This window comes from Paraburkholderia hiiakae (genome assembly GCF_904848665.1).
GTDB classification, from domain to species: Bacteria; Pseudomonadota; Gammaproteobacteria; order Burkholderiales; family Burkholderiaceae; genus Paraburkholderia; species Paraburkholderia hiiakae.
The window spans coordinates 1-57,671 of the sequence record NZ_CAJHCQ010000016.1; the positions used below are offsets into that span (position 1 = coordinate 1).

Annotated in this window: 45 protein-coding genes and 3 pseudogenes (1 of these 48 running past the window's edge); 33 read left to right on the plus strand and 15 right to left on the minus strand. The window is 64.5% G+C overall.

Annotation, left to right across the window (positions count from 1 at the left end; translation table 11 throughout):
- The 5 genes from JMY28_RS26335 to JMY28_RS26355 form a co-directional block, all read left to right on the plus strand.
- Positions 1 to 1,990 (plus strand): DUF2345 domain-containing protein (locus JMY28_RS26335; RefSeq protein ID WP_201698833.1); only part of this gene is annotated, 1,990 nt, incomplete at its 5' end.
- 2 nt (positions 1,991 to 1,992) lie between these two features.
- Entirely contained in the window at positions 1,993 to 3,915 is a 1,923-nt protein-coding gene (locus tag JMY28_RS26340) for a phospholipase D-like domain-containing protein (RefSeq protein WP_201698834.1), read from the plus strand.
- Between the two features lie 6 nt (positions 3,916 to 3,921).
- Positions 3,922 to 5,202, plus strand: a complete 1,281-nt coding sequence (locus JMY28_RS26345; protein WP_456238748.1) for an SEL1-like repeat protein — start codon at positions 3,922 to 3,924, stop codon at positions 5,200 to 5,202.
- Positions 5,203 to 5,275: 73 nt separating this feature from the next.
- Positions 5,276 to 5,440: a hypothetical protein gene (locus tag JMY28_RS26350; protein WP_201698835.1), complete on the plus strand. Its 165-nt coding sequence runs from the start codon at positions 5,276 to 5,278 to the stop codon at positions 5,438 to 5,440.
- Positions 5,437 to 6,045 carry a LysR substrate-binding domain-containing protein gene (locus JMY28_RS26355; RefSeq protein WP_236597052.1) on the plus strand — a complete coding sequence of 203 codons (609 nt, stop codon included), beginning with the start codon at positions 5,437 to 5,439 and terminating at the stop codon, positions 6,043 to 6,045. The genes JMY28_RS26350 and JMY28_RS26355 overlap by 4 nt, the downstream gene beginning before the upstream one ends.
- Before the next feature lie 9 nt (positions 6,046 to 6,054).
- On the opposite strand, the gene JMY28_RS26360 is transcribed toward JMY28_RS26355, so the two are convergent.
- A complete protein-coding gene (locus JMY28_RS26360; protein WP_201698836.1) occupies positions 6,055 to 6,984 on the minus strand; it encodes a LysR family transcriptional regulator in 930 nt (309 codons plus the stop codon).
- A gap of 127 nt (positions 6,985 to 7,111) precedes the next feature.
- On the opposite strand from JMY28_RS26360, the gene JMY28_RS26365 reads away from it, so the two are divergent.
- From JMY28_RS26365 to JMY28_RS26375, 3 genes are read left to right on the plus strand one after another with little or no spacing between them, the layout of a single operon-like run.
- Positions 7,112 to 8,050 carry a hydroxymethylglutaryl-CoA lyase gene (locus JMY28_RS26365; protein ID WP_201698837.1) on the plus strand — a complete coding sequence of 313 codons (939 nt, stop codon included), beginning with the start codon at positions 7,112 to 7,114 and terminating at the stop codon, positions 8,048 to 8,050.
- Positions 8,051 to 8,066: 16 nt separating this feature from the next.
- Positions 8,067 to 9,218 carry a CaiB/BaiF CoA transferase family protein gene (locus JMY28_RS26370; RefSeq protein ID WP_201698838.1) on the plus strand — a complete coding sequence of 384 codons (1,152 nt, stop codon included), beginning with the start codon at positions 8,067 to 8,069 and terminating at the stop codon, positions 9,216 to 9,218.
- 60 nt (positions 9,219 to 9,278) lie between these two features.
- Positions 9,279 to 10,718, plus strand: a complete 1,440-nt coding sequence (locus JMY28_RS26375) for an MFS transporter (RefSeq protein WP_201698839.1) — start codon at positions 9,279 to 9,281, stop codon at positions 10,716 to 10,718.
- A 49-nt stretch (positions 10,719 to 10,767) separates the two neighbouring features.
- On the opposite strand, the gene JMY28_RS26380 is transcribed toward JMY28_RS26375, so the two are convergent.
- The 9 genes from JMY28_RS26380 to JMY28_RS26420 form a co-directional block, all read right to left on the minus strand.
- Positions 10,768 to 11,106, minus strand: a complete 339-nt coding sequence (locus JMY28_RS26380) for a DUF2322 family protein (protein WP_201698998.1) — start codon at positions 11,104 to 11,106, stop codon at positions 10,768 to 10,770.
- Between the two features lie 73 nt (positions 11,107 to 11,179).
- Positions 11,180 to 12,562, minus strand: coding sequence for an amidase (locus JMY28_RS26385; protein WP_201698840.1), 1,383 nt, complete (start codon positions 12,560 to 12,562; stop codon positions 11,180 to 11,182).
- A 38-nt stretch (positions 12,563 to 12,600) separates the two neighbouring features.
- Entirely contained in the window at positions 12,601 to 13,302 is a 702-nt protein-coding gene (locus JMY28_RS26390) for a DUF2848 domain-containing protein (RefSeq protein ID WP_201698841.1), read from the minus strand.
- Between the two features lie 68 nt (positions 13,303 to 13,370).
- Positions 13,371 to 14,678: an MFS transporter gene (locus JMY28_RS26395; RefSeq protein WP_407945541.1), complete on the minus strand. Its 1,308-nt coding sequence runs from the start codon at positions 14,676 to 14,678 to the stop codon at positions 13,371 to 13,373.
- A gap of 59 nt (positions 14,679 to 14,737) precedes the next feature.
- On the minus strand, positions 14,738 to 15,406 hold the full coding sequence (locus tag JMY28_RS26400; RefSeq protein ID WP_201698843.1) for a DUF4286 family protein: 669 nt from the start codon (positions 15,404 to 15,406) through the stop codon (positions 14,738 to 14,740).
- 100 nt (positions 15,407 to 15,506) lie between these two features.
- Positions 15,507 to 16,556 carry a LysR family transcriptional regulator gene (locus tag JMY28_RS26405; protein ID WP_201698844.1) on the minus strand — a complete coding sequence of 350 codons (1,050 nt, stop codon included), beginning with the start codon at positions 16,554 to 16,556 and terminating at the stop codon, positions 15,507 to 15,509.
- Between the two features lie 49 nt (positions 16,557 to 16,605).
- A complete protein-coding gene (locus JMY28_RS26410; RefSeq protein ID WP_201698845.1) occupies positions 16,606 to 18,072 on the minus strand; it encodes an MFS transporter in 1,467 nt (488 codons plus the stop codon).
- 64 nt (positions 18,073 to 18,136) lie between these two features.
- Positions 18,137 to 18,673, minus strand: a complete 537-nt coding sequence (locus JMY28_RS26415; RefSeq protein ID WP_201698846.1) for a hypothetical protein — start codon at positions 18,671 to 18,673, stop codon at positions 18,137 to 18,139.
- Positions 18,674 to 19,007: 334 nt separating this feature from the next.
- Positions 19,008 to 20,435 (minus strand): aminotransferase-like domain-containing protein, encoded by a 1,428-nt coding sequence (locus JMY28_RS26420; protein ID WP_201698847.1) that lies wholly within the window; start codon positions 20,433 to 20,435, stop codon positions 19,008 to 19,010.
- Positions 20,436 to 20,801: 366 nt separating this feature from the next.
- Between JMY28_RS26420 and JMY28_RS26425 the strand changes: the two genes are divergently transcribed.
- The 3 genes from JMY28_RS26425 (at position 20,802) to JMY28_RS26435 (ending at position 24,589) form a co-directional block, all read left to right on the plus strand.
- Complete coding sequence (locus JMY28_RS26425) at positions 20,802 to 22,133, plus strand: amino acid permease (RefSeq protein ID WP_201698999.1); 1,332 nt, start codon at positions 20,802 to 20,804, stop codon at positions 22,131 to 22,133.
- Positions 22,133 to 23,365 carry an NAD(P)/FAD-dependent oxidoreductase gene (locus JMY28_RS26430; RefSeq protein WP_201698848.1) on the plus strand — a complete coding sequence of 411 codons (1,233 nt, stop codon included), beginning with the start codon at positions 22,133 to 22,135 and terminating at the stop codon, positions 23,363 to 23,365. Before JMY28_RS26425 ends, JMY28_RS26430 begins: the two co-directional genes overlap by 1 nt.
- A 75-nt stretch (positions 23,366 to 23,440) precedes the next feature.
- The gene (locus JMY28_RS26435) at positions 23,441 to 24,589 is read left to right on the plus strand and encodes a branched-chain amino acid ABC transporter substrate-binding protein (protein WP_201698849.1); all 1,149 of its coding nucleotides are present in this window, start codon (positions 23,441 to 23,443) and stop codon (positions 24,587 to 24,589) included.
- 16 nt (positions 24,590 to 24,605) lie between these two features.
- On the opposite strand, the gene JMY28_RS26440 is transcribed toward JMY28_RS26435, so the two are convergent.
- Positions 24,606 to 27,542, minus strand: coding sequence for a PAS domain S-box protein (locus tag JMY28_RS26440; RefSeq protein WP_201698850.1), 2,937 nt, complete (start codon positions 27,540 to 27,542; stop codon positions 24,606 to 24,608).
- Between the two features lie 245 nt (positions 27,543 to 27,787).
- On the opposite strand from JMY28_RS26440, the pseudogene ku reads away from it, so the two are divergent.
- The 4 genes and pseudogenes from ku to JMY28_RS26460 all read left to right on the plus strand — a co-directional run.
- Positions 27,788 to 28,645, plus strand: a pseudogene (ku, locus tag JMY28_RS26445) (non-homologous end joining protein Ku); the annotation flags it as partial.
- 60 nt (positions 28,646 to 28,705) lie between these two features.
- Positions 28,706 to 29,734, plus strand: a pseudogene (ligD, locus tag JMY28_RS26450) (non-homologous end-joining DNA ligase); the annotation flags it as partial.
- A 262-nt stretch (positions 29,735 to 29,996) separates the two neighbouring features.
- The gene (locus JMY28_RS26455) at positions 29,997 to 31,526 is read left to right on the plus strand and encodes a methyl-accepting chemotaxis protein (protein ID WP_201698853.1); all 1,530 of its coding nucleotides are present in this window, start codon (positions 29,997 to 29,999) and stop codon (positions 31,524 to 31,526) included.
- Between the two features lie 184 nt (positions 31,527 to 31,710).
- Positions 31,711 to 32,466: a helix-turn-helix domain-containing protein gene (locus tag JMY28_RS26460; protein ID WP_201698854.1), complete on the plus strand. Its 756-nt coding sequence runs from the start codon at positions 31,711 to 31,713 to the stop codon at positions 32,464 to 32,466.
- Between the two features lie 78 nt (positions 32,467 to 32,544).
- Here the strand turns inward: JMY28_RS26460 and JMY28_RS26465 are convergent, their stop codons facing one another.
- Positions 32,545 to 34,194 (minus strand): alkaline phosphatase family protein, encoded by a 1,650-nt coding sequence (locus tag JMY28_RS26465; RefSeq protein ID WP_201698855.1) that lies wholly within the window; start codon positions 34,192 to 34,194, stop codon positions 32,545 to 32,547.
- A gap of 286 nt (positions 34,195 to 34,480) precedes the next feature.
- On the opposite strand from JMY28_RS26465, the gene JMY28_RS26470 reads away from it, so the two are divergent.
- The gene (locus JMY28_RS26470; RefSeq protein WP_201698856.1) at positions 34,481 to 35,476 is read left to right on the plus strand and encodes a Gfo/Idh/MocA family protein; all 996 of its coding nucleotides are present in this window, start codon (positions 34,481 to 34,483) and stop codon (positions 35,474 to 35,476) included.
- Positions 35,477 to 35,506: 30 nt separating this feature from the next.
- On the opposite strand, the gene JMY28_RS26475 is transcribed toward JMY28_RS26470, so the two are convergent.
- Positions 35,507 to 36,442 carry a LysR family transcriptional regulator gene (locus JMY28_RS26475; protein WP_201698857.1) on the minus strand — a complete coding sequence of 312 codons (936 nt, stop codon included), beginning with the start codon at positions 36,440 to 36,442 and terminating at the stop codon, positions 35,507 to 35,509.
- Positions 36,443 to 36,497: 55 nt separating this feature from the next.
- On the opposite strand from JMY28_RS26475, the gene JMY28_RS26480 reads away from it, so the two are divergent.
- From JMY28_RS26480 to JMY28_RS26520, 9 genes are all read left to right on the plus strand, one after another.
- On the plus strand, positions 36,498 to 37,418 hold the full coding sequence (locus JMY28_RS26480) for an MFS transporter (protein WP_236597053.1): 921 nt from the start codon (positions 36,498 to 36,500) through the stop codon (positions 37,416 to 37,418).
- Between the two features lie 49 nt (positions 37,419 to 37,467).
- A complete protein-coding gene (locus tag JMY28_RS26485) occupies positions 37,468 to 38,013 on the plus strand; it encodes a hypothetical protein (RefSeq protein WP_201698858.1) in 546 nt (181 codons plus the stop codon).
- A 114-nt stretch (positions 38,014 to 38,127) separates the two neighbouring features.
- Positions 38,128 to 38,556: a YybH family protein gene (locus JMY28_RS26490; protein WP_201698859.1), complete on the plus strand. Its 429-nt coding sequence runs from the start codon at positions 38,128 to 38,130 to the stop codon at positions 38,554 to 38,556.
- A gap of 574 nt (positions 38,557 to 39,130) precedes the next feature.
- The gene (locus JMY28_RS26495; protein ID WP_236597054.1) at positions 39,131 to 40,099 is read left to right on the plus strand and encodes an AraC family transcriptional regulator; all 969 of its coding nucleotides are present in this window, start codon (positions 39,131 to 39,133) and stop codon (positions 40,097 to 40,099) included.
- Between the two features lie 134 nt (positions 40,100 to 40,233).
- Complete coding sequence (locus JMY28_RS26500; protein WP_201698860.1) at positions 40,234 to 41,292, plus strand: ABC transporter substrate-binding protein; 1,059 nt, start codon at positions 40,234 to 40,236, stop codon at positions 41,290 to 41,292.
- 60 nt (positions 41,293 to 41,352) lie between these two features.
- The gene (locus JMY28_RS26505; RefSeq protein WP_201698861.1) at positions 41,353 to 42,171 is read left to right on the plus strand and encodes an ATP-binding cassette domain-containing protein; all 819 of its coding nucleotides are present in this window, start codon (positions 41,353 to 41,355) and stop codon (positions 42,169 to 42,171) included.
- 11 nt (positions 42,172 to 42,182) lie between these two features.
- Positions 42,183 to 43,466, plus strand: coding sequence for a sugar ABC transporter permease (locus JMY28_RS26510; RefSeq protein ID WP_201698862.1), 1,284 nt, complete (start codon positions 42,183 to 42,185; stop codon positions 43,464 to 43,466).
- A gap of 33 nt (positions 43,467 to 43,499) precedes the next feature.
- Positions 43,500 to 44,228 carry an SDR family oxidoreductase gene (locus JMY28_RS26515; RefSeq protein ID WP_201698863.1) on the plus strand — a complete coding sequence of 243 codons (729 nt, stop codon included), beginning with the start codon at positions 43,500 to 43,502 and terminating at the stop codon, positions 44,226 to 44,228.
- Positions 44,229 to 44,246: 18 nt separating this feature from the next.
- Positions 44,247 to 45,875 (plus strand): FGGY-family carbohydrate kinase, encoded by a 1,629-nt coding sequence (locus JMY28_RS26520; RefSeq protein WP_201698864.1) that lies wholly within the window; start codon positions 44,247 to 44,249, stop codon positions 45,873 to 45,875.
- A 25-nt stretch (positions 45,876 to 45,900) separates the two neighbouring features.
- Here JMY28_RS26520 and JMY28_RS26525 read toward each other — a convergent pair whose 3' ends face one another.
- Complete coding sequence (locus tag JMY28_RS26525; RefSeq protein WP_201698865.1) at positions 45,901 to 47,169, minus strand: multidrug effflux MFS transporter; 1,269 nt, start codon at positions 47,167 to 47,169, stop codon at positions 45,901 to 45,903.
- A gap of 268 nt (positions 47,170 to 47,437) precedes the next feature.
- Here JMY28_RS26525 and JMY28_RS26530 point away from each other — a divergent pair, with 268 nt between their 5' ends.
- The 3 genes and pseudogenes from JMY28_RS26530 to JMY28_RS26540 all read left to right on the plus strand — a co-directional run bounded on the left by JMY28_RS26530 (position 47,438) and on the right by JMY28_RS26540 (position 49,898).
- Positions 47,438 to 47,701: a DUF6723 family protein gene (locus tag JMY28_RS26530; RefSeq protein ID WP_201698866.1), complete on the plus strand. Its 264-nt coding sequence runs from the start codon at positions 47,438 to 47,440 to the stop codon at positions 47,699 to 47,701.
- Positions 47,702 to 47,878: 177 nt separating this feature from the next.
- Positions 47,879 to 49,021, plus strand: a pseudogene (locus JMY28_RS26535) (cysteine desulfurase family protein); the annotation flags it as partial.
- A gap of 70 nt (positions 49,022 to 49,091) precedes the next feature.
- A complete protein-coding gene (locus JMY28_RS26540; RefSeq protein ID WP_201698868.1) occupies positions 49,092 to 49,898 on the plus strand; it encodes a sulfite exporter TauE/SafE family protein in 807 nt (268 codons plus the stop codon).
- A 27-nt stretch (positions 49,899 to 49,925) separates the two neighbouring features.
- Here JMY28_RS26540 and gcvA read toward each other — a convergent pair whose 3' ends face one another.
- Complete coding sequence (gcvA, locus tag JMY28_RS26545; RefSeq protein WP_201698869.1) at positions 49,926 to 50,834, minus strand: transcriptional regulator GcvA; 909 nt, start codon at positions 50,832 to 50,834, stop codon at positions 49,926 to 49,928.
- Between the two features lie 178 nt (positions 50,835 to 51,012).
- On the opposite strand from gcvA, the gene JMY28_RS26550 reads away from it, so the two are divergent.
- From JMY28_RS26550 to JMY28_RS26570, 5 genes are all read left to right on the plus strand, one after another.
- Positions 51,013 to 51,816 (plus strand): hypothetical protein, encoded by an 804-nt coding sequence (locus JMY28_RS26550; RefSeq protein WP_201698870.1) that lies wholly within the window; start codon positions 51,013 to 51,015, stop codon positions 51,814 to 51,816.
- Between the two features lie 153 nt (positions 51,817 to 51,969).
- Positions 51,970 to 52,239, plus strand: coding sequence for a MoaD/ThiS family protein (locus JMY28_RS26555; RefSeq protein WP_201698871.1), 270 nt, complete (start codon positions 51,970 to 51,972; stop codon positions 52,237 to 52,239).
- 22 nt (positions 52,240 to 52,261) lie between these two features.
- Complete coding sequence (locus tag JMY28_RS26560) at positions 52,262 to 53,380, plus strand: WD40/YVTN/BNR-like repeat-containing protein (protein WP_201698872.1); 1,119 nt, start codon at positions 52,262 to 52,264, stop codon at positions 53,378 to 53,380.
- Between the two features lie 768 nt (positions 53,381 to 54,148).
- Complete coding sequence (locus JMY28_RS26565) at positions 54,149 to 56,488, plus strand: DUF2345 domain-containing protein (RefSeq protein WP_328809460.1); 2,340 nt, start codon at positions 54,149 to 54,151, stop codon at positions 56,486 to 56,488.
- Positions 56,489 to 56,492: 4 nt separating this feature from the next.
- On the plus strand, positions 56,493 to 57,671 hold the start of the coding sequence (locus JMY28_RS26570; protein ID WP_201698874.1) for a hypothetical protein. The gene runs 1,248 nt beyond the window's last position; only the first 1,179 of its 2,427 coding nucleotides appear in the window; its start codon is at positions 56,493 to 56,495; its stop codon lies off the right edge, out of view.

The following is a 57,671-nucleotide window of genomic DNA, read 5'->3' on the forward strand; positions in this document are numbered from 1 at the left end:
GGTCACGGCACTGAAGACTCACGCGGAAACGGTGCCGCAGTCGTACACGGTTGCAGACTACAACCCGGAAAGCGCCTGGGAGCGATTCAAGGACAGCGCCAATGTCGCGCCGCAGGACCCGACCACGTATGGCCAGCCCTATGTCTACGGCACCCACCACCTCGACCAGGCCGGGGCGAAGTGGGAAGCGCAGTTGCGTCACGAGGCTGCCCTTGCACGGCAGGTCATCTACGAGGGCGGGAGTAACGTTCTGGCGTTGCAGTGTGCAAGCGTGCTGGAGACAGATATTGTCCTGCCCGACGCGCCCAAAGGCCAGGTTGTGATCGAGGTCAGGCACAGTGGTGCGCGCGACCAGCCCTATGCGAACCGCTTCAGGGCCATTCCCGCCGACCGGCGTTTCAGGCTCCAGCTTAAACCGGAAAAATGGGCGCGTATCTCCGGCACACTCAGCGCGCGCATCTGCAGTCCCGACAAATACAAATACAGCTACCTGAATTCGGTCGGATATTACGTCGTTCGTCTGGATGCCGACTTCGGCACCTGGCCGAAGGGCGGCGAGAGCGTGCCGCTGCGCCTCGCGAAGCCCTTTGCCGGCAAGCTGCAAACCGGTATGCACTTCGTCGCGCTGGACAACGACGAGGCCGTGATCTCATTTCGGGATGGGGACCCGGACAAGCCGGAAATCGTCGGCTTCCATCACCACAGCCAGGCGCGCGACCTCATCACGAACGACCGTCGCTGGCTCTCGCGCAACGTGATCCGAACGCAGTCGAACAACAAGCTGCGCATGGAGGATTGGGCGGGCCAGGAGGGGATCAAGCTCAGTACCGAGCACTCGGGCAAGTCGCAGCTCAATCTCGGATACCTCGTCAACCAGAAGCTGGAATACCGCGGTGAGGGCTATGAGGTCCGGACATCGGGCTGGGGCGTCAGCCGCGCAGGCAAGGGCCTGCTTCTGACGGCATACGACCGTCCCGCTGCCACGGGCAAGCAGCTCGACATGCAGGAAATCATCGCGCAGCTGGAAAGCGCGCTGGCCACGGCGAAGGCGCTGGCCGCGTCCGCCAGCAGCGCGAAGGCCGAGCCTGCTGACACCGACGCGCAGCAGCAGATGAAGGAGGATTTCGACGGTCTGAAGAAGCCGGGGCTGCTGATGGGCACACCAGCCTCGGCGGCCCTTGTGGCAGGCGAGGGCGTCCAGTTCGCGGCGCAGGGCGACATCAGCACGGTGGCCGGGAAGAACGCCGACTGGAGCGTGCTGAAACGCTTCACGGTCGCAGCAGGCGAAAAGATATCGCTGTTCGCGCAGAAGCTCGGCGTGAAGATTTTTGCGGCCAAAGGCCCGGTCGAGGTACAGGCGCAAGGCGGCCCGATGTCGTTCGCTTCGGACAAGGACCTGACGGTGGCGAGTGTCAATGGCGTGGCGCGCATTGTAGCGAAGACCGAACTCACACTCGAATCGGGCGGCGCATTCATCCAGATGAAGGACGGCAGCATCACCCTGGGCGGTCCCAACGACTTGTTCCTGAAGGTCATCACGATCCAGAAGCAGGGCAAGGCGACTCTGAGCATGCCGCTGGATCTGAATCACCCGGCGCTCTCCGGCCTGCCGACCGTGCCGCTTACGTTCTACACAGGAGCCTCGCCCGCTTCACGCGCGGCGATTCCGGAGAACATGCCCTACAGCCTGTTCGTGGGTAAGACACTCGTGAAACAGGGTGTGTTCGATGAAACTGGACTGCTCCAGGTCGATCACCATCCGACGACGCAGCAGTACACGCTGAAGCTCGCCAACGGTGCGAGCTACACGATCCCCGTTGCTGGACAGTACCGGGGCAAGGCGGATAACGGTGCGCTCGCTAATAGCGGCTTTCAGTTTCACGAGAACGGCAAGGACCCGGATATTTCGCCCGTCGCAGACCGGGCCAAACATCGTCAGGACTACAGTGGTTTTCTGAACGCTGAGTCCGGCCAGGAATCGGGAGAATAAGCATGGCTAATCCGACGAACATCGTTGTTCCCATTGCGCTTGATGAGCGGCAGGGGGCGGACATCTGCCTGCCCTGGTTTGTCGATTTCGCGCCGGAAGGGCCGTCCGAGTATCCGCCCCGCATGGCCACGTATGCGCCGCTGGTCAACGGAAAGAAGGCATTCGGTGCGCTCTACGAAGCCATCGACAAGGCAACCACGACCATCGATTACGTCTGCTGGGGTTTCCAGCCGTCGATGTACTTTGTCCGCGATCGACAGTCGCATCGCATCGGCGATCTGCTCATCAAGAAGGCCAGGGAAGGCCGCAAAGTCCGAATCCTGTGCTGGCTCGATAGTGCCTGGGCCGCGCAGTTCAGTGAGCAGGAAGTACCAGGGTGGACTGAGGGCGCGAGGTTCGCGACGCAAAACGAGGACGCCCAGCAGATTGTCTACGACCGAAACTGGTATCGCTGCGCGCAACTGCCAAAGGGAGCGAAGCCGTCAGCAGTCCCGGCAGCGGGATCGCAAATGTATCCGCAACTGAACGCAAACCTGTATCAGCTACTCGGCACGCAATCTCTCAAGGACATCGGCATCGAACTGGTGACGCGCGACTTCTCGCGGAAGGAGCGAGCGGAGATCATGGATCGCGAGAAGCTCCTGCGCAAAGCCGGTGAAGGTCCGACAAAGGCGACCATCGCCGCATATGGCGCGGAGCCCTCCCACCATCAGAAGATGGTCCTGATCGACTATGAAAAGCCGGAAGTGGCTGTTGGGTTCGTGATGGGACACAACACGCTGGACGCGTATTGGGACGACGACGGGCACAGCTATCAATGGAAAGCGCCGGATCTCGGACGCAATGGCGCGACACCGCGACAGGACATGTCGGCCATCGTGACAGGGCCGATCCTCGAACATCTGAACGTGAACTTCTGCCGGGCGTGGAAGCGGGATGCTCACGAAGATCTGCTGTCGAAGCGCAAGGGGTTGGAGCAGCAACTGAAGCTGCGAAGAGAGTTCGGTATGCCAGTGATGGCTCAGATCAACCGCACACAGTCGCAGGAAGGTGTGCGTAATATCAAGTCGCTTTACCTGCAGGCAGTCAATAACGCGACGAAATTCATCTATATCGAGAACCAGTATTTCCGGTGGCTGGACCTCGCGACCGAGATTAAGGATGCGATACAGAGGCAGATTACGGCTGGGCGTGATCCCGATAAGCCGGTCCATCTTTTTGTCGTGACCAACGCGAGCAAGGATGGCATGGGCCTGGGTGCAGGTACGACCTACGACATGGTTAGCAGTCTGGGCCGCGCCGACACCATGCCAGCGGTTGCGCGGGAAGAGCAGAACGAAGTACTGGGTTCCGCATTACTGGATGTCCAGAAGCAGGTCACGGCGGCGAACACGCAGATGCGAAATGCGAGTAGCCCACAGCAACAGGCCAGCGCGCAACAGGCTATCGACGCCGCGCAGGCCAATGAAGCAAAACTTCAACAGCAGTACGACGACAACCTGGACTTGAGCAAGGCGATCGTGCCTCAGCCGATTCCGGGCCTCAAGGTTCACATTGGGTCGCTGGTTGCGCCGGACTCGCCGCCCGGCAACACGTGGATGCCGGTTTACATTCACAGCAAGATCATGATTATCGATGACGTGTTTCTTACGCATGGCTCGGCCAACTGCAACCGGCGCAGCATGGAAGTGGATAGCGAACTGAACATCTGTCACGAGCGGATGGACGTGACGCAACCGCTGCGCAGGTATCTGTGGGATATCCACACAAACGGACAGGGCGCGCAGGATGACCCGGCGATTGCGTCCGATAAGTGGGAAAAAATCATAACTCGAAATGCCAGTTGCCAGAAAAATGGGCTGGCACCTACAGCGTCGCTCATCGGCTTCATGTGGACTTCCGATAAACGGCGACGGCTGGACTGATCGATGATGCGAAGCACAACCATTGCATTTTGTATGGCGCTCACGTTATGCGCCTGTTCGAACAAGGATAACCCCATGCCCTCTCAACCCGAATGGAGCACCGCGCGCGCGAAGCTGGCTTTTACCTGCGTTCAGAAAGCAGACCATCTACCGCCGCTCGATCCGCAAGCCGATGCATTGTTCCAGTACGCGCTGTTTCTCGAAAAGAAGCCTGGCCCGAAGGACTACGACGCGGCGGCCCGCTACTACCGGATTGCCGCCGCGTATGGACACTACAAGGCCAACCATAACCTGCAACTGCTGGTATCGGAGGGCCTGGCACAGTCCCCCCATGCTGCAACCGAAACCATTGATCTGGCTGAACGGCTGATTGCCGCCGGTATTCCCGGTGGTTATTACGACATGGGCCACTATCTCGAACTTGGCTATGGCGTGAAAAAGGACGAGAGAAGCGCGCGGGTCTATTTCCGCAAGGCGGCAGACCTCGGGAGTCCAGAGGGGCAGTATGTTGTAGGTGACCTACTCTCTCCACGAGACCGCGCCCCCGAAATTTCACGTCAGATGATGGACTGTGCAGCCGATCAGGGATATGGAAAGGCTGCAAACTATCTTGGTGTCGATCTGTCGACCAACAAGCTATACCCTCAGGCTGTTCAAGCGTTTCAAAAAGGTGTGGCAGCCGGCGACGCTATGGCTGCTTCGTTTTTGGCTGATGGGTTCAAGGTGCCTCCTGCGACCGACCGACTAAACTATCTTGCTTTGCCGAACGATCCGGAGCGGGCGAAGCGCTACGATCAAGTCTGGAAGTTCCTCACCGACCACGAAAGCCTCAATCCCAAGGTGCCGGACATCGACCAGATCGTGCCGCTGCCGCCCGCGAAGCTGCCGCCCTGGGACGGCACGTTCCAGTGGCAGAAGGAGCAGGACGCCGCCACGCCGCCGCAGAAACCTGCTGAATCGCTTGTCGCAAAACTGGCTCGCGAAAAGGACCTCGACCCGACAACAGGCCTGCCTCTCGTGCCAACCAAAAGCGCGCAGGCCGAACGCGTGCCGCTCGGCACGACGGCCTACACCAATGAGGTTTGTCCGCAGAATGGCGTGTGGTGCGCGAAGCAATGGACTGGCTACAGTCTGGAAGCTACGCAGCACTTCCGCAAGGGGCAACCCATGCCGGATCTGACCGTCCGCTATCCCCGTTCCATACCACTACTCGATGCACTGCTTGGCGTGCGTCAAGATCGTACGTATGCGACGTGGAGCCTTGTTTCATACAGCGATCGGACGTAGCGCGATGAGGAATCCAAAAAGACACTGGCTTGTCCGGTACTGGTTTTATATTCCGTTCTGGATATCCGTCGCATTGTCGGTATTCGTCGTAGCCGGCCTCGGTGGAATTGATGAAATCCTTGATCCGTATTACATCAGGGTCTTTGTCATCCCGCTCCTGTTCCTGCTCGGCGTGTCCGGCGGGCTCGGCCTGTTCGTCCATATCTTCGTTATGTCCTGCCGGAACTCGGCAGATTGAACAGACGCAGCCCGCGTATCGACCTGAGCGCACGGTGCGTGTCGGGCACGGTGAACCACTGGACCGGTTCGCAGTTCTGCGATTTGGGCGTGGCCGTGTACATCGGCGAGGCGTCGAATTGCGAGGTGGAATTGCTCTCGAAGGTATCGGCCGTATGCGTAATGCCGGCTTCGCATCCGCTCGCGAAAAAGGCCATGATCCGGCCCGCCGATCTGGAGGGGGAATCGTTCATCTCGCTGTGCCACGGCGACGGCACGCGCACGCAAATGGACGAGGTGTTCCAGCGTGCCGGCGTGGAGCGCGTACTCGCCATCGAGGCGCAGTACACCGCGATCTGCTGCGAGATTGTCCGCTGCGGCATGGGCGTGACGCTCGCGCATCCCATCGTCGCACGCGATTTCGCGGGGCCGGACATCGCGATCCGGCCGTTCTCGCCGGCGGTGATGTTTCCTACGTACTTGCTGTTTCCGCCGAACCGGCCGCGCGAGCGTCTGGTGGCCGAGTTCGTCGAAGTGCTGCGCGCGCATCACGATGGTTTGATTGCGCAGATGAAAGCGGCCGACCGTGGGCCTGCGCGCAAGCGCACGAAGCAAGCGGCGGCTTGAGGCGAGAAGTCAAGCCATGCTTTTAGCGCCGCGCTTTTTCTGTGCCGCCCGCTCCACGAGATGCTCGACCATGCGCTGCGCCGCGGGCTGTAACGTGTCGAACGCACGAAAGCACACGATGAAACGGCGCCGCGCCCAGGCGTCGGTGAGGGCAATGGTGTGCACGTCCATGATGCGCCGGTAGGTGTTGCTCACCTCCTGGGGCACGACGCTGATGCCTAGATTGGCGGCCACCACGCGAAACGCCGCGTCGAGCGTCGACACCACCGCGCGATAGGCGACCGTACGCCCGCTGCGTGCCGCCGACTGCCGCAGCATCGTATGCACGGCAGTGGAAGGCGGCAGGCCCACGTGCTCGTAATCGAGTGTCTCCTCGAAAGCGATGCTGCGGCGTTTCGCAAGCGCGTGCTCGGGATGCACGGCGAGCACGAGCCGGTCTTCGCGCCAGGGGCGCGATTGGAGTCCCCCGAGTTCGACGTTGTCCCAGCACACGCCTAGCGAGGCCGCGCCGTCGCGCACGCGTTCCACGAGTTCGTGCGACGTGCGCTCCTCCACGTTCACGCGAATGTTCTTGTACGCAGGCAAGCGCATGAACGACGCGAGATCGTCGAGAAGCGCTTCGGCGATCGCAGAGGCCGAGGCGCACACGCTCACGCTGCCCGAGAGGCCGCTGCCCAGCGCAGCAACGTCGCTGGCCGCGCGCTCGAGCGTGAAGATCACGCTGCGCGCATGCTCGAGCAGCGCGAGGCCCGCCGCGGTGGGTTGCACGCCACGGCGCGAGCGTGTGAGCAGTGGCACGCCGAATTCGCTTTCGAGTTGGGCGATCCGCTTGCTGATGGCGGAAGGCTCGATATGCTCCTCGCGCGCCGCACGCCCCATGTTGCCGTGCTCGCACACGCTCACGAGAAGGCGCAGGGTCTTGAGGTCGATGTCGTGCACGGTGTCTCCTGACTGCGTTTTGTGTGTTTCCGAAATAGAATCTTAAAGCTTCCAAAATACCGCTTTATGTATTTTGCGGAATGCCTAAAGTTAGCACATCGCTGGAGACAAAAACGGAGACACCTTCATGCCCCCATTACCGCAGCGTTGCGTGATACGCGAGGTCGGCCTGCGCGACGGCCTGCAGAGCATTCAGACCGTGCTGCCTACCGAACACAAGATCGAGTGGATACGCGCGGCACACGAAGCCGGCCAACGCGAGATCGAAGTGGGCTCGTTCGTGCCCGCGCGGCTCTTGCCGCAACTCGCCGATACGGCAGAACTCGTGGCTTACGCGAAAACGCTGCCGGACCTCTTCGTCTCGGTGCTCGTGCCGAACCTCAAGGGCGCTGAGCGCGCGCTGGAGGCGCAAGCGGACCTCATGCTCGTGCCGCTTTCCGCGAGCGAGGCGCATAGCCTCGCGAACCTGCGCAAGACGCCGGATGAAGTGGTCGCCGAGGTGGCGCGCATGCGCGCCGCGCGCGACGCCAGCGGCGCGAAGACGCTGATCGAAGGCGGCATCGGCACGGCCTTCGGCTGCACGTTGCAAGGGCGCGTCGAGCCCGCCGAGGTGCTGCGCTGCATGCAGGCGCTGCTCGACGCGGGTGCGGACCGCGTGAGCCTCGCCGACACCGTCGGCTACGCGAACCCCGCCGCCGTGCGAGAACTCGTCGAGGCCGCGCGCGGGATCGCGGGCGAGCGTTTGTGCTGCGCGCACTTTCACGACACGCGCGGCCTCGCGCTCGCCAATGTCTATGCCGCGCTGGAGGCGGGCGTGACGCGCTTCGACGCCACGCTTGGCGGCATCGGCGGCTGTCCGCATGCGCCGGGCGCAAGTGGCAACGCGTCGAGCGAAGACCTCGCGTTCATGCTCGCGGACATGGGCATCGACACCGGCATCGACATCGAACGGCTGCTCGCGCTGCGCGCGCGCGTGGCCGCGTGGCTGGAGGGCGAAACGCTGCACGGCACGCTCTGGCGCGCCGGCCTGCCGAAGACCTTTGGCGCAATCGCGCATCACGCCTGATTAGTAGGAACTCCTTATGAATACGCAAAACCGGTTGCCACTCGAAGGCGTGCGTGTCGTCGAATTCACGCACATGGTCATGGGCCCCACTTGCGGGATGATCCTCGCGGACCTCGGCGCCGAAGTCATCAAGATCGAGCCGCCCGGTGGCGACAAGACGCGCAATCTGCCAGGCCTCGGCATCGGCTTTTTCCGCTCGTTCAACCGCAACAAGAAGAGCGTGGTGCTCGACATCAACACCGAAACGGGGCGCGCGACGGCCGTTGAGCTGATCGGCGAGTGCGATGTGATGCTCGAAAACTTCCGGCCCGGCCTCATGGAAAAGCTCGGCCTGGACTACGCGACGCTCTCGCAGCGCTACCCGCGCCTCATTTACGTCTCGCACAAGGGCTTTTTGCCGGGCCCCTATGAAAAGCGTCTCGCGCTGGATGAAGTCGTGCAGATGATGGGCGGCCTCTCCTATATGACCGGGCCCGCGGGGCGGCCGCTGCGTGCCGGCACGTCGGTCAACGACATCATGGGCGGCATGTTCGGCGCGATCGGCGTGCTGGCCGCGCTGCGCGAGCGCGACACCACCGGGCGCGGCCAGGAGGTGCAGAGCGCGCTGTTCGAAAACTGTGTGTTCCTGAGCGCGCAGCACATGCAGCAATATGCCATGACGCACGAAGCGCCGCCGCCGATGCCCTCGCGCGTTTCGGCCTGGAGCGTGTACGACGTGTTTACGCTCGCAGAGGGCGAACCGCTTTTCATCGGTGCGGTGAGCGACAAGCAGTTCGTGACGCTGTGCGACGTGATCGGCTGCCCGCAGCTCGCCAACGAGCCTCACTTCGCGAACAACGCCCTGCGCGTGGCCGTGCGGCCTGAACTGCTCGAACGCCTGGGCGCCGTGTTAGCCATGCAGCAGGTAGCCGAACTCATGCCGCGTCTCGAAGCGGCAGGCATTCCGTACGCGCCAATCGTGCGCCCCGACCAGTTGCTCGACGATCCGCACCTCAAGGCGAGCGGTGGTCTCGTGCCGATGCAGACCGACGACGGCGGCATGACCGAAGTTGTGCTGCTGCCGCTCATGATGGACGGCCGCCGTCCCGGTGTGCGTCAGCCGCTCGCGCGGGTGGGAGAGCATACCGAAGAGGTGCTGGCGGGACTGAAGTCACACGCACAGCGCTGAGCACGCAGGCCCGGCGTTCACAAGAATGACGCCCAGCGAGGCGTCGTCATGGAGACAAGCATGCAACGAATCCTCGGCGCGGACGATCCGCTCGACGCCGTCACGGCCGCACCCGTGGGCAATCGCGCGGCGGCGGCCCTTTCCGCAAGGCTCGACCGCCTGCCCGCCACGCGCCAGCTTTGGGCGCTGGTGATGCTCATTTCGCTGGGAGGTTTTTTCGAGGTCTACGATCTCATCTTCACGGGCTATATCGCACCGGGCATGGCCAAAAGCGGCATGCTGCAAACCACTACGCACGCGTTTTTCGGCTTCAATGGCATCGGCGCATTCGTGGCCGCGACTTTCGCGGGTCTTTTCATCGGCACGTTCTGCTTCGGCTGGCTGCCCGACCGATTCGGACGACGAAGCGTCTTCACGTTCTCGCTGCTCTGGTATTCGGCGGGGTCGGTTGCGATGGCGTTTCAGCATACTTCGCAGGGGCTGATCCTGTGGCGCTTCATCACGGGCATCGGCGTGGGCATCGAGATCGTCACCATCGACAGCTATGTCACGGAGATGGTCCCGCAGCAGATGCGCGGGCGCGCGATGGCGTTGAATCAGGCGATCATGTTTTCGGCGGCACCCATTTCGGCACTGCTTTCGTGGTGGCTCGTGCCGCAGGCGCCGCTCGGTCTCGATGGCTGGCGCTGGGTCGTGCTCGCCGGTTCGCTCGGTGCGGCGATCGTGTGGTTCGTGCGCCGCGCCGTGCCGGAAAGTCCGCGCTGGCTCGTCACGCACGGCCAGACGGAAGCGGCCGAACGCGTGATCGCGCAGATGGAGCAGCGCGCCGTGCTCGAAAGCGGCAAAGCGTTGCCCGAGCCTTCGCCCACGCTCGTGCTGCCCGCGCATCGGCGCGCCTCGCTCGCGGAGCTCTGGAAGCCTCCGTATCGCGCGCGCCTCATCATGCTGATCGCGTTCAATCTGTGTCAGGCGGTGGGCTATTACGGTTTCGCCAACTGGGTGCCTACGCTCCTGATCGGGCAGGGCGTGACCGTCACGAAGAGCCTGCTCTACGCGGTCGTGATCGCCATCGCGCTGCCGTGTGGGCCGTTGCTCGCGATGCTCGTGGCCGATCGCATCGAGCGCAAGTGGCTCATCGTCGGATCGGCATTCGCGGTTATCGTGTTCGGGTTGCTGTTCTCGCAGGCGCGCGGGCCGCTCGCGCTCATTTCGCTCGGTGTCCTGATCAGTCTCGCGGGACAGACCATTTCCGTGTGCTATCACGCCTATCAGGCCGAGCTTTTCCCGACTGCGGTGCGTTGCAGCGCCAATGGCATCGTCTATTCCGCGAGCCGCGTGGGCGCGATGATGTCGGGTTTCATCATCGCCGCGTTGTTGCGCGATGTCGGTGTGAGCGGTGTGTTCGCCGGCATCACCGTGTGCATGGTCGCGGTGATGATTTCCATTGGCGGGTTTGGGCCGCGCACGAATGGCGTGCGGCTCGAAGAGCTTTCGGCGTGAGGGGCAAGGCAAAGAGGCGTGCCGGCCGGCACGCCTGCGAAGGCAACGCTCAGGCTGCGGCGATCACGTCGATGCGCAGCGCAGGGCCGCCCGCTGCGATTTCCAGCAGACGATCGACGTTCGGGTGCGCGCCGGGACGATTACGTGCGTCGGCGGTGTGCTCGGCGAACACGGCGAGACCATGCTCGGCGGCGTTGGCGTCGAGCGTGCCGAAGGCTTCGCGCAGATAGTGGTAGACCGCGAGCGAGCCCTGCTTGCCCGGCTTGTTTTCGATGCTCGCGGCCACGTTGCCCTGAGCGTCCACGAGATCGATGCGCTCGATGCCGTCGATGCCCGGCAGCAGTGCGAGATTGTCCTTGAAGACGGCGCCCGGTTGAATTGCCTGAATCACTGAAAACACTCCGTTGGTTCGATAAATGGCGTTTGGGGAGCCGTATCTTAGCCGATCGGGGTGAGCCGCATCAGGCCCCGTTCGCGTCCTGCAACACGCTTTCGATCGCGGCGGCCACGCTCAGCACGTGCGCGTCGCTGTCGGCGAGTCCCGCCACGCTCAAGCCCACGGGCGCCTCGCCGCGCGGCGCGCACGGCAGCGACACCGCGCAGCCGTCGAGGAAGTTCACCACCGAAGGATTGCGCAGCACGAGCGCGTTCGTTGCCGCGAAGTGCGCCGGGTCGGCTTCGAGCGCCGCGATTATCGGCGGCACGATGGGCACGGTCGGCATGAGGAAGGCGTCGAAGCCCGCGAGCGCGGCGCGCGCTTGTGCCATCGCGTCGGCGCGCGCGGCGAGCAGGTCGAGATAGTCGGCGGCGCTCGCCGTTTCGCCCAGACGGATGCGCGCGAGCACGCGCGGGTCGTAGCGCTGCGCGTGCTCATGGAGCCGGCTGCGGTGCGTCGCGTAGGCCTCTATCGGCGAGAAACCGAAGCGGTTGATGGCGGGCAGCGCCTCCAGCAGCGGCAGGTGCAGCGGCGTGATCTGCATGCCCGCGCGCGAGAGGCGCGTGAGCGTGGCTTCCCACGTGCGAGCGACATGCGCGTCCATGCCTTCGGTCACGTAGTTCGACAGCACGGCGAGACGCAGGCCCTTGGGTTCGGCGGGGCGCACGCGCGCGGCGTCGCCGTCCGTCGGCAGGCCCGCGAGCACGCGGTCCACCAGCGCGCAGCACGCCACGCTCGGGGCGATGGCGCCGATCGAGTCGAGTGTGGTCGAAAGCGGGAACGCGCCGGCCGTCGGCACGCGCCGGGCCGTGGGCTTGAAGCCGGTCAGGCCGCAGAACGCGGCGGGAATGCGCAACGAGCCGCCCGTGTCGCTGCCAAGTCCTGCCGCGGCCATGCCGCCCGCCACCGAGGCTGCCGCGCCCGACGAGGAGCCGCCCGCCACGCGTGCCCCGTCGCCGTCACGCCACGGCGAGCGCGGCGTGCCGCGCCACGGATTGAGGCCGAGCCCCGAGAACGCGAATTCGCTCATGTTGGTGCGCCCGAGCGGGACGGCCCCGGCGCGGCGCAGGCGCGCGACGGCGGACGCGTCGAAGGCGGCCGGCGGGGCGTCGTCGAGCACGCGCGAACCCGCGCGCGTGGGCTCGCCCGCCACGTCGAACAGGTCCTTGATCGAGACCGGCAGGCCCGCGAGCGGCGAGAGCCGCACGCCCGCGCGGCGCAGCGCGTCCTGGGCGTCGGCCTCGCGGCGCGTGCGTTCGGCGTCGAGGGCAATGAACGCGTGGCCGCCGTTGCCGCCTTCGGCGGCAATGCGCTCCAGCGCGGTTTCCACGAGCGCGCGGCTCGTCGTGCGGGCCGCGTCGAGGTCGGCGGCAAGTTGGGACAGGGGCGTGGCTGGGAGGAATGACATGGGTTTCATTGCGCGTGTACGGGGAAAAGGATGAGCGCTCAGGCCACAACAGGCAGCGCACGAACCGCGTAACGCGCGTGCAGGCTGCGTTCGAGCACCGGATCGTGCAGTTCGAGCTCGAACGCATCGCCCGAGTCCATCGCCGCCATCTCGCCGTTCACGGCGAGCGTGCCGCTGTACATCGCGCTGCCCGGTGGCAGTGCGCCCGTTTCCGTATAGCGGCGCCATAGGTCGGCGGGCGGCAGCAGGCCGTCCACGGCGCCGCTCTGGTAGGCGCGCGTTTCGCCATTCGCGGCGATGAGCGTGGCGCGCATCGTCAGCCGGTCCCAGTGGCCTGCCACGTCCTCGTAGCGCCACGCCTCGCGGCCTAGCGGCTTCGGGCACACCTGCTTGGACACCGCCACGCTGTATGCCTCCGCCTTGCGGTCGGTGTGGTCGGAGCCGATCGTCACGAGCGTACCGAGCGGGCTCGCCACGAGCACGCACTCGATCTCGCCGCTCGTGTGGGTGCCGAGCACGTCCACGGTTTCGGCCTGGTTCAATTGGTCCGCACCCACGCGGTAGAAAAGCGGCGTGCTCGAAGGGGGCGCCACGCCGAGCGCGGCGAGTTCGTCGACGTGATGCTGGATCGCGTGAGCGTCGCGGCCGGCCCAGCCGGCGATCACGAGCGTGTCGATATCGAGCGAAAGCGGCGTGGCTGCGCCGCCGGCCGGAAGGACGGTGAAGGAAAGCGTGGTCATGATGGCAGTTCGAAGAAGATAGGGCGCACCCGGCGCACTGGCTGGCGCGCCGGGAGGAAAAGCGCAGGTCAGTCCTGCAGCGGGCGATGCGCGGTTTCGCGTGCGGCGATCAGCGCGATGCCGGTGACGATGAGCGCGCCGCTCACGTAGAGCGAGACGGCTGCGGTGCTGTGCGAACTGCGGAACAGCGCGACGATGATGAGCGGTGCGAAGCCGCCGCCGAGAATCCCGGCGAGCGTATAGGCGAGCGAGGAGCCGGCATAACGCACGCGGGTCGGGAACTGCTCGGTGACGAAGGCGGCCTGCGGGCCGTACATCACCGCGTGAATCACGAGGCCGATCATCACGGCGAGCACGATCAGCGCGGGCTGCGAGGTGTTCATCAGCATGAAGAAGCCGAATGCCCAGACGATTGCCGCGATCACGCCGCCAAGGTACACGGGCCGCCGGCCGAAGCGGTCGGAGAGCGCGCCGAAGAACGGCACGGCAATGGCGTTGCAGGCGGTGCCCGCGAGCACGGCGGTGAGCGCGAGCGAGCGCGAGAGGTCGAGCACCGTGGTCACGTAGGTGAGCGTGAATACGACGAGCAGCGCGTACAGCACGTCGGAGCCGATGCGCGCGCCGCCCGCCACGATGAGGCGCCGCCAGTGCTGCGAGAACACTTCGAGCACGGGCACTTCCGCGGTGGCGTGCGCTTCGTTGAGCTTTTCGAACTGCGGCGTTTCACCGACGCTGCTGCGCACCCAGATACCGAAGCCCACGAGCAGCAGGCTCGCGAGGAACGGCACGCGCCAGCCCCACGAGAGGAATGCATCGGACGACACGGAAATCGTGATGATCGCGATGAAGGCCGTGCCGAGCAGCGTGCCGAACGAGGGCCCGACTTGCGCCCACGAGGCGTTCAGGCCGCGCTTTTTCTGGTCGCCGTGCTCCACCGCGAGCAGCACCGCACCCGCCCATTCGCCGCCGAGCGCGATGCCCTGCACGAAGCGCAGCGCGACGAGCAGCATGGGGCTCAGGATGCCGGCCGTGGCATAGGTGGGCAGCACGCCCATCAGCGCGGTGGTGATGCCCATGAGCACGAGCGTGAGCATCAGCACGGCGCGCCGCCCCATGCGGTCGCCGAGATTGCCGAATATGAAGCCGCCGAGCGGCCGCGACACGTAGCCCACGGCATAGGTCGAGAACGCGAGCAGCGTGCCCGCGAGCGGGTCGACGGATGGGAAGAACAGATGATTGAAGACCAGCGCGGCGAGCGTGTTGTAGACGGTGAAGTCATACCATTCGAGCGACGTGCCGATCATGCTGGCGCTCGCAAGACGGCCGCGTCCGGCGCGCTTGCGCTCGATCGTCGAGGCCTGGGCGAGAGAGTTCATCGGGGTCTCCATAGTCGTTGGGCGGGCCCGGGGGGCGTGAAGCGCCTGGGGCCTGGGCTTTACGCCGCGAGGCGCCAGAGCATGTCGAAGCTGCGCACCGTCTCGCGGGCCACGCCTGCGGCTTGCGCGAGCTGTTCGGCGGCGGCGCGTGTTGCGGCGTTCGAGCTGCCTTCCACGAATACGACCGCGTCGTCCGTCACGGCGCGCGCCGTGCTCGCATCACCGCTGGTCGCAAGCGGTGAGGAAAGCGTGCCTTCGGTGCGGAACACGCGCACCGCGTGGACGCCGGGTTCGTGCGTGGCGGTGTCGGCCGCATCGCGCCAGGTCGCGGCGGCGAGCGTCTGCGGCGCGGCCACGAAGATCGCGACGTGCGCGCCTTCGCCTTCACCCGCTTCGAACGCAAGCTCGCCCACTCGGCGCTGCGTGTCGCTCATGCGCGCGAAGTTGCGCAGCGACCAGTCGGTCTGCACCGTGAAGGCCTGACGGTAGGCGTCGCTGCGGAATACATCGAGCGATTCCGTCACGTAGAGCGCGAGATAACGGCGCGCGTGGCCGTCGTTGGCAAGAAAGCGGCGCGCATGGCGAAAGCCGCGAATGCCCACGCGCTCCTGCATGTGCTCGCGGTCGTACCAGGCATTGAAGTCGGCTTCGGCGTGCGGGTCGGTATCGGTCCAGATGCAAAGCTGGCCGGGTTGGGCCTGCGGTGTCGAGTTGCGTGTCGTGCTCATCGGGTATTCCTGCGCGTACGTTGAATCGGATAAACGCAGTTTGGCGAGCGCGGGCCACTTCGGTCCAACAAGAAAAAAAATACGCAGTGAACAGGTTTCTTTATCGCTTGTTTTTGTCGCTGGCGGCGCGTGCCGATTTTGCCGGGTGCTGGCGCGCGGTTTTTGCCGCGGGTTTTGCAACCCCGGCCGTGCGGGCCGGGGCTTTTGGGCGGCGCGCAGGGCTGGCGGATCTGGACGGCGTTTCGCCATCCAGTTCCGGCCCTAAAGCGAGCACAAACGCTTGCGCCTGCTCGGCGGCAAGTTCGGCGATACGCGCGGGCAAGGGCTGGCTCTGCAGACGATAGCTCGCCACGAGCGGCAGCGGCACGAAGCCGCTTTCCACGTCGAGCACTTCGAGCGCGCCCTCGCGCAGTTCGCGCTGGATGATGGCGGGCGGCAGCACGCTTACGCCGAAGCCGTCGGCCACCAGACGAATCATGGCCGCCACCGAGCTGATGCAGTTGATGCGCACCGGGCGCTCCACCGCGCGCGCAAACTCTCGTTCGAGCGCGATATGCGGTCCCGAATTGCGCGAGAAGCTGATGATGGGAAATTCGGCGAGTCGCGCAAGATCGACGCGTTGGCCCGAGAGCCCGAGCGTGGGGCTCGCGACCCAGCGCATGGGGAATTCGCACAGCGGCAGGTCGGCGAACTCGCGGTCGCCCAGCGCGTGCGTTTGCAGGATCAGATCGACGGCGTCGGCGCGCAGCAATTGCGTGAGGTGGATCGTGGTATCGCTCGTGACTTCGATCTCCAGATGAGGAAAGCGCTCGCGCACGCGCGCCATGAGCGCGGGAAACCAGCTATGCACGATCGACTCGACCACGCCGATGCGAATGAGGCCGCCGCCGCCGCTCGCGTCCTCGACTTCGCGGCGCATCTCCTCGCCGAGATTCACGATGCGCTCGGCGTACGCGAGCATCTTGCGGCCCGCGGGCGTGAGCGTGGCCGAGCGCGAGTTGCGGTCGAACAGCCGCACGTCGAAACTCTCCTCCAGCGCAGCGATACGGCTCGACACGGCCGCCTGCGTGGTGTGGAGCTTCTCCGCGGTGAGGCGGAAATTCTGCAGGCGCGCTAGCCAGATGAATGTTTCGAGAAACCGGATATTCATGATTCGGAGGAGGGCGGACGGCGAGGACGCATGATAGCGCGTCGTCGCCTCATTCCTCCCCCACAGCCGAAAGCGGCGCGGCCACATGCTCGAGCGACTTGCGCTCCGCGTCCACGCCCCAGATCGCAGCGACGAGCGCCGCGCCGATCATGAGCGCCGAGCCCACCACATAGCCCGTGAACACCTCGCTGCGCTGGTGCGTATCGATCAGTCGTCCGAAGAATGCCGGGCCGATGATGCCGCCCAGCGCCGTGCCGAACGCATAGAAGACGGCGATGGCAAGCGCGCGAATCTCCAGCGGAAACGATTCGCTCACGGTCAAATAGGCGGAACTCGCCGCCGCCGACGCAAAAAAGAAAATCACCATCCACGCGGCGGTTTGCATCGTCGCCGTGAGCATGCCCTGCTCGAACAGCCAGCCGCTCACCGTGAGCAGCACGCCTGAAAGCGCATAGGTCGCGGCGATCATCGTGCGACGGCCGATCACGTCGAACAGACGCCCCAGCAAGATTGGCCCGAGGAAATTGCCGAGTGCGAACGGCAACAGATAGAGGCCCACGTCGCCGCCAGGCACGTGATAGAACTCCGTGAGCACGAGCGCGTAGGTAAAGAAAATCGCGTTGTAGAAGAAGGCTTGGGCCGTCATGAGCGAAAGACCCACCAGCGCGCGCCGTCGGTGCCGCACGAAGATGGCGTGGAAGACCGCACGCAGCGGCGTATGGCTGCGCGCATGCAGACGCAGCGGGTCGTTGGGCGGGTCTTCCAGCGTATGGCCCGCATCGCGAAAGCGCGCTTCGATATCCTCCACGATCCGCTTCGCTTCGTCGTGCTCGCCGTGCGTGAGGAGCCAGCGCGGGCTTTCGGGAATCCAGCGGCGCATGGGCAAGATGATGAGCGCGAGCACCGCGCCGATAAAGAAACACACGCGCCAGCCCCAGTCCGCGGGCAGCAAGTGCGGGTCGAGCAGCACGAGCGAGCCCGCCGCGCCGATGCCCGCGCCCACCCAGAACGTGCCGTTGATGCTCAGGTCGGTCCAGCCGCGTACGCGCGCGGGCGTGAACTCCTGGATCGTCGAATTGATGGCCGCGTACTCGCCACCGATGCCCGCGCCCGTGATTGCGCGAAACGCCACGAAGCTCGCAAAGCTCCACGAGAACGCCGTAGCGGCGGTGGCAAGCAGATAGACGGCCAGTGTGATGAAGAAGAGCTTGCGGCGCCCCATCCGGTCCGTGAGCCAGCCGAAGCCGAGCGCGCCGCATACCGCGCCCGCAATATACGCGCTACCGGCGAGGCCCACCTGCGCGTTGTCCAGATGCAGCACCGGGCTCGTTTTTAGCGCACTCGCCACCGCACCGGCCAGCGTGACTTCGAGACCATCTAGCAGCCAGGTGACGCCCAGCGCCACGACGATGAGCACGTGAAAGCGGCCCCACGGCAGGCGGTCGAGACGCGCGGGCAGCGTGGTTTCGATGATGGCGGACTTATCGGTCGTCTCGGTCGTGTTGGGCGGATTCATCGGGCAAGGCGGGGTTCAGCACGCGTTGCCTGGCAGCATGCGCCGTTCCCGAAAGGCGGGCGCTTTAGAAACCGCGCCGAACCGTAACCGTTGCGCCGGTGCTATGCGAATGAAGAATGGCGACACGCGCGGTGGCGGAAAACACCCACTCGTCAACGGTCAGCGAGAGCCGGCGCTGAGGTTGCGCACCGATGTTCAGCGTGCTGTCCGGCACCTGAAGAATCGAGATTTGCGGCGCTGTGGAAAGGCCCATCTGCAGATAATCGGAAGTGGGCCGCCCAGCCTGCTGCGAGTCATAACGGCTCCCGGGCGCGGACTTCACGAAATCGTAATGGTATTTGTCCTGTGCCACTGGCGCGCTATAAAAGCTTTCGACTTGCGCGTAAAACGGCTTTGGCTGATTCGCCTGATATTCCATTTCGTACCGGCGCAGGTACGCCTGGGGTTCCGGTGGTAGCGCTGGAACCACTTCCATAGGCATGGACGGGATATTGGCGACCGTCATGGTTTCGGGAGCGTTCAAGCCGGTGCTCTGAGCAAACGCATAACCGCTCAGCATAAAAAAGGCTGCACCGACAATCTTTTCGTTCAGGCACGTCATGAGTGCCTCCAATGACGAACGCGAAACATCAAACTGCCGAACGTTCCTGCTGAACAGACTGCCCTTGCATCAACTGCACCAATGCATTCTAGTACCTCATTCGCTTCCTGCTAGCCGAATGTGCGCGCACGCCATGCAGATGGATGTGATGTCCACCAGCTAGCGGAGTGGCGTGAAATGTCGTTGCCTAACATCGCGGACGATATGACCGATCGAGACGCCAGGAAGACCACCCGCAGCGGAAGAAATTGCGGATGGTCGTGCGGATATTCGATGAACTCAAGCCAGAGGCGCGCCCATCGACGCTAGCCCATTGGGGAAAATACGGGTGCGCCTAGATCGTACCGAAGAGCGCGCGCGGCCGGTCCTGCAACGTGCGCGCGAGGACCTTGAGTGCGCGCGCCAGTTGCTCCCGCGAGGTTGCACATGCGAGGTTGATGCGCACGCCGTGCTCGAGCGTCGAGCGGTCCACGGCGAATGCGGCGGCGGGCATCGTGTTCACCCCGCGCGCCAGTGCGTTGGCGGCGAAGTCGTCGGAACGCCACGGGGCCGGCACACGCAACCAGACGAACATGCACGCCGGGTCGCTGTTGAGCAGTTCGCGCGGCAAGATTTCGAGCGCGAGTTCCTGCCGTGCCTGCAGTTCCGCACGCTGCGCTTCGAGTATGAGGTGCGCGGTGCCGTCCTCGATCCAGCGCGTGGTGATGAGCGTGGTGAGCGGCGCGGGCATCCAGGCCGTCGTGCGCACGGCTTCGGCAGCGAGCGCTGCGCCATGCGGCGGCGTGAGCAGATAGCCAATGCGCAGCCCCGGCGCGAGCACCTTCGAGGTGGAGGCCACGTGGAAGGTCAGTTCGGGGCACAGGCTCGCGATGGTCGGCAGGCGCTTGCGCAGCAACGGCCCGTACACGTCGTCCTCGATGATCGCGACGTGATGCCGCCGCGCGATCTCCACGAGCGCGAGGCGCCGCTCGAGGCTCATCGTCACCACGCTGGGGTTCTGCAGGTTCGGCACGGTAAAGATCGCCTTCACCGGCATGCGGCGGCAGGCGTCTTCGAGCTGATCGGGCAGGAGGCCTTCGGCATCGCTCGGGATACCGACCAGTTCGAACTGGAACACGGGCGCCAGCGCCTTGAGGCCGTAGTAGGTCAGCTTGTCGGAGAGGATCACGCCTTCGTGTCCCATCAGGCTGCTCAGGACGGCATAGAGGCCGTGCTGCGCGCCGCTCGTTACGACGAGATTGTCGGGCGAGGGCGTGAAGCCCGGCGCGGCGATCCATTGCGCGCCCGCCGCGCGTGCCCATTCCGCACCTTGCGGCGGCTGGTATTCCTGAGTTTCGGCAAAGCGCGGGTCGCGCGAGATCGATGCCATCGTGCGGGCGAGCTGCGCGAGGAATTCGCCCGTCGCCGGACGGTTGACGGTGAGATCGATCACGCCGCTTGCTTCGGCGCCGCTCGCGTCCGCGCTTCGCTGCGCCGCGGCGCCGACGGCCGGCATGGCCCCGCCGGTGACGATCGAGCCGCGCCGCTTGCTCGCGACGATCAGCCCGCGCGCCTGCAACTCCTTGTAGGCGCGTGAAACGGTCGAAACGTTGATGCCCAGCTCCACGGCCAGATCGCGCTGCGGCGGCAAGCGGCTGCCAGGCGGGTACTGACCGCTGCGCACCTGCTCCTCGAGATTGCGGGAGACCTCCAGATACGTGGCTTGACGACCTTTTGTCTGGATACTGTCATCCGTTTTTGTCTGGTAATCGTCGGCTTTCATGCAAGTAGTAACTCCATACAAAACTCGATCGTCTGCCACATCGCCGTACTGCTCTGAGACACGTCACCCGCGCCGCTATCGTATCTTTAACCTAATAATTCGATATCTGGCAAGAGTTTAGCTGCATATTTCGTGGACCGTAAGGCCATGCGCCAGGGAAATTCCTGGTCTCCACACAAAGTCTTTTCAATTGCACACAAAAAATTATTGTGTGAGTATGAATCCAAGGTTTTGTTTGGCCAGCAGCTCGGCGCAACACGCACTGTATTACAGGAGGACAGGCTCGTGGCAATCCGGCAACCCACACCCGCTTCAGGCGGAACATCCACACCTCTCGGCCATTCGCTGCGCAAGCGGCACGTCACGATGATTTCGCTCGGCGGCATCATCGGCGCGGGGCTCTTCGTCGGCAGCAGCGCCACCATCAACGCGATGGGGCCCGCTGCCTGCCTGAGCTATCTGCTGGCGGGCATCGTCGTGCTCTTCGTCATGCGCATGCTCGGCGAGATGGCGCTGGCGCATCCGGGCGTCGGCTCGTTCACGGAGTTCACGCGCATTGGGCTGGGCGACTGGGCGGGCTTCACGAACGGCTGGCTCTACTGGTACTTCTGGGTGATCGTGGTCGCCGTGGAGGCGGTGGCGGGCGCGGGCATCCTGCAGCGCTGGATTCCCGCCCCGGTCTGGGTGATCGGCCTCGTGCTGCTCTCGGTCATGGCGGTCGTGAACCTGCTCTCGGTGAAATCGTATGGAGAATTCGAGTACTGGTTCGCGTCGATCAAGGTCGCGGCGATCATCGTGTTCATCGTGGTGGGGACGAGCTATCTGTTCGGGTTCAGCTCGTGGCACCAGACCGTGCACAACCTGAGCGGCGACCACGGCTTCATGCCGTTCGGCGCGATGTCGATTTTCGCGGGCGTGCCCACCGTGATCTTCGCCGTGGGCGGCGCGGAGATCGCGACCATAGCCGCTGCCGAATCCGACGATCCGGGCCGCAACGTCGCTTCGATGACACGCTCGGTCATCCTGCGCGTCATCACGTTCTACGTCGGCTCGCTCTTCGTGATTGCGTGCATCGTGCCGTGGGCGAGCATCAAGGTGGGCTACTCGCCGTTCGTGGCCGCGCTCGAGACCATGCATATTCCGGGCGCTGCGGACATCATGAATGCAATCGTGCTCGTGGCCGTGCTTTCGGCGTTGAACTCCGGGCTCTATGTGTCATCGCGCATCGTGTTCCGGCTTGCGGAACGCGGCGACGCGCCGCGCGCGCTGCTCACGCTCTCGAAGAGCCGCGTGCCGCGTCTGGCGGTGCTCGCGAGCAGCATCGTCGGCTACGTGGCGATCGTGGCGGCGATCGTTTCGCCGCAGGGCGTGTTCCTCTATCTCGTCAGTGCATCGGGCGCGGTGATGCTGTTCGTGTATCTCTCCATCGCCGTTTCGCAGATCGTGATTCGCCGGCGCCTGGAGGCAACGGAACCCGAACGGCTCACGTTCAAAATGTGGCTCTTTCCGTGGCTTTCGTGGGCTGTGGTGGCCGCGATTGCCGGCGTGCTCTGCGCGATGGGCTTCGACCACGCGCTCTCGGGCCAGCTCATGGCGAGCCTCGCGAGCCTGGCGGTGGTGTCGGCGGCTTATATGCTGACGCGCAAGAGGACTCACGCGGAGGATTTCCGTGAGCCCGCAACCAACTGGAAGAAGTAATGGCGCAAGTGGCTGTCATCGGCGCGGGGTTCGTGGGGTTGTCGTGCGCTTACTGGCTCATGCGTGACGGGCACAGCGTGACGCTGTACGACGCGCAAGGGCCGGGCGAGGGGGCCTCGTACGGCAACGCGGGCACGTTCGCGAACTACGCGTGCATTCCCGTGAATAACCCCGACGTGTTTCGCAACATCCCGCGCTTTCTGTTTTCGTCGACGAGCCCGCTGCGCATTCGCTGGGGCGACGTGCCAACGCTCACGCCATGGCTCGCTCGCTTTCTGCTGAGCGCCACACCGCGCCGCTACGGGCGCAGCGTGAATGCGCTTGCGCAACTGCTGTCGCGCGCATTCGAGGGTTACCGCGAGATGCTAACCGCCGACCCACTCGCGGCCTTCGTGCGCGAGCGCGAATGCCTCTACCTGTATTCGAGCGCGGCGTCGTTCGAGGCCGCGCAGCCGGCGCTCGCGCTGCGGCGCTCGCTAGGCGTGGAGTTCGAAACGCTCGCGCGCAGCGAGATCGCACAACTGGAGCCGGGCCTCGCGCCGCTCTTCGCTCAAGGCACGCTCTTCAAGGGCAGCTGGTTTTTGAGCGATCCGCGCGGCTTTCTTCAGGCCTTGCATGCGCTGTTGACGCAGCGCGGTCTTGTGCACCGGCGCGTGGCCGTCGAGACGCTGGAGCCTGCGCCGAGCGCGGTGAAGCTGATCGATTCGGCGGGCGACGCGCATGACGCCGAACAGGCCATTGTGTGCGCCGGCGCGTTTTCGGCTCGCCTCGCGCGCCAATGCGGCGACGCGCTGCCGCTAGGCGTGGAGCGCGGCTATCACGTGCGTTTTCCTGGCACCGCTAACCGTATTTCGCGGCCGTGCGGCTGGGCCGAGCGCGGCTTCTACATGACGCCGATGGACGGCGGCATTCGCGCGGCGGGCACCGTCGAGCTGGCGGCCACCGGCGCGGGCAAGAACGCGGACCTGCTGCGGCTTTTAACGCGCTCCGCGCAGGAGGCGCTGCCCGGATTGCCGGAGCCGGACAGCGACTGGCTCGGCTTCAGGCCGAGCCTGCCCGACGCGCTGCCCGTGGTGGGCGCGTCGAGCCGCTCGCCGCGCGTGATCTATGCGTTCGGGCACCAGCATCTCGGCGTGACGCTCGGCGGCGTGACGGGCAGCGTGGTTGCCGATCTCGTTGCGCAACGCGCGCCCGCACTCGATCTCACGCCCTATAGTCCGCGCCGTTTTTAACCCGGTTTCGAGCCATTTACCAGCCATCAGCCACGTAACATTCACCGCAACAGTCTCCCAGTGAGGATGAGCATCATGAACCGCCGCACTCTCGTACTAACGATGGCCCTCGGGCTTATGGGCTTGCACGGCCCCGCGCAGGCGGCCGACCCCGAGGTGGTGAAGATCGGCTTCGCGGGTCCGCTCACCGGCCCGGTCGCGCGCGTCGGCAAGGACTTGCAGTACGGCGCGCAGCTCGCGATCGACGAGGAGAACGCAAAACACCCCGTGATTGCGGGCAAACCGGTGAAGTACGTGCTCGACGTGCAGGACGACCAGGCCGACCCGCACGTGGCCGTGCAGGTCGCGCAAAAGCTCGTGGACGACGGCGTGGTCGGCGTGATTGGCCACTACAACTCGGGCTGCAGCATTCCCGCTTCGGCGGTGTATCACAACGCGAACGTCGCCATGATCACGCCGGGGTCCACCAACCCGGCGCTGACCCAGCAGGGCTACGCGAACGTGTTCCGCACCATGGGCAACGACGGCATAGGCGGCGTGATCGCCGGTAAATTCGCGGTGGAGCAGTTGAAGGCGAAGCGCATCGGCATCATCGACGACCGCACGGCTTTCGGCCAGGGACTCGCCGACGCATTCGAGAAGGGCGCGAAGGAGGCCAACGGCAATATCGTCGACCGCGAGTTCACCAATGACAAAGCCGTGGATTTCCGCGCCATTCTCACGACGCTCAAGCAGAAGAACGTCGACGTGATCTTCTTTGGCGGCCTCGATGAACAAGGCGCGATGCTTGCCAAGCAGATGCGCACGCTCGGTATGCCGGCGCGGCTCTTCGGCGCGGGCGCATTGAAGAGCAATGCCTTCCTGCAGATCGCGGGCCCGGCGGGCGAGGGCACACAGGACCTCGAACCGGGACCGGCGCTCGACAAGCTGCCTTCCGCGCAGGCGTTCGCGAAGCGCTACAAGGCGAGATTCAATCAGGATGTCGAACTGTATGCGCCGTTCGCCTACGACGCCGCGCTCGCCATGATCAAGGCGATCCGCGACGCCGACTCGCTCGACCGCGCGAAGATCGTCGCGAGCTTCCCGAAGGTGACGGTAGTGGGCGTGACGGGCAATATCGCGTTCGATCCGCACGGCGACCTCATCAAGCCGCCTTATACGCTCTTCGAGGTGCAGCAGGGGCAGTGGAAGAGCCTGAGGACGCTTGGGGGCAACGGCGTGTAACAGCGCCTTGGGGTCTTTAGCGCGCCACGAGCAGCTCGATCAGCGTGTGGAAATCGACTGGCTTCGTGAGATGCGAGTCGAAGCCGCTCATGCGCGAGCGCAGCCGGTCGGCGTGCTGGCCCCAACCCGTTAGCGCGATGATCTGCAGGGCGGCGTAGCGCGGGCTTTGACGAATCTGCCGCGCGATTTCGTAGCCGTCCATGCCGGGCATGCCGATGTCGAGCACGACCGCATGCGGCACCGACTGCTCAAGCGCGCCGAGGGCGGCGGCGCCGTCGTACACCACGCGCACCTGTGCGCCCTCGCTCGAAAGCACCATGGCGAGCGAATCGGCGGCGTCGCGATTGTCGTCGACCACGAGAATGCGCTTGCCCACGAGCGCCTTCGCGGTGCGCGCCACGGCCGCCGGGGTCTCGCGCGCTTCGGCCGGCGTCCGCTGCGAGAGCGGCAGGCGCACCGTGAACGTGCTGCCTTTGCCGGGGCCCGCGCTCGCAGCCTCGACCGTGCCGCCGTGCATACGCACCAGATGGCGCGCCATGGTAAGACCGATGCCAAGGCCGCCCTGGTTGCGCTCGGCCGGGCGGCTGATCTGCGTGAACATTTCGAATACCTGACCAATTTGCTCGGCTGACATGCCGATGCCTGTATCGCTCAGCGTGACGACTACGCAATCGCCATCGCGCGTGGCAAAGAGCCGGATCTGGCCGCCCGTGTCGGTATAGCGCGCCGCGTTGTTGAGTATGTTCGCGAAGACCTGCGTGAGACGCACGCGGTCGGCGTCGAGAACAAGCGGTGTGTCGGGCAGCATGATGCTCAGTTCATGGTGCGCCTGATCGATGGCGGGGCGGCTCGTTTCAATCGCATTCGCGATGATTTCCGCGAGCGCGACCGGCGCCTTCACGAGGCCGATCTTGCCGCGCGTGATGCGCGACACTTCCATCAGATCGTCGATCAGCCGCACCATGTGATGCACCTGACGATCGAGCATGTCGAGTATCGGGGCCGAGTCGGCGGGCGGCGGGCTGCGCCGGATGAGATGCAGCGCATTGGCAATCGGTGCGAGCGGATTGCGCAGTTCGTGCGCGAGTGTCGCGAGGAATTCGTCCTTGCGGCGGTCGGCTTCCTTGAGCGCGTCGGCGGCGTTCACGGCTTCGGTCACGTCGATCGAGACGCACACATGGCCGCGAAACGCTCCGCTCGCGGAGAACCACGGCGCACAGCAGGTTTCGAACCAGTGCCAGCTTGCGTCCTTGAGCTTGACGCGCAAGCGGCTCTGGAACGCGCAACGATCGTGCTGCGCGGTCTGAACGCGCGTCAGAAAGCCGGGCAGGTCGCGCGGATGGACGATGGAGTGCCAGCCTTTTTCGAGCAGATCTCCGGAGGTGAGACCGATCGCCGCGAGATAACGCTGGTTCAAATAGACCGTGTTGCCTTGCGTGTCGATTTGCCAGATCAACGCAGGTGACGCATCGGCTAGCGCACGAAAGCGCGCCTCGCTCTCGCGCAGCGCTTCCTGGGCGCCGCGGCGGTCGTCCACGTCGATGTTCATGCCCACCCATTTGCGCACCGTGCCGTCCGGATTCCAGATCGGCGCCGCGCGCACGTTGGTCCATCTCCAGCCGCCCGCGGCGACGTGCAGCCGGAATTCCGCGTTCACCACACGTTGCGCCGCAATCGCGTCCTTCCATTGGCGCAGCGCGTAGGCGCGGTCGTCTGGATGAACGGCGTTGGCCCAGCCTTCGCCGAGCCATTCTTCGCCGGGCTGGCCGGTATATACCGACCACCCCGGTGAGACCGACTCGGCCTGGCCTTGGGCATCGGCTTCCCACACGGCCTGCGCAAAGCCTTCCACCAATGCGCGAAAGCGTTCTTCGCTGTCCACACATTCGGTTTCCACGCGCTTGCGCTCCGTAATGTCCAGCGCGAATTCGGCGCACTTCGAGGCCATGCCCGTGCCCGAAAGCCGGGTGGGCGCGAACAGGCCCCACCAGCGCGTGCCGTCCTTGCGGATCAACTGCCGCTCGTAGGGCTGCGTGCGTCCCGTGGCGGCGAGGTCGGTGACCGCCCGCGTCGTCACACCGAGAAATTCGAGCGGCACGAGCCGGTCCCAGTGCGTCGCGGCGCGCAGATCCTCGCGACTGTAGCCGCTCATCTGCTCGAACGCGCCGTTGGCGTCGGCCATGGTGCCGTCGAGGTCGAAGAACAGCACCCCCACGGTTTCGATGGAAATGGCGGCCTGCAGGCGCGCCTCGCTCTCGCGCAGCGCGGCTTCGGCCTGCTTGCGCTGCGCGGCTTCGTCGTGGAGCTTCGTGTTGATGTTCTGCAGCGTGCGCGTGCGCTCGGCGACCTGCTGCGCGAGATTGTGGCCCGCGTCCTGCGCGTCGACCAGCGCACAGCTCAACTGGTGCGCGGCGCTCGCGCACGAGGCGAGGCTTTGCAGAAGGCGCGCGTCCTCGGCGTCGAAATGTCGCTCCTGCCCGTGTGTCACGGCCCAGACCGTGCCGAATACCGTGCCGTCGACGCGCCAGGGCACATGCAGCGCTTCGCGGATGGGCGGATCGATCGCGCGGTACGAGGCAAAGCAGCGTGCAGGCCGGTCGAACAGGAGCATCGTGTTGCGCCCCTCCGTCGCGCCGCTCGGGCAGTCGTCGCCGGGAAGCATCCGGTCCACGTCCCCGGCCAGTTTGCCGGCCACTGCGTGCCAGCGGAACTGGGCCGTGGCGCCGTCGCGCTCGGGCACGCTTACGCCAGCCGAGTCGGCGCGGCAAAGCGCGAGCGCGAGTTGCGCGAGCATCGGCAGTACACCTGAAGGATTGCCAGCCATTTCCTGTGCGAGCGCAGCGAGCGCACGGCTCTCGCCCTGATAGTCGGGCAGTCGGTTCGGGCGGTTCACCAGAGCCTCGGTGATCAGCGTTTCCTCGACCTTGAGCGCGGGTGCGCCGTTGTCTTGCATGCTGCCTCCGCCTTAGTCGTGCGCCGCGCCGGCATTCGCATCTTGGGTGCAAGGTGCGAACACGGGCGGAGCCCGTTGTGTACGTTAGTGAGCATCGCGTATTCCCGTAGACGAAATCCGCTAGATATAAGTGCGTTTTGTTGCGTCCCTTTGACGGGCGCGCACGCGGAGGTGGGCCGCAAAGCGCGGCGGGCATTGCGTTTGCTTGAAAGCTGCACGATGTGGGAGGCGAGGAGGATGCGATCATGCCACGCGCGATATGGAAAGGTGCTATCACCTTCGGGCTCGTGTATGTGCCGGTCGAGGTGTTCCCGGCTACGCAAAGCGAGCGCACCGGCTTTAACCTGCTTGACCGGCGCACGCTCGACCCGGTCGGCTACCAGCAGATCAACAAGCGCACGGGCAAGCCGATTCAGCGCGACGACATCGTGCGCGGTTACGAGTACGAGAAAGGCGCCTACGTGGTGATTTCCGACGAGGAGATCGAGGCTGCGAGCCCTGAATCCACGCAGACGGTCGACTTGCTCGCGTTCGTGGAGGCGCCGCAGGTTTCGTTTCTCTATCTGGACACGCCTTACTGGCTCGCCCCCGACAAACGCGCGGGCAAGACTTATGCGCTGCTGCGCGACGCGCTCGCGGCAAGCGGCAAGATCGGCATTGCGAGCGTCGTGTTGCACAGCCGGCAGCATCTCGCGGCGCTCGTGCCGGCAGGCCCCGCGCTTGCGCTGCAAACGCTGCGCTGGTCCACCGAGGTGCGTGAGTTCGATGCGGAGCAGAGCCTGCCCAAGCGTGCAAAAGCCGCGGGTGTGAGCACGCATGAACTGCAAATGGCGCGCAAGCTGATCGACGACATGAGCACGGACTGGAACCCCGAAACGTATCGGGACACCTACCGCGACGCAATTCTGGAACTGGCCGAACGCAAGGTGCGCGAAGGCAAGGCGCACGAGCTAACGCACGTCGAGGCGCCCGCGCCCGCGCGGCGCAGTGCGGATGTCGTCGATCTTTCCGAGTTGCTCAAGCGCAGTCTGGGCAAGCGGCGGGCGAGTGATGAGCGCGCGCCGCCCAGGAAACCCGTGTCGAAGCGCGCACGGCGCGCGGCGTGATGTTCGCGGATGCGGCGCAGATAGAGGAACAAGGGGCGAACGATGAAGCACAAGCTCGAAGTCTACGAACAGAAGCGCCGCTTCGATGAAGCGCCGGTGCGGGCGGCAAAGAGCGCGCGCGAACAGAAGGTCGCAAAGCACGCGGCAACGAGCGCGCCAAAGACGGCGAGCCGCACGCGCCGCGCCGCGCACGACGAAGCGGAAGTCGCCGGTGTGCGCATCACGCACCCCGAGCGCGTAATCGACGCGCAAAGTGGATTGCGAAAGATCGATCTCGTTGAGTACTTCGAAGCGATTTCTGCATGGCTGCTGCCGCACGTGCGAGCGCGGCCGGTAGCGCTTGCGCGCGCGCCCACGGGAGTGGGCGGCGAGCTGTTCTTCCAGAAACACGCCAAAGCGCTGCAGATTCCGCACGCCACGCAGCACGCCGGTCTCGATCCAGGCCACGCGCCGCTGCTCACGCTCGACTCCACCGAGGCGCTGGTCGGCGCGGCGCAAATGGACACAATCGAACTGCACACCTGGAATGCACTCGCGGCGAGCATCGAAAAGCCCGACCGCATCGTCTTCGACCTCGACCCCGATCCCTCGCTCGCGTGGGAGCGCATGCTCGAGGCCGCGCAGCTCACGCGCGAACTGCTCGACGCGCTGGGCCTGCGCGCATGGTGCAAGACGAGCGGCGGCAAGGGCCTGCATGTGGTCGTGCCGCTCACGCGCCATGCGGGCTGGGAGGAGGCTAAGGGCTTTGCGCGTGCGGTGGCGAACCACATGGCGGCGACGCTGCCCGATCGCTTCAGCGCGAAGATGGGGGCACAAAACCGCACAGGCCGGATTTTCGTGGACTATCTACGCAACAACCGGGGCGCAAGCACGGCCGCGGCGTATGCGCCACGGGCGCGGCCCGGCCTCGGCGTTTCGGTGCCCGTCGATTGGGACGAACTGCACACGCTCACAAGCGGCGACCAGTGGAATGTCGCGAACGTGCGCGAGCGGCTCGAAGCGTTGCGTGCCGATCCGTGGAGCGACTATGGCAAAGCGCGCCAACGCATCACGGCTTCGATGTGGAAACAACTGGGTGTGAAGTGAAAGCTTATCGTTAGATTGGCGAAATTTGTAAGGCAACAAGGCTTGACATCCCGAGCTTGTCACACAAAAATTGCGCTCCATCCCTCAAGACGGTGCGCAATGCGCCGTTATTGGGAAGAGAGACCGGCTGGCGCTCGCATCGCGCCAGCGATGCATGGTCGGCAGCGCGTCAAGGCACGTTCAGATTAGCCCCGGGGGACAGGGCTGGCCGTGGGCGAGGGCGCGCGCTGAATATAAAACTGATAAGGCGTACGAACGTTTCATGCGAATTTCCACACGACTCCTTCTTCTGGTCATCACGGCGCTGATCGGGTTGATCGCCATTGGCGGCTATGGGCTCGTCAGCCTCAAGCGGGAAATGCTCGACGAAACGCGCGGCAAGATCACGAATCTGCTGCAAATGGCGGAGCATCTCGCCACCTTCTATCACGATCAGGAAGTCGCCGGGACAATGACCCGCGAGCAGGCGCAGGCGGCCACACGGCAGGCGCTCAACCAGCTCAACTATTCCGATCGAAGCTACTTCTGGGCGCGTCTGCCCGACGGCACCACACTGGTTCACCGTAATCTCGCTTCGATCGGCAAGGTCAACCTGGGCAAGGCTCCAGACGGACGGCCTGACACGGATCTTTACCGCGAAATGCTCGCGCGCGAGCACATTCCCGTGATGATGACGATGGCGAAGCACCCCACGACGGGCCAGCTCACGGCGAAGATGAACGGCATCCTGGAGTTCGCGCCGTGGGGCTGGTGGATCGGCACGGGTTTCTTTCTCGACGATATCGACGCCACGTTCTGGCGCACCGGGCGCGTGCTGCTTACGCTCATCATCGCGGCAGTGGCGGGTATCGGCGTGCTGTCGTGGCAGATCATCCGCAATCTCGTGGGCACGCTCGGGGGCGAGCCGCATTACGCGGTGGCGGTCACGCACCGTATCGCCACGGGCGACCTGACCGGCAACGTCGAGCTGCGGCCTGGCGACGAGCGCAGCCTGCTGGCGTCGATTGCGCGTATGCAAACGAGCCTTGTCACCATGATCAGCGAGATCCGCGCGGGCGCTCAGTCCGTGACCACGGGCGCAGGCGAGATCGCCGCGGGCAATACGGACCTCTCTTCGCGCACCGAAGAGCAGGCCGCCTCGCTGCAGCAAACCGCGGCCAGCATGGAGCAGCTCACATCGACGGTGCAGAACAACGAGGCCAACGCCAACCAGGCGCGCCAGCTCGTTTCCACGGCCAGCACGGCGGCGGCCGAGGGCGGTGCGGCGGTGGCGGCGGTGGTGGATACGATGTCGGCCATTCAGACCTCTTCGGAGAAGATGGTCGAGATCACGGGCGTGATCGAGGGCATTGCGTTCCAGACGAATATTCTCGCGCTCAACGCCGCCGTGGAAGCGGCGCGCGCCGGCGAGGAAGGACGCGGATTCGCGGTGGTCGCCTCCGAAGTGCGATCGCTTGCACAGCGCAGCGCGAGCGCGGCGCGCGAGATCAAGGGGTTGATCGATGCATCGGTCGGGCAGGTTCGCGAGGGTTCGGAGCGCGTGCGCGCGGCTGGCGCAACCATGAACAGCATCGTGCGCTCGGTCGAAAACGTCACCGACATCATTGCGGGCATTTCCGAGGCCTCGTCCGAGCAGCGTCTTGGCATCGAGCAGATCAGCCGCGCTGTGACGCAGATGGACGAGGTGACGCAGCAGAACGCGGCGCTCGTGGAGGAGGCCGCTGCCGCGGCGGACTCGCTTTCTGGGCAGGCGCACCGGCTTTCGCAAGCGGTATCGATTTTTCGGACCTGATTCGGCGTTGCGCAGGTGTTGCTTTTCGGTCGCTTGAGCTTGCTCAATAGCCCGCGAAACCGATGCCTGACAAGCCTCAAAGGCCTGCGGTTCTGGTGCGCGGCATTTTGCCACCGGATTGACGCACGCGCATGGTGTGACAATGCGTCGAACTCTTAAAAAATGTTAAAGAAGGAGTGGTTCGATGCTGTCACCCGCCGCAGGATCCGCTATCGTCGTGCGCCAAAGCAGTCGTGCTCCTCTCGCGGGAGCGCAGCCCAGCGCGCGTTGCTCGGGGTGCGCCATGCGCCATCTTTGCATGCCGCAAGGCCTGCCGGCAGAAGACCTGCCGAGGCTCGAAGCCCTCATCTGCGGGGCGCGCAAGGTGCGCCGCGGCGAGTCGCTCTATCGCTCGGGCGACCGCTTCGACAGCCTGTACGCCGTGCGCTCCGGTTCGCTCAAGACGCTCATTGTCAACCGCGACGGCCGGGAGCAGATCACGGGGCTGCGTCTCGCGGGCGACGCGTTGGGCCTCGACGGCATCGCCACCGACGTGCACGCGTTCAGCGCGGTCGCGCTCGAGGACAGTTCGATTTGCACGCTTCCCTACGCCGCGCTCAAGACCTTGTGCCGCGAAAGCGGCACGATGCAGGACCGTCTGCATCGGCTCATGGGTGACCAGTTCAATCAGGAAGCCTCGCAGATGATGGTGCTGGGTTCGCTCACCGCCGAAGAACGCGTGGCCGCTTTCCTGCTCGACGTGTCGTCGCGCAACTGGCAGCGCGGTTATTCGCAGGCGGAGTTCCGTCTGCGCATGTCCCGCGAGGATATGGGCAGCTACCTCGGCATCACGCTCGAAACCGTGAGCCGGATCTTGTCGCGCTTCCAGAAGCGCGGCCTGATCGACGCGCAGGGCAAGCTGATTCGCATCTGCGATATCGAAGGACTGCAAACGGTTTGAGCGGGCTGCTGACGCGGCAGCCATCGAACCTCCGATGACTGCCGCAGCCAGCCGCTCCCTGCCGCTTCCTGCTTCTTCTTACTTCTCGTCGAGCCCCAGCCCCGGCAGGCGGCGCGTGCCCTCGAGCTGAACCGCATGCAGCAGATGCGGGTCCACGTCGAGCGCGCTCAGGATCGTTGGCGCGACCTGGGTCGTGAAGACGTAGTGGTCGTCCGTGCGACCGGCGTGGCGAATGCCGGGGAACGACACCACGAGACCCAGATGGCTGTCGTCGGGCGCGTTGCCGCCGTGCTCTTCATCTTTGGCCGTGCTCGACGTATAGATCACGCCCGGATTCGGCTGCACGATGATGTCCGGCGTGCGGCCGTTCGACGGAGTGCCGAACCAGTCGGCAAGGCGGTCGCCGGTGAGGATGTACGCCTGCGGCCCGTCCGCGCAGATGCCCGGCGCGTTACAGCTCAGATTGGCCTGCAGCGTCTTCACCACGGCGTCCTTCTGGCTCTGATCGCGCAGCCAGATCAGACCCACGTCGTCGGTCTGCACCATACCAGTGCCCGAAAGGCCCGTGCCGTCGTTCAGGTTGCCTGTCTTCGTGTTGTTCTGGCCGAAGTTGCCGTTCGGGTCCAGATAGTTGTTGGCCTCGAGCAGCTTCGTGAGCGTGTCGCCGTTCTTCACGAGCTTCGAGTGATCGGTCGGCGACTGGCCGTGCTTGGCTGTCACGATGATGAGCGTCGACGCGTAGAGGTTGCGCTGCTTCAACTCCTGCACGACGCGGCCAAGCGAGTTGTCCAGGTACGTGATTGCGGCGGCGACCTGCGGGCCCGGCGTGAAGTCGGCGTCGAGATACCCGCCCTGGTCTGCGACAGGCGACTTCTGCGCGACGCTGAGCGTCTGGAAGTTCGTACCGAACATCGTGGGCACCGGCGCGCTCGTCTTGCCCGTCGAATCGAGGCCATCGATTTCGTTGATCAGCGCCTGCACATGGATGTTGTCGAAGACTTCGGTATGTGTGTAGGTGTCCAGATAATACGTGCCCGTCTTCGGGTCGATCGAATTGATCTCGGTGCGCGCCAGATCGTCCACGCCCTTGCCCGAAGGTCCGTTGACCCAGTCGTAGCCCCACGCATGCTTGTCCGCCCAAGCGGTGCGCGAGCCGTGAATGTTCTCTTTGATGACTTCGAAGACCGTGTTCGTCTTGATGTAGTTGTGCGGGTACACGGGCGTGCAAACGCCGTTGACCTTCGCATAAGGAATGGCTTGCGGATTGAACGCGCCGCCGCCGTCGAGGTGAACCAGCGCGCCGCCGTTCTCCCCGTCGATTCCGGTCGTTTCGTCGAACACGACATTCCAGCCTTGCGTGCCCTTGCAGTGCGAATCGAGCGGGGCGTAGAGCGTACGGTCATATGACACGTCATAGAAGAGGCCCGCGCTCTTCGGCGAGCCGCCCGTCACCAGCGCCGTGAGGCCCGGAAATGAGTCGGACAGATGCGGCGTGTGGGCGTTCGTGTAGGTCACGCCCGACTTCGCGAGCAGCGCGAGGTTGGGGCAGGCATTGCTGCCGATGCAACGCGCCACGTCCTGTTCGTGCAAACCGTCGAAACTGATGAGCAGGACGTGCTTCACGTCCTTCATGTCGCCTGCATAAGCCGTTGACTGCATACCTGCGAGCGCCACGGCGCCCGCTCCAACGACTGCGCCTAACCGCGACCACCGGGTCGTATTCTCCATAATCCACCTCGTTTTTCTATTGCATTGTGGGGAACTGCGAGGGACCTGCGCACAGCCCGAGCAATGTGGGGGTGGAAGGCGAATCTCTCGTGACGTTGCGCTTTCATCTTGCCGTCAGTTGTAGTCAGTTGTTACGCGCGCCGATGGCGAGTGAAAAGGCGAGGGTTATCGCGGGTGTAAACTCCTGCAATCGAGCGCACTGCAGTTCTTGTTCGCAGTTTGTGTTGATAGTGAGTTGTATTCAGTCCATTTCAGGCATCACATAATCGAATCCAAAAGGAACGTCATGGCAAAGGATGAAATCGTCTGGGGCATCCTGGGTACGTCGAAGATCAACGACAAGGTTGTCGTGCCCATGCACCACGCGCCGAAGTGCCGCGTAAAAGCGATTGCTTCGCGTTCAGCGCAGAAGGCTCAGGCTGCTGCCGCGAAATATGGTCTCGCGCACGCGTATGACAGTTACGAGGCCCTGCTGGCAGATCCTGAAATCGACGCGGTGTATATTCCGTTGCCCAATCACCTTCACGTGGAGTGGGCGATCAAGTCTGTCGAGGCGGGCAAGCATGTGCTATGCGAAAAGCCGATTGGGCTCGATGCGCAACAAGCCGAACGGTTGATCGCCGCACGCGACAAAAGCGGCCGGTATATCCAGGAGGCCTTCATGGTTCGCACGCATCCGCAGTGGCTCAAGGTGCGCGCGTTGATCGAAGAGGGCGCGATAGGTGAATTGCGCGCGGTGGCCGGCGGCTTTACTTACTACAACACCAATGCACACGACATTCGCAACCACAGCGAACTAGGTGGCGGCGGCCTGCTGGATATCGGCTGTTATCCCATCACGACGTCGCGCCTCATTCTCGGGCGTGAGCCGAAACGCGTGGTCACGCTGATGGAGCGCGACCCATCGTTCGAGGTGGACCGCCTTGGCTCCGTGCTGATGGATTTCGACGGTGTGCAAGCGAGTTTCTTTTACTCCACCCAGGTTTTTCCTTACCAGCGCATGCAGTTTCACGGCACCACGGGGCGAATAGAAGTCGAGATCCCATTCAATGCGCCGAACGACCGTCCGACGCGTCTGCTGGTGAGCAAGCAAGGGGAAGCGGATCGCTGGCTGGAACTTCCGGTGTGCGATCAATACGGCGTGGCAGCGGCGGTGTTCGCCGAGGCGATATTGAGCGGAACGCCCCAGGCGATTCCATTGGAAGACGCCCGCGCGAACATGCGCGTGATCGACGCCGTGTTCCGCTCGGCCCGATCGGGTGCCTGGGAGAGCATTGCGTGATGTTAAAGCGCGGCGGGCGGGTTCAACGGTTCAACGGCCTTTCGTCTGACCCACGCTCGCCTTGCGGCTCTTCACATGATCGATGAATGCGCGCAGCTTTGGCATGATCTGCCTGCGGCTGGGATAGCAGAGGAAGACACCCGGCAGCATCGGCGCGTAGGCGTCGAGCACGCGCACGAGTTTTCCCGCTTTCACCGCATCGGAAACCATCGGCTCGGGTAACTGAGCGAGGCCTATGCCTTCCAGCGCCGCGCCCATCATGGTCGGAAAATCGCTGGCGATCAGCGGTCCGGATACGGCGATCTCCAGGGTGTGGCCGTTGTTTTCAAATGACCATGACGCGAGCGCGCCGTTGGAGCGCCGCCAGCGCAAGCAGGCGTGCTGGCGCAGATCGTCCGTGTGGCGGGGCCGTTTTCTTCCGGTAAAATAGGAAGGACTGCCTACGACAACGAGGCGAAACGGCGGAGTCAGCGGCACGGCCACCATGTCGGCGGCAACGAGCTGCCCCAGCCGGATGCCGGCGTCGAAGCCCTCCGCCGCGAGATCGACCACTTCCTTGCTCACGGCGATTTCCACCTCGACCTCGGGATAAGCCTGGCAGAACGAAGCGAGTAGGGGTTCCAGCAGCAGTGGGACGACCGCGCGCGGCACGGAAAGTCTCAATAAACCCGTGGGGCGCTGGCCGAGTTCGCGCGCCACTTCGCTTGCGGCAACCAGTTCCTCAAAAGCGGGCTTGGCGCGTGAAAGAAACCGCTCGCCGGCTTCGGTCAGCCCGACGCTGCGCGTGGTGCGCACGAAAAGCACCGCGCCAATGCGCTCTTCGAGTACACGCACCGCCTGGCTGATGGCCGAAGGGGTCACCCCGAGGTCTGCTGCCGCCTTGCGAAAACTACGATGCCTGGCGACGCTCAGGAACGCCTCCACACCATCGAGCGCACCCTGCCTGACTGTGAAGTTCTGCTTCATAGCGCATCAACATTGTGATGAATAGTCGCTCGCGGAAAACGATGGTACACCTAACGTGTCGGCCGATGGCGCGCGCGAAGCGCGCCGCGCGGCCGGCTGGATCGACCGCGAAGTCCCGTATTCATTCGGAGAACCGTTGATGAGCACGCCCGCCGTTCCCGTTGGCACTATCCCGCCGCGCCCGGCCTGGCGCACTCTGCGCTGGATCGCGCCGCTCACGTTCCTGTGGATTGCGGTGATCTACTGGCTGCCGGTGATCCCGGGAAGCGGCTTTCAAACCACGGCGCACCAGCTTGTCGCGCAGCTGTTCATGGCGATCGGCTTATGGCTCGGCCTCGAACGCACGGACCTGACGCCCCGCCAGCGCCGCGCGACCTGGCTTGCGATTCTCGTTGCGCATGCGCTTTGGTTTGCAGTCATCTGGAGTGCGGCGATCCATGGCGTTTTTCGATTGAGCGCCTTACCGCCGCCGTTGCCATTGCTGCCGTTGGCGATTTTCCTACCGGTGATCGTCGGCGCGCCGCTATTGCTGCTGTCGAGGCGCATAGGGCAAGTGCTCGATGCGATGCCGGCGGCCTGGCTCATCGCGCTGCAGTTCTACCGCGTGTTTGGCAGTTGGGCGATCGCGGCCTGGCTGCATGGCGCGATGGCCGGCGTCGACGCGTTGCCGGCGGGAACGGGCGACTTGCTGACGGGCCTGTTCGCCGTTCCAGCGGCCATCGCGGTGTCGAGCGGCACGGCGCAGGGGCGCAAGGCTGCAATCGCCTGGAACATTTTCGGGCTCGCCGATTTCGCCGTCGCCGTGACTTTGGGGATGATCACGGCGACTGGCCGATTCCAGTTGATCGCACCGGATATGCCGAGTCTCAACGCGGGCACCTATCCCTATGTGCTCACGCCCGCGTTCGTCGTGCCAAGTTCGATCCTGCTTCACGCGCTGTCGCTGCGCCAATTGTTCCGGCGTCGCGCCGGATGAACTCCCAACATTCGATCCACACATCGGAAAACACCTTGCAGGAGGCAACATGTCACAGGAATCGATCTTCCGTTTGCATCTCGTTCTAGGGTATGTCGCGTGGCTTCTTTGTTTCACCGTGTACATCTGGCCCAGGCTCAAGTCGATGGACCCATTCGACGCGCAACGCGCGATCGCCACGCTGCACAGCTTCCGCTTCTTCGGGCTGGTCTTCGTGCTGCCGGGCGTCGTGAGTCCCGATTTGCCCGCAAGTTTCGGCGTGCCTACGGCCTATGGCGACCTCGCAACGGGCGTGCTGGCCATGCTGGCGCTACTCACGGCAAGAAAGCGTCCGGTTTTCTGGTTCTCCGTCGTGGCGTTCAATCTCGTGGGCGCGACGGATCTGGTTCTCGCCTACTACCACGCTATTCAGGCCGGGGTTCCCGTGCATGCGGGAGAACTGGGCGCGACGTACGCGATCCCCGTGATCTACGTGCCGCTATTGGCGATTACGCATGGCGCCGCTTTTTATCTGTTGCTGCGCGCGCAGCGCAAGGTTGCCGCGCGTAGGGATCACACCGCGAGCGATGAATTGTTCCAACGGAGCGTCCGCTAAACCTTTGCTTACCTGAAAGGCGTTGGGGCAAATTCACTGGACATAGCCCGAACGACGTTGCTCTAATAGGCAGCCGTTCATCCGCCAACGCAACCTGGTTCAGGAGAAAACACAGTGGACAAAGCCGCCGATCCAATCCTGCAGGTCCTGCACGACTATCAAGCCGCGGTATACGCGAAAGACGTCGACGCGTTCATCGCGCTATATACCCCGGACATTCTGGCCTTCGACATGTGGGGCGCCTGGACGTACGAGGGCATCGCGTCCTGGCGCACCATGGTGGAGGGCTGGTTCGGATCGCTGGGCGCCGAGCGCGTGGTCGTGGATTTCAGTGAAGCGCAGACTGCCATGGCACAGGACCTCGCTGTGCTACACGCCTTCGTGACGTACAAGGCGGTGACTGTGGACGGCGAGGCATTGCGCTCGATGGACAATCGCATTACCGCAACGCTCAGGAAAACCGGCGATGGCTGGAAGATCTTCCACCAGCATTCTTCGTCGCCGATCGATCCTTCTACGACGAAGGTCATTTTCAAACGTTAGTCGCTGCAAAGAAAAATGCCCGGCACGCGCCCGGGCATTTTAAGCGGAACATGAAGGGCCACAGCGGTCCCTCATTCCGTTACTTTGGCGCTTTCCTGGCAGCCGTTGCCCGCGCAACGACCATCCCTTCGTCTCGATCACGCCGAAACGGCGCGCCTGAGCGATCAAGTTAGTCCCCGCAATTTCCGTTTCCGACGTCATAGGGCGATTTCGCATCGGGACTTTCCGTGCACGCACATCCCGTGGTGTGGCGGACTTCGGCCGCTTTGACCGTTCTCTGGTTTCGCTGTGGAGCGAGCGGCGGCAACAATTGCCGTTTTATCGGCGATTTAAGCGTTTCGGGTCTCGCCCACGAGGGCTGTTGCTATGCACAAAAGTTGACTTCCGGCACGCAGGGATGGGCCCAGGACTAACCCGAATGCAAGAAAGTATCAGTCTGCGGTCTGATTTTCAGTGGTGAATGCGTGCCGCGCCGGTTAATTTTGAGTCATGGCGGCGCGGCAGTTGAGTCAGGTCCAGCGTATGCGCGAGCAGCCGTCGCAGAACAAGAAAAACCCGTGCAGGAGGAGTCGAGATGCAAACCATTGGGGCAGCAGCGGCGCGTATGCACGCGCCCCGCGCCACACATTCCCAGCCTGACCTCGAACTGGTCGCCGTACCGCGCGACGAGTCGTTCAAGGTCTGGTCGCACGGCTATCCCTATCGGACGGTGCGCTGGCACTTCCATCCCGAGTACGAAATCCATCTCATCACCGCGACCACGGGCAAGTATTTCGTGGGCGATTTCATTGGCAGCTTTGCGCCCGGCAATCTCGTGATGATCGGCCCGAACCTGCCGCACAACTGGGTGAGCAGCGTGCCGCACGACGAACCGGTGGACGAACGTTGCCTCGTTCTCCAGTTCGATGCGGATTTCATCGCCCGCGCGATCGAGGCGTTTCCCGAATTCAGGCGTGTGGAGCCGCTGCTCGACGCGTCGCGCTGGGGGCTCCTGTTCACGCCGGAAACCGGCGCGGCCGCCGAGCCGATCCTGCGTGAGATGCTGGGTGCGCAAGGCATGCGGCGCGTCACACTCTTTATCGACTTGCTCGACCTGCTCGTGCAAAGCGTCGAACCCGCGGCGCTCGCCAGTGAGGCGTATCGGGCCGATCCTGCCCGCTATGCAGGCACGCGGATCAATCACGTGCTCGCCTTCATCGGCAAGAACCTCTCGCAGGAGCTGCGCGAAACCGAGCTGGCGGAACTGGCCGGGCAGAGCGTGAGTGCGTTTTCGCGCTACTTCCGTCGCCATACGGGCGTGTCGTTCGTGCGCTATGTGAACCAGTTGCGCATCAATCTGGCGTGCCAGCTGTTGATGTCAGGTGAACTGAATATCACGGACATCTGCTATCAGGTGGGCTTCAACAACCTCTCGAATTTCAACCGCCAGTTCCTGCTGCTCAAGGAAATGTCGCCTTCGCGCTGGCGATCGTACCAGCGGCTCAATGCCGCGAGCGCGGCCAGCAAGAGCGAAGCCGTGTACGGCGTGCCCGCGATCGGCTAGCGGATCGTTGCGTAAACGAGATTCAAACGCAGTGCTCATACCAGGTATTGCGGAGGATGAACTCACGCTTTCACAAGGCAGCACGGCAGCACCGGCAACCCGCCAGGCATTCAACCAAAAAACGGAGACACCCAATGACCCGAGTTCACACCCAACTGATCGGCGCCGCCGCACTCAGTCTCGCCCTCGCGGGCATCACGTCGGCTTATGCTGCGCCGAGCGGTACGGTCGCGTTCCTGATGCCCGACCAGGCCTCCACGCGCTACGAGCAGCACGACTTCCCGGGCTTCAAGGCCGAAATGGGCAAGCTCTGCCCCGACTGCAAGGTGCTCTACCAGAATGCGAACGCCGATGCCTCGCAGCAGCAGCAACAGTTCAACTCGGTGATCGCGCAGGGCGCGAAAGTCATCGTGCTCGACCCCGTGGATTCCACGGCTGCGGCCTCGCTCGTGCATATGGCGCAGAGCCAGGGCATCAAGGTCATCGCGTATGACCGGCCCGTGCCTTCCACGCCCGCCGATTACTACGTCTCGTTCGACAACGAGGAAATCGGCAAGTCCATCGCGCAATCGCTCGTTGCGCACCTGAAGGAATCGGGCGTTGCCGGGAGCAAAGGCGGTGTGCTCGAAGTGAACGGCTCGCCGACCGACGCCGCCGCCGGGCTCATCAAGAAGGGCATTCACGAAGGGCTGCAGGGCAGCGGTTACAAGACGCTCTCCGAGTACGACACGCCCGAGTGGGCGCCGCCCAAGGCGCAGCAGTGGGTGAGCGGGCAAATCACGCGCTTCGGCCCGCAGATCGTGGGCGTCGTGGCCGCCAACGACGGCACGGCCGGCGGCACCATTGCGGCCTTCAAGGCGGCGGGCGTGAACCCGGTTCCGCCGGTGACGGGTAACGATGCGACGACCGCAGGCCTGCAACTCATCATCGCGGGCGATCAGTACAACACGATCCTCAAGCCCAGCGAGATCGTGGCGGGCGCGGCGGCGAAGGTGGCCGTGGGCTTCCTCGACGGCAAGCCCGTGAAGGGCGAGACGACGCTCTTCAAGACGCCTTCGCAACTCTTCAAGCCGGCCGTCATCACGCAGAAGAACATCAAGGCCGAAGTCGTGGACAAGGGCTTCGCGAACGCGAAGGACCTGTGCACGGGCCGCTATGCCGATGGCTGCAAGAAGCTCGGCATTGGCGGCTGATATGCGTAGTTGGGCCCGGCACGCGCCGGGCCCTGAGAGAAACGAAGAGGTACCCATTTCATGACTGACGAATCTACGAACCGCGCCACGATACGCGGCGCGCCCGGCGAGCTGGTGCTGAGCCTGCGCGGCATCTCGAAGCATTTCGGCGCGGTTTCGGCCCTCACGGATATCGAGCTCGACGTGCATGCGGGCGAGGTGGTCGCCCTCGTCGGCGACAACGGTGCGGGCAAATCGACGCTCGTGAAGATTCTGGCGGGCGTGCACCAGCCGAGCGCCGGCACGATCACGTTCCGCGGCCAGCCGGTGAACTTGTCCGATCCGGGCACGGCGCTCGACTTAGGCATCGCGACGGTGTTCCAGGACCTCGCGCTGTGCGAGAACCTCGACGTCGTGGCGAACATCTTCCTCGGCCGCGAGTTGAGCCCTTACCGGCTCGACGAGGTGACGATGGAAGTGAAGGCGTGGACGCTGCTCAACGAGCTATCGGCGCGCATTCCCAGCGTGCGCGACGTGGTCGCCTCGCTCTCGGGCGGCCAGCGCCAAACGGTGGCGATCGCGCGCTCGCTGCTGCTCGATCCGAAGCTCATCATGCTCGACGAACCGACCGCCGCGCTCGGCGTGGCGCAGACCGCTGAGGTGCTGAACCTGATCGAGCGCGTGCGCGAGCGCGGGCATGCCGTCATCATGATCAGCCACAACATGGAAGACGTGCGCGCGGTGGCGGACCGCATCGTCGTGCTGCGCCTCGGCCGTAACAACGGGATCTTCTATCCCGACTCATCCAATGCCGAACTCGTGGCGGCGATCACCGGCGCGACGGAAAACGCGGTGTCGCGCCGCGCGGGCCGCCGCCAGGCGCAACAGGACGTCCAATGAAAGGAACGATCATGAGCAAGCCTATCCATGGCGCTCCGCAGCCTGAAAACGAGGACACCTCCAGGCCCGCCACGTTGCTCGACCGCAGCGACGTGCGCGTGAAGCATGCGAGCGGAATCGGCGAGAGCGTGTCGGCATTCGTCGATCGCGTGCGTTCGGGCGACTTGGGGTCACTCCCGGTCATCGCGGGACTCGTCATCATCTGGACGGTATTCACGAGCCTGAACCCGGTGTTTCTCTCCGCCGACAACCTCGTGAACATGCTGTTCGACTGCTCGACGGTCGGCGTGATTTCGCTTGGCATCGTCTGCGTGCTGATGCTTGGGCAGATCGATCTCTCGGTAGGCTCGATGAGCGGCTTCGCTTCGGCGCTCGTCGGTACGCTGTGGGTCAACGACGGCTGGCCGGTGCTGCTCGCCATCGTCGCCGCCATTGCGGTGGGCGCGGTGATCGGCGCGCTGTATGCGCTGCTGCTCAACTGGATAGGCATGCCAAGTTTCGTCTCCACGCTCGCGGGCCTGCTCGCCATTCTCGGCATGCAGCTCTACGTGCTCGGCTCGACGGGTTCCATCAACTTGCCCTACGGTTCGACGATGGTGAACTTCGGACAACTGATGGTCATCCCGCCGATCGTCTCGCATGTGATCGCGCTGCTGCCCGGTATCGTGCTCCTGCTGCTCGGCATGCGCACGCGCTCGCGCCGCCATGCGGCCAGGCTCTCCGCGCCTTCGGTCGCAGGCCTGCTCGGGCGTGCGGTGGCGCTGACCGTGTTCCTTGAAATCGTCGTGGCCTATCTCAACCGGGGCCGCGGCGTGCCGCTGATGTTCGGCCTCTTTCTGGGTCTCGCGGTCGTCATGCAATACGCGCTCACGCGCACGCGCTGGGGCCGCTCGATGCACGCCGTGGGCGGCAATCACGAAGCCGCGCGGCGCGCGGGTATCAAGGTCGGGGCGATCTATACGAGCGCTTTCGTGCTGTGCGCAAGCCTTGCCGCGATTGGCGGCGTGCTGACCGCGACGCGCCTCGCTTCAGCGAGCCAGCAGGCCGGCACGGGCGACGTGAACCTCAACGCCATCGCGGCAGCCGTGATTGGCGGCACGAGCCTGTTCGGCGGGCGCGGCAGCGCATGGTCTGCAGTGCTTGGCATTATCGTGATCCAGTCGATTGCGAGCGGCCTCACGTTGCTGAACCTGTCGTCGTCGCTACGCTTCATGATTACCGGCGCCGTGCTGGCCATTGCGGTGATCGTCGATTCGCTCGCCCGCCAGTCGCGCGTTTCGCATGGCCGCGCCTAAGGCGTTGGACCTGATTCAAGGAGAAAATCACCCATGTCTGAATCGATCAAGGGAAAGGTCGCCGCCATTACGGGCGCGGCGTCCGGCATTGGCTTCGCGTGCGCGCGCGCGTTCGTGGACGAAGGCGCGAAAGTCGTGCTGATCGACCGTGCGCAGGACCGGCTCGCCAAGTGTTGCGCGGAACTGGGGCCCAACGCGCTGCCGCTCGCCATGGATCTGCTCAACCCTGCGGACTATGCGGACATGCTGCCCAGGATTCTCGATCTCGCGGGCGGGCTCGACATCTTTCACGCCAATGCGGGCGCCTACGTCGGCGGCGAAGTGGCGAACGGCAATCCCGACGAGTGGGACCGCATGCTCAACCTGAACATCAACGCCGCGTTTCGCTGCGTGCATGCGGTGCTGCCGCACATGATCGCGCAGAAGACGGGCGACATCATTTTCACGAGTTCGGTGGCGGGCGTCGTGCCGGTGGTGTGGGAACCTGTTTACACGGCCTCGAAGTTCGCGGTGCAGGCTTTCGCGCACACCGTGCGCCGCCAGGTCGCGAAGCACGGCGTGCGCGTGGGCGCGGTGCTGCCGGGCCCCGTGGTCACGGCATTGCTGGACGACTGGCCCAAGGCGAAGATGGACGAAGCGCTGGCCCAGGGCAGTCTCATGCAGCCGAAGGAAGTGGCCGATTCCGTGGTATTCATGCTCACGCGGCCGCGCAACGTCACCATTCGCGACCTCGTGATCCTGCCTAACAGTGTCGATCTGTAAATACATAGTCAACGAGCCATGACGACAAATAACCAGGCTGGCGGCCCGCGCCATACCGTCGGCGTCGATGTGGGGACGGGCAGCGCCCGCGCCGGTATTTTCGATTCCGCCGGACGCATGGTGGCGTCGGCAAAACACGACATCACCGTGTTTCATGAGAGCGGCGCGATGGTCGAGCAATCGAGCACGCAGATATGGAACGCCGTGTGCCATGCCGTGAAGGAAGCGCTGGCGCAGGCCGCAGTCTCGCCGGAGAGAATCGCCGGCATCGGCTTCGACGCCACCTGTTCGCTCGTCGTGCTGGGCGAGGGCGGCCAGCCGCTGCCCGTTGGGCCGTCTGAAGTGGCGGAGCGCGACATCATCGTGTGGATGGACCATCGCGCCGTGGAGCAGGCCGAGCGCATCAACGCCACGGGCCACGATGTGCTGCGCTTCGTGGGCGGCAAGATCTCGCCCGAAATGGAAACGCCCAAGCTGCTGTGGCTGCTGGAAAACCGGCCCAAGGTGTTCGCCGCCGCCTGGCAGTTCTTCGACCTGACCGACTTTCTCACGTGGCGCGCCACCGGCGACCTGTCGCGCTCCACCTGCACCGTGACCTGCAAGTGGACCTATCTCGCGCACGAGCGGCGCTGGGACGAGAGCTACTTCCGCACTGTGGGTCTCGGCGTGCTCGCCGACGAAGGTTTCGCGCGCATCGGTCAGACCATCGTCGAGCCGGGCACGCCGCTGGGCAGCGGGCTCACGCCAGAGGCCGCCGCGCAGCTCGGCCTGCGCGCGGGCACGCCGGTGGCGACAGGCGTGATCGACGCGCACGCGGGCGGCATCGGCACGGTGGGCGCGCAAGGGCAGCCCGAGGCGTGCCTCGCGTATGTGTTCGGTACTTCGTCATGCACGATGACGACCACGCGCGACCCCGTGTTCGTGCCGGGCGTGTGGGGCCCGTACTACTCGGCGATGGTGCCCGAGGCGTGGCTCAACGAGGGCGGGCAATCCGTGGCGGGCGCGGCAATCGAGCGGCTGCTCACGCTGCATCCGCTCGCGGGAGAGGCCGCGAGCCGCGCGGCGAGCGAAAGTCAGTCGCTGCCGACGATGCTGGCGGGGCTGGCTGCGCAGGCTTCGGGCGGCCTCTCTGGCGCGGTGCGCCTCGCGCACGATCAGGGGCTGCACGTCGTGCCGGAATTCCTCGGCAACCGCGCGCCGTTTGCGGACCCGCACGCGCGTGCGGTCATCGCGGGACTCGGCATGGAGACGGACATGGAGAGTCTGGTCGCGCTCTATGTCGCCGGCATTTGCAGTATCGGCTATGGGCTGCGGCAGATCATCGAGGTGCAGGCCCAGGCGGGCGCGCCGATCGAGCAGGTGGTGATCAGCGGCGGTGCGGGCCGGCTCGACCTCGTGCGCCAGTTGCTTGCGGACGCAACGGGTAAGCCTGTGCTCGCCACCCATGCGGACGAGCCCGTATTGTTGGGTGCGGCCATGCTGGGCGGCGTGGCGGGCGGCCTGTATGAAAACGCGCGCGAGGCGATGGCCGCGATGTCGCAGATCAGCAAGGTCTACGCACCGGCCACGGGTGAGATCGCGGCGCTGCACGAAGCGCGTTACCGCGCCTTCACGCAGTTGCAGGACGTGGCGCGCGCGATCAGGTAGTCGCAGCGCAAGCGGCTCAAGCCGCTCAGGCCGCCTCGCCGCTGCGCTGCGCGAGCGCGGCGGCGGCGGCCTGACTCTGCGCGAGGTGCCGCAGCAGCTTCGTCACCATCAAAACAACGGTGAGCGCGAGCACCACGAAGAACACCGCGAGCGGCGTGAGCACATGCACGGACACAAAGCCGGCCAGCCCCATCATCGCCGAGGAAACGAGCAGCAGCGCGCAGCCCAGGATCGCGCTCGTCAATCCCGCAATGTGCGGGAACAGCGAATTGCCCTTCGCCATCAGCGTGGGATACATCGCGCCCGCGCACAGACCCATCACGAGCACCGGGGTGGCGAGCGTCCACACGCGCAGGCCCACCGTGAGCGCGAGCACGAGCATGACGATCGCCGCGCCCGCCATCACGCGCGCGCCCACGCGCAGCCGTTGTTCCGGGGTGGGCAGGCGCGGTCCGTGCAGGCGGTTCGAGAGGCCACCGAGGAAATACATCAAGCCGATGCCGAGCGCGAGATAGCCGAAGAAGGTGGGCGGCTTGTGCAACGTGTTCTGCACCATGAACGGCCCGATGATGTTGAACACCAGCAGGATGCTGTAGCACAGGCCCTGGGCGAGAAAGCAGCTCTGGAACACGGGGCTCGCGAGCACCTTGCCCGCATTCGCGATGAGCGTGCGCGGCTCCAGATGCACTGGCTGCCGCAAGGTCTCGCGAAAGCGCCACAGCAGCGCCCACATCACCAGCGAATAGACGAGCAGGAACACGAGGCACGACTTCCAGCCGAACAACTCCTGCAAGTGCGCGCCGATCACGGGCGCGATGATCGGCGCGAGCCCCCATGTGATCGACATATAAGTGAACGCGTGCATGAGCGCGGTGCCCACGAACGAGTCGGTGATGATGGCCTTGGCGAGCAGGTTGGTTGCGGCAATGCCGAAACCCTGCAGGCAGCGCGCCAGCACGAACGTTTCCAGATTCGGCGCGGCCAGCGAAAGCAGGCAGCCGATCGTGTAGATGACGAGGCCGAACGCCAGCACGCGTTTGCGTCCGAGGGCGTCGGAAATCGGCCCGAAGATGAGCTGGCCGAGTGCGTAGGCCGCCATATAGACCGACACGCTCGACTGGATCGCTTGCGGCGAGGTCGCGAAGTAGCGGGCCATGGCAGGCAGCGCGGGCACGTAGATGTCGATGGCGAGCTGTCCGGCGGAGGCGAACAGGCAGATCAGGAACAGCAGGAAGCGCGGCGAGTTCGCCGGGCGTGCGGCGGTGGCTGGATGTTCGGGCAGATCGTGGGTCATGAAAGCGTGAAAAGGGCGGATTCCGGTGCGGCGGTGCGGGAGCGTTCGGGCAGCAAGCATGCTCAAAAGGCGCGTTCGAATCACGAACACAGCGTCCGGCGCGGCGGCGTAGGCGCGTATTGTGCCCGTTATCGCTGATTTCCGTGCGACGCCGCATCGTGTGGGCAGGGAGCGGGCAAGGGCGGCCGTTTGACCGCAATGGCGTGCCGGGCGCGGCGTTTGCTGGGTATTGCGCATATCTCGCCCTGGATATTCGCGGAGTGCCGACATGCCAGAGAAAAGGCCGAAACCGGCCATGCGCCGCCCGACCACCGCGGAAGACTACGAAGTTTTCTGCGGCGAGCAGATCGACGGCGCGGGCCGCTACTACGGATTGCTGCGTATTCGCCGCAAGACCGATGGGCGGCTCATCTATCCGTTCGACGGCTGCCCGCGTCCGGGGCCCTGCGCGACGGGTCCGCTGGCGCGACAACAAGCCCTCACACTAGCTGACGAACTGATCCGCGCGGACATCGCAACACCCGAAGGGTGACGAGGCATCGCCCTCGGGTTTCGTGCATGGGGCCTGCCTGCCGAGAATTTCATTTCGCGAGAGGCCTATCGAGTAGAAATGGATACTCCTCCCTTTGGAGAATCCGCTTAATTTTGGAACCATTTTTCAGCGCCCGACGCGTAGCATTTTCGGAATTCCGTTGTGCGAGAAACGAAGATGAGCGAGAAGGGCGATTTGCGTTACTTTGACTATGCCGCGACCACCCCGGCGGACCCGCGGGTGATCGAGGCGATGTTCGGCTGTCTGGGTATGGAAGGCGACTTCGGCAATCCGGCATCCAGTTCGCATGGCGCGGGCCAGCGGGCGCGGCGGCTTGTCGAGCAGGCGCGCAAGGACGTGGCGGCGCTCATCGGCGCCGATGCCGAGGAGATCGTCTGGACTTCCGGCGCGACCGAGTCGAACAATCTCGCGCTCAAGGGCTACGCGGATCGCGCGACTCAAAAGCGCCACCTGATCACGAGCCAACTCGAGCACAAGGCCATTCTCGACACGATGACGAGCCTCGAAGCGCGCGGCATGGCCGTCACGCGGCTCGCGCCGAACGCCCGCGGCGAAATCACGGCCGAGGCCGTGGCCGCTGCGCTTAAGCCCGACACCGGGCTCGTGTCGCTCATGCTGGTCAACAACGAACTGGGCACGCTCACCGACGTCGCGGCAATTGCGCGCGTGGTGCATGCCGCGGGCGCCCTGCTGCACGTCGATGCGGCGCAGGCGCTCGGCAAGACACCCATCGACGTGAAAGCGATGGGCATCGACCTGCTCTCGATGTCGGCGCACAAGGTGTACGGGCCGAAGGGCATTGGCGCCATCTATGTGAGCCGCGAGGCGTTCGAGCGCATCGCGCCGCAAATGCACGGCGGTGGCCACGAACGCGGCTTGCGCTCGGGCACGCTGGCCACGCATCAGATCGTTGGCATGGGCGTGGCATGCGTGATTGCGCGCGAGGCGCTGCAGGCGGACAGCGAGCGCATTGCGCGTCTGGGCGAGCGCCTGCTGGCCGAGGTGCTCGCGTTGCCCGGCGTCACGCTCAACGCGGCGCGCGCGAAGCGCATTCCCCACACGCTGAGCCTCACGATCGATCTGCCGGGTTTCTTCCCGTTCCTGCTGACCGGCGACCTCGCGATTTCCTCGACTTCGGCCTGCAACTCGGCTGCGGGTACGCCTTCGCATGTACTCACGGCAATCGGGGTTGGCGAGGAAGCGGCAAACCGCACGGTGCGTTTGAGCCTCGGGCGCTTCACGAAGCCGGAAGACGTCGATTTCGCGGTGGACTGCATTCGCCGCGCCGTGGCGCCGTGTGTGCCGGCCACAGAGGCCACGGTGCCCGCTTGACCTCGCCGTTCAAAGTCATGCTGAACATCGACCCTCGATGATCGTTTCACTCGTTCTCGGCGCCATGATCGGCGCGTTGCTGGGACTCACAGGCGCGGGCGGCGGCATTCTCGCCGTGCCGGCCATCGTGGTGGGAATGGGCTGGCCCATGCAGCAGGCCACGCCGGTTGCCTTGATCGCGGTGGCGAGCAGCGCGGGGATCGGCGCGCTCGAAGCCTTCAGAAAGCGCCTCGTGCGCTATCGCGCGGCGTTCTGCATGGCGCTCGCGGGCGTGCCGACCACGTGGCTCGGCGTGCGCCTCGCGCAAGCCATGCCGCAACGTCTGTTGCTCGCGCTCTTCGCCGGCGTGATGCTGTTCGTGGCCGTGCGGCTCTTGCGTCAAACCATCGGGAAAAAGCGCGCGCTGCAGGAAGCGTCGCCGCTTTGCGTGGGCCGTATCAATCCCGACACGGGGCGCCTCGTCTGGTCGAAAACCACGGCGCTCGCGCTGGCGTCGACCGGCGCGTTGACGGGCCTGATGACGGGTCTGCTCGGCGTGGGCGGCGGCTTCATCATCGTGCCGATGCTGCGCAAGCTTACGAACATTTCCATGCACGGCATCGTCGCGACGTCGCTGATGGTCATCGCGCTCGTGGGCTGTGGCGGTGTGGTGGCGACGGTGCTGCACGGCGTGCCGCTGCGGCTCGACCTCACGCTCTGGTTCAGCGTCGCGACCGTCGCTGGCATGGTGCTCGGTCGTCACGTTTCGCATCGCGTCTCAGCGCGGCATACGCAGATGGGTTTCGCCGCCATCCTGGTGTGCGTGGCGTGCGGCATGCTCGCCAAGGTGGCGCTCGGTTACTGAGCGCAGCGCGTTGCGAGCGCGTGGCCCTCAACTGGCCTCGGCGAGAAAGAGCCGGATTTCGTCGGCAAGCCAGTCGCGCACAGCGCGCACTTTGGGATCGTCGCGGCTGCCAATGCGGTAGACGAGGTCATGGCCGCGCTCGGACTCGAGGCGCAAGTGCGGGAACGGCGCGACGAGCCGACCGGCCGCGATGTCGTCCGCCACGATCACGCTGCGCCCGAGCGCCACGCCTTCGCCGCGTATCGCCGCCTCGATTGCGAGGCTCCCATGGCTGTAGGCCGTGCCGCGATCGCTACGCACGCCGCTCAAACCCGCCAGCGCCAGCCATTGCTCCCAGTTCGCGAGCATGCCGCCCTCGTGCAGCAAGGTGCAGCGCGCGAGACTTTCAACCGAGGCCATGCCGCCGATCTTCGCCCGATAGTCAGCACTGCAAACTGGCGTCACGGTTTCATCCAGAATGCGCTCGGCCAGCACGCGCGGATAGCGCCCGCTGCCGTAGCGAATGGCGACATCGACGTCCGAGTCGTTGAGATCGACGTATTTGTCGGTCACGTCGAGGTGCACGTCCAACTCCGGATGGCGGGCCTTGAGGCGATAGAGGCGCGGCGCGAGCCAGCGGTTCGCGAAGGACACGCTGGCGTTGATCTTCAGACGCGTGACGTTGTCGTGCGTGCGCAGGCGCTCGGACTCCTTGGTCAATTCAGCGAGCGCGCGGTTCACGGCCAGCAGGAATTCGGCGCCCGCCTCGGTCAGGACGATGCGCCGCGTGAGGCGCTGGAAGAGCGCCACACCCAGATGGCTTTCGAGCGTCTTGATGTGGCGGCTCACGGCGCCATGCGTAACGTGCAGTTCCTGCGCCGCCAGCGTCATGCTGAGAAGTCGCCCTGTGGCTTCGAAGGCGCGCAGGGTTTGCAGCGGGGGAAGGCGGTCGAACATGGAGCAGGGTGCGTGCGGTACGCGTGAGTTTTGCTCACGCATTATATGACGACAAATGGTTTGTCAGCCACGTTGGCGCCCTTCAATATGGGCAGCAAGCCGCGGGACGTAACGTAACTCCTGTTACGCCAGCCGCGCATTCCTGAAAGTTGGCATTCTCCGCATTGCGTCGCTCATCATGGATCTTCTGCTTTTCAAACTCGTCGTTACGCCGTTGTTGCTGTTGGCCGCCAGTCTTGCTGCTCGCCGCTGGGGCGAAGCGGTCGGCGGATTGCTCGTGGGGCTGCCGCTCACATCGGGGCCGGTCTCGGTTTTTCTCGCGCTGGAGCACGGACCGGCGTTCGCTGCACAAGCCACGTCAGGCTCGCTCGTCGCCACGGCGGCTCAGGCGGCGTTTTGCGTCGCCTATTGCAGGGTGGCGGCGCGAGGGTGGAAGGTGGCACTGGCAGCGGGAGGCGCGACGTTCGCCCTCGTGGCCCTCTTGCTGCAATGGAGCGCGCTGCCGGCTCATGGGCTTTATCTCTTTGCCATTCTGGCCATCGCCCTTGCGCTGAACCTCATCCCCAACAAGCCGGCAAGAACCGCGCGCCTCACGCCGCCATGGTGGGATTTGCCTTCGCGCATGATGCTCATCGCCGGCCTCGTGGTGAGCGTGACGCTGATCGCGCCTTACGTCGGCCCCGAGGCGAGCGGCGTGCTCGCGTCGCTCCCGTTCATGGCGATCATCCTCGCCGTGTTCGCGCACCGCATGATCGGCCATGAAGCGGCGCAGCAACTGATGCGCGGCATGACCACGGGATTGCTGGGCTTCGCCTCGTTCTTCTTCGTGCTGAGCCTCACACTCACGCACTGGAATCTGCTCGCCGCTTACGGGGCAGCGATTCTCTGCGTGCTCACGATCCAGGCGATTTCCCTCTATCGCATGCGCTTGCCGACGCCGTGCCTGCACGGCAAATCCAAACCGGAAGGCAGCGCGCCGTAACGACTGGCGTTGCGTCCGGCGGGGCCGGGCGCGTTTGCTGCGCCGCATCGCAGCGCAGGAGCTTCCGGGGTACGGCAACGCCTCGAAGCCCGCGGCGGATGGCCTAAACTACAGAACCAGCGGATGCGGCCACTTCCGCGCCGCCGGCCCGCCATGGCGCACATCTTCTTCGCAGCCTCCATTCAGCGGCACGTCGCGACGCCCGAGCGCGAGATCGACGCGCGCACGCTACGCGAAGCGTTCGATGCCGTGTTTGCCGAGCAGCCTCGTTTGCGCGGCTATATCCTCGACGATCAGGGCGCGCTGCGAAAACATCTGGCGGTGTTCGTCGACGGCGTCAGGCTACGCGACCGGGAGCATCTGAGCGATGCGCTCGGCGAAGCGAGCCGGGTGTATGTCGTGCAGGCGCTGTCGGGCGGATGACAATCGACAGAGGGCAGACGAGATGAGCGATCGATTGCTAGTCGCAACCCGCAAGGGGCTGTTTGTTCTGCAAGCCGATGGAGCGGGCGGCTGGACGATCGGCGAACCCGAATTCGTCGGCGAGCCGGTGAGTATGGTGATGCCCGACGCGCGCGACGGCTCGCTCTATGCCGCGCTCAATCTCGGCCACTTCGGCGTTAAGCTGCATCGCAGGCGCGCGGGCATGGCGGACTGGGAAGAGTGCGCGGTGCCCGTCTATCCGCCACAACCCGCCGAGGACATTCAGGCCAAGGAGCCGGATGCATTGGGCCGTCTGCCCGCGCCATGGTCGCTGCAGCAGATCTGGTCGCTCGAACCCGGCGGCGCGGACGAGCCGGGCGTGCTGTGGGCGGGCACGATACCGGGCGGGCTGTTCCGCTCCGCGGACGGCGGCGACACCTGGGGACTCAACCGCGCGCTGTGGGACCGCCCGGAGCGGCGCGAATGGGCGGGCGGCGGCTACGACGCGCCGGGCATCCATTCGGTGATGGTCGATCCGCGCGACAGCCAGCATGTCACGGTGGGCGTGTCGTGCGGCGGCGTCTGGCAAACCGGCGACGGCGGCGCGACCTGGCGCATCACCGCCGAGGGCATGGAAGCGGACTACATGCCGCCCGAGCGGCGCGGCGAGCCCAACGCGCAAGACCCGCACCGCGTGGTGCAATGTGCGGCGAACCCCGATGTGCTGTGGACGCAGCATCACTGCGCGATCTTCCGCTCGACGGATGGCGCAGCGCACTGGCAGCGTATCGAAGCGCAGCCGTCGAGCTTCGGCTTCGCGGTCGCGGTGCATCCGCGCGAGCCCGATACGGCGTGGTTCGTGCCGGCCCAAAAAGACCAGTACCGCGTGCCCGTCGATGGCCAGTTCGTCGTCACGCGCACACGCGACGGCGGGCGCACGTTCGAGCGCTTCTCGAACGGTTTGCCGGCTGCACCTGCGTACGACATCGTGTACCGGCACGGACTCGACATCGACGATTCCGGCACGCGTCTCGCCATGGGGTCGACCACGGGCGCGCTCTGGACCTCGGACGACGGCGGCGAAAACTGGCAGCTCGTTTCTGCGCACTTGCCGCCGGTGTATTGCGTACGGTTTGGGTGAGGGCGTGGGGGCACTCGCGCCGGCTCGCGTCGCGACTCAACGCAAGATCGTTCAGACTTTCCGGAAAAGTGGTCGGCGTCGTGGTGCTGCGGGTTGCATTTCGTGTGATCCAACCGGCGCAGCCCAGCACGCTCACGACATCGGCGCGTCCCGAGGGCGGGGCGTTGCGGATTTCCGTTCAACACCATAAGGACTCCATACCGTATGGTCGAGCAGGATGGGTTTCACACAGCCTGGTCCAGCAATCAATAGCCGCGAGAGGAGCAGCGTAAGGAGCGCCTCCTGAAGCGCCTCGATCTATGCGTAAAAGATCCGTAGCTCGCCCCCGCGCGTCGCGTTAGGCCCTTTCGGCGTAATGCCGAGGAGGACGGCTAATAGCCGCGTCGCGTGAACCACGCGGTTCATGACGACCCACGTACCCGGGCGGCAAAAATCCTCGCGCAGTGGGTTCGCCGGGTTGTACGTGCCGGAGTACGTCCAGATCGCCTCGACAATCAGAAGCCGATTAATGGCCTTTCCCGCGAATTACCACGCAATTGCATCTCGAAAAATCAGCGTGTCGCAAAGTTATCTTTTTTTGACAAAAACGTGGGGAATTCCGGACGCCTTCTGGATTCGCTAATTGACGCGTTGATGGCGTAATTCCTTAATTGTTGTTTGCCTGAAATTGCGAATCCGGCGAGAAGTGTCAATCCGGCGGCTTCGCCTCGTTCCTATTAACGAACCGGGATGCGTATGAATGCTGTGACAAAACGTTTTACGGATACATTGCTCCACCCAAGCGCGCGCCTGACCCAGCGTCTAAGCCTCTGGGTTGGCGGGCTCGAAATTCCGCTCGACGTCGTCAAGTTCAGGGTGAAGGCGGGCTTCTGCCAGGACTATATCGTTGACGTCACGGTGACGTCGCCGGAACTCGCCATCGACGGCAAGCTCTGCGTGGGGAAACGGGCGGGGTTGCAGATCGACGAGCGTGCGACGGTGCCTTCGGCGAGCTATACCGAGCCCGTCGACCGTGAGGCGGCGACCTTCAACGGCGTGATAACGCGCTGGAAGCGCATAAGCGTGAGCCGCGACCAGGGCACATACCGCCTGCGCCTCGAACCGCGCTTCGCGGCCCTGCTCAAGCTGATCGTCCGATCGGATACGTACAAGGACGTTACGCTTCAGGAACTGATCACGCAGACCGTCGTCGACCGGAAGAATTTCGACGCCTTCGACGTGGAGTTCCAGATTGAGGGACTCCAGGAGAAGATGGAACAGGTGGTCATGTACGAGGAATCCCTCTACAACCTGATCACCCGTCATTGCCGCCGCAAGGGCGTTTTCTGGTTCTACAAGCAGGGCCGCAGCAAGGACGGGCGGCTCGACACCATCGTTTTCGCGAACAACCCGCGCGCTTATATCCGCTCGATCGACGTGCCCCTGCTGGACGCCTCGGGCCTGAACAGCAACTGGCAGGAGGCGGCGCAGGAGGTCAACGAGCATCGCAGGCTGGTCGCCGCAACGGTCGAGGTATGGGAGCGCAACTACCGCACGCCGGAGGACCCGCTACGGGCGACGGCGAACGTCTCCGGCGAATCGGAGGACCGCTCGGTATTCGGACAGATCAGTCGCAGCGCGGAATTCCACCTCACGCAGGAGCAGGGCGAGACGTACGCGCAGACGCGGCGCGACGAGCTGATCGCACGGCAGGCGACGCTCTCGGGTACAACCGACGCGAAGGGCGTCGCACCGGGCGTGGTCGTGAAGCTGACGAACGCGAAGCTCGCGAGCGCGGAATACGGCTTCGTGATTACTTCGATGGTCATGAAGGGCAGTCGCACGAAACCGGCGTTCACCCGCTTCAAGGCGATGCCAGCACACTTCGTGTACCGGCCCAGCTTCGTTTACGAGCGCGACTGGAGATTTCTCAATGGTCCGGTTGTCGGCGTCGTCACAACGTTTGATTCGGCGCCCTACGCGTGCCTTGACGAATACGGTCGCTATCCGGTCCTACCTAAATTCCTGCAAGGCTCGGGCAATACCGACAGACAACTGCTGAAGCTACGTCTGCTGCGTCCGTCGTCGTCGTATCAGGGCGGCTTTCACTCGCCGCTGCTCCCGGATACCGAAGTCCTGCTCGAAGCGGCCCACAACGACGTCGACCGAATCCATATATCGGGTGCCTTGCATGACTATTCTCATCCGGACGTCGTTCACGGTGCCAACGCAATGTTCAGCTACGCAATCTGGCGCTCGCCGCTGCTTGGCGCGGAGATTGTGTTTAACGACTTGCAGGGCAAGGAAAGCGCGCGAATTGCGACGGTCTACAACCAGACGGCGATGAACCAGGGGTACCTGCTCAACAGTAAAAAGCTCAAGCGCGGTGAGGGGTATGAGATCACGACTCAGGGATGGGGCACCACGCGCGCGGCGAAAGGGCTGTTCTTGTCGGCGGACGCGGCAGCGGGAGCCGATACGCCTCACCTCGAAATGCCTGCCGCCGTCGCGCAGCTCAAGGTGGCCCTCCAGCGCGTAACGGATCTTGCGGCGGCGACGACGCAGGCCGGGGCCGATCCTGCCGACCGCGCGACACAGGCGGCGCTTCTCGACGGGCTGAACCAGCTTCGCGAGGCGGGGCTGCTCGCGAGCGCCCCGGGCGGCGTGGCACTCGTCACGCCGAAATCGGTCCAGCACTCGGCGGGCGAGAACGTGATCGTCACGGCGGCCCAGAACATGGACGCCAGCGTCACGAAGCGGCTACGCATGGTAGCGGGCGAACTGATCTCGCTATGCGCGCACAAGCTCGGGCTGACGTTTATCGCGGCGAAGGGCAAGGTCCTGATGGCGGCACTTACGGACGGGATGGATCTTTTCGCGCAGAAGCAGTTGCGCGTCGCGAGCGAAAGCGCGGACGTCCAGATATCGGCCAAGTCGAAGATCACGCTCAACAGCGGGGGCGCTTCGGTCGTCATCGAGAACGGCAACATCACGTTCCATTGTCCCGGCGCATACACCATCAAGGCAGCTTCGTTTACCTTCGTTGGACCGGATAACGTTGCAACGCCGTTGCCGTCGCTGCCGAAGGCCAGCCTGAAGATTTCCGACCAGTATTCGTCGTCCCACTAAAGCCATGATTATCAGCCCTCCCTTTCTGCCCACATCGGGCCTGACTTCGAGTGACGCATCAAAGCCGGACCCCATGATGGACGTCGTCGACCAGTTCGAGATCGGCCATCACGGAGTCTATCCGGTCACTTTCGACCGGCGTTTTCACTGCGGCATTCATTTGAATCCTGGTGAGCAGCACGAACCGGTGCGCGCGATTGCCGACGGCGATGTGGTGGCGTACCGGGTCAGCAAGAACGCTATCTCCGATGGTGCGAAGGATGCCCAGGGGCAACCCCTGCTGAACTCGAATACCGGCTTCGTCCTGCTCAGGCACACAACCGATACGGGTGACGGGCGCACGATGACGTATTACTCGCTCTACATGCATCTGCTGGATATGACCGCGCAGGAGAACATTGTTCCGCAGCCGAACGATCCTCCCGAGACCGGCTCGGCGAACGCCTTGCCCAGGTGGCTGCTCGACACGGCAGGGGGCAAGGATGGGGTGGTCCAGCCAGGCGGCACGAAGAAGGTGTACCGCAAGGACATGCTCGGCTACGTCGGCCAGCATCAGGGCGTGCAGCATCTGCACCACGAGGTTTTCATGGCGGAAGCCGATTTCACGGCTTGGTTCGATCAGGACGGCCACAAGGTTCAGATTGGCGAAAAGAACCCGGTCCAGCCCCAGTCGGGCGACTACTGGGGGCACAGCTATTTCGTTATCAAGGGGCCGCTGGAGTTGTATCCCCAGCCGTCCGGGGATGACACCTGGTTTCCCCGGGTGCCGGGTGGATCGATCGCTGCAGGTGATACGCTCTATGTGGAGGCGTGGTTTAACCTGGGGCGGCGCTATACGCGCGCGTGGATTGACAAGGGTGGCAGCGGCAACGTGACACTGCTCACGTCTGATCCCATCGCGGACCCGTACGACAATGACACGAGGCAGTACGAGTACAACCTGTACCAGCGTTCAATGGCGCTATATCCTGCGTGTCCGAGCGATGGATATGAGCTTTTGCGCTTCGGGCGTATTCTTTCGATTCCAGTCAAGTTGGCGGAGCCTGTCAATTTGCCCGCCCCGATCGATGGGGCATTACCCGGCAACCCGCATCCGACAAACATATCCGATCAACGTGTGACTTGGATCGCGGTGCCGTTCGACGAGAACGGTACGCTGGGTTATGTCGACATTGCCCAGGAC

What these genes read in the sequence shown, in the direction of transcription:
- JMY28_RS26515 (WP_201698863.1), top strand. Translation starts at nt 43,500, where the DNA reads ATGTCTGAATCGATCAAGGGAAAGGTCGCCGCCATTACGGGCGCGGCG.
- JMY28_RS26465 (WP_201698855.1), bottom strand. Translation starts at nt 34,194, where the DNA reads ATGGAGAATACGACCCGGTGGTCGCGGTTAGGCGCAGTCGTTGGAGCG.
- JMY28_RS26475 (WP_201698857.1), bottom strand. Translation starts at nt 36,442, where the DNA reads ATGAAGCAGAACTTCACAGTCAGGCAGGGTGCGCTCGATGGTGTGGAG.
- JMY28_RS26550 (WP_201698870.1), top strand. Translation starts at nt 51,013, where the DNA reads ATGGATCTTCTGCTTTTCAAACTCGTCGTTACGCCGTTGTTGCTGTTG.
- JMY28_RS26410 (WP_201698845.1), bottom strand. Translation starts at nt 18,072, where the DNA reads ATGAATCCGCCCAACACGACCGAGACGACCGATAAGTCCGCCATCATC.
- JMY28_RS26455 (WP_201698853.1), top strand. Translation starts at nt 29,997, where the DNA reads ATGCGAATTTCCACACGACTCCTTCTTCTGGTCATCACGGCGCTGATC.
- JMY28_RS26405 (WP_201698844.1), bottom strand. Translation starts at nt 16,556, where the DNA reads ATGAATATCCGGTTTCTCGAAACATTCATCTGGCTAGCGCGCCTGCAG.
- JMY28_RS26430 (WP_201698848.1), top strand. Translation starts at nt 22,133, where the DNA reads ATGGCGCAAGTGGCTGTCATCGGCGCGGGGTTCGTGGGGTTGTCGTGC.
- JMY28_RS26470 (WP_201698856.1), top strand. Translation starts at nt 34,481, where the DNA reads ATGGCAAAGGATGAAATCGTCTGGGGCATCCTGGGTACGTCGAAGATC.
- JMY28_RS26395 (WP_407945541.1), bottom strand. Translation starts at nt 14,678, where the DNA reads ATGAACTCTCTCGCCCAGGCCTCGACGATCGAGCGCAAGCGCGCCGGA.
- gcvA (WP_201698869.1), bottom strand. Translation starts at nt 50,834, where the DNA reads ATGTTCGACCGCCTTCCCCCGCTGCAAACCCTGCGCGCCTTCGAAGCC.
- JMY28_RS26385 (WP_201698840.1), bottom strand. Translation starts at nt 12,562, where the DNA reads ATGTCATTCCTCCCAGCCACGCCCCTGTCCCAACTTGCCGCCGACCTC.
- JMY28_RS26345 (WP_456238748.1), top strand. Translation starts at nt 3,922, where the DNA reads ATGCGAAGCACAACCATTGCATTTTGTATGGCGCTCACGTTATGCGCC.
- JMY28_RS26495 (WP_236597054.1), top strand. Translation starts at nt 39,131, where the DNA reads ATGCAAACCATTGGGGCAGCAGCGGCGCGTATGCACGCGCCCCGCGCC.
- JMY28_RS26460 (WP_201698854.1), top strand. Translation starts at nt 31,711, where the DNA reads ATGCTGTCACCCGCCGCAGGATCCGCTATCGTCGTGCGCCAAAGCAGT.
- JMY28_RS26415 (WP_201698846.1), bottom strand. Translation starts at nt 18,673, where the DNA reads ATGACGTGCCTGAACGAAAAGATTGTCGGTGCAGCCTTTTTTATGCTG.
- JMY28_RS26560 (WP_201698872.1), top strand. Translation starts at nt 52,262, where the DNA reads ATGAGCGATCGATTGCTAGTCGCAACCCGCAAGGGGCTGTTTGTTCTG.
- JMY28_RS26340 (WP_201698834.1), top strand. Translation starts at nt 1,993, where the DNA reads ATGGCTAATCCGACGAACATCGTTGTTCCCATTGCGCTTGATGAGCGG.
- JMY28_RS26435 (WP_201698849.1), top strand. Translation starts at nt 23,441, where the DNA reads ATGAACCGCCGCACTCTCGTACTAACGATGGCCCTCGGGCTTATGGGC.
- JMY28_RS26420 (WP_201698847.1), bottom strand. Translation starts at nt 20,435, where the DNA reads ATGAAAGCCGACGATTACCAGACAAAAACGGATGACAGTATCCAGACA.
- JMY28_RS26555 (WP_201698871.1), top strand. Translation starts at nt 51,970, where the DNA reads ATGGCGCACATCTTCTTCGCAGCCTCCATTCAGCGGCACGTCGCGACG.
- JMY28_RS26400 (WP_201698843.1), bottom strand. Translation starts at nt 15,406, where the DNA reads ATGAGCACGACACGCAACTCGACACCGCAGGCCCAACCCGGCCAGCTT.
- JMY28_RS26390 (WP_201698841.1), bottom strand. Translation starts at nt 13,302, where the DNA reads ATGACCACGCTTTCCTTCACCGTCCTTCCGGCCGGCGGCGCAGCCACG.
- JMY28_RS26510 (WP_201698862.1), top strand. Translation starts at nt 42,183, where the DNA reads ATGAGCAAGCCTATCCATGGCGCTCCGCAGCCTGAAAACGAGGACACC.
- JMY28_RS26540 (WP_201698868.1), top strand. Translation starts at nt 49,092, where the DNA reads ATGATCGTTTCACTCGTTCTCGGCGCCATGATCGGCGCGTTGCTGGGA.
- JMY28_RS26520 (WP_201698864.1), top strand. Translation starts at nt 44,247, where the DNA reads ATGACGACAAATAACCAGGCTGGCGGCCCGCGCCATACCGTCGGCGTC.
- JMY28_RS26370 (WP_201698838.1), top strand. Translation starts at nt 8,067, where the DNA reads ATGAATACGCAAAACCGGTTGCCACTCGAAGGCGTGCGTGTCGTCGAA.
- JMY28_RS26425 (WP_201698999.1), top strand. Translation starts at nt 20,802, where the DNA reads ATGATTTCGCTCGGCGGCATCATCGGCGCGGGGCTCTTCGTCGGCAGC.
- JMY28_RS26505 (WP_201698861.1), top strand. Translation starts at nt 41,353, where the DNA reads ATGACTGACGAATCTACGAACCGCGCCACGATACGCGGCGCGCCCGGC.
- JMY28_RS26525 (WP_201698865.1), bottom strand. Translation starts at nt 47,169, where the DNA reads ATGACCCACGATCTGCCCGAACATCCAGCCACCGCCGCACGCCCGGCG.
- JMY28_RS26440 (WP_201698850.1), bottom strand. Translation starts at nt 27,542, where the DNA reads ATGCAAGACAACGGCGCACCCGCGCTCAAGGTCGAGGAAACGCTGATC.
- JMY28_RS26365 (WP_201698837.1), top strand. Translation starts at nt 7,112, where the DNA reads ATGCCCCCATTACCGCAGCGTTGCGTGATACGCGAGGTCGGCCTGCGC.
- JMY28_RS26375 (WP_201698839.1), top strand. Translation starts at nt 9,279, where the DNA reads ATGCAACGAATCCTCGGCGCGGACGATCCGCTCGACGCCGTCACGGCC.
- JMY28_RS26500 (WP_201698860.1), top strand. Translation starts at nt 40,234, where the DNA reads ATGACCCGAGTTCACACCCAACTGATCGGCGCCGCCGCACTCAGTCTC.
- JMY28_RS26530 (WP_201698866.1), top strand. Translation starts at nt 47,438, where the DNA reads ATGCCAGAGAAAAGGCCGAAACCGGCCATGCGCCGCCCGACCACCGCG.
- JMY28_RS26485 (WP_201698858.1), top strand. Translation starts at nt 37,468, where the DNA reads ATGTCACAGGAATCGATCTTCCGTTTGCATCTCGTTCTAGGGTATGTC.